Consider the following 56107-nt stretch of genomic DNA (forward strand, 5'->3'; position numbering starts at 1 on the left):
GCCGTGACGGCGAGCGCTGCGCTCAGGCCCGCGACTCCCGCTCCGACGATATGGGTGCGCCGTGCCGTCATGCGGGCCTCATGGCGCGGGTGATCAGGTGCAGGCGATCGGCCGTGCTCAGGCGCAGCCGGCCCTGGCGCGTGCCCCAGCCGCGTGCCTGCAGCCGGGCGAGCACGCGGCGGTAATTCTCCATCATCAAGATCGCGGGTTTGAGCGCCGCGCGGTCGAGGCGCGTCAGGGCAGCATCCGCCGCCACAAACCCTGCGCGCGCCTCCTCGGCCAAGCCCTCGCAGACGCGGGCGAAGCGCGGATCAGCCACGAGGGTGGCGGCCGGCGCATCCTGCAACCCGAGCTGCGCCAGCCGCGAGAGGGGAACATAGACGCGCTCGCAGGCTGCATCCTCATCCACATCGCGAAGAATGTTCACGAGCTGCAGGGTGCGCCCGAGATTGAGCGCGAAATCGTGGGCGGACGGCGCGCCGAAGATGCGGATCGACAGGGCTCCGACCGAGCCCGCCACCCGGCGGCCATAGAGATTGAGCTCGTAATCGCTCGCGATCCGCAATCGCTCGGCACTGTCCATCTCCATGCCGTCGAGGAGCGCGTGGCATTCCTCTACGGGCAGCTTGAACAAGGTCGAGGCGCGGGCGAGCTCCCGCCCGATGGGCGTTTCCGGGGCACGGTGCAGCCGGTCGATCTCGCGCCGCCACTCGCGCAGGAACACACGCTTCTCGGAGGGCGGCGCGGCCCCATCGGCAATGTCGTCGACGGCGCGGCAGAACGCATAGACCGCATGCATGGCGCGCCGGCGCTCTCTCTGCAGGCTCTGCATGCCGAGCCGGAAGGAAGAGCCGGAGCGCCGCACCATGACGGCGGTGACCTGATGGTCGGTGTTGACCGGCCGGCGCAGCGTTCCGCTTAAGCCGCGCAGGAATGCCATGCAGGCATCGGCCTTGCTCACCTGCACCCGTTCCAGAACCGGATCGCTGCGGCGCAGGCGCTCGCTCAAGCGACGGGCGAGAGCAATCGTGGCGATGCTTTGCGCGCGCAGGCGCCTGTTTTGCAGATGCTCCGGCAGGGATTGCGCCTGGTCGATCAGCGCATCGACCCGATCGAGCATGGCATCGACCACGCTGCGGCGCAGATTAGCTTGGGCCGGATCGAAGAAGGCCTTCTCGGAGCCAGCTCCCATCATCCAGCGCAGGGGGATGTAGATGCGGCCGAGATCCTGGTGATCCTTGCCGCAATCCTGCAGGTGGTTGAGGATCTGCAGTGCCGTGCACAGGGCGTCCGCCGGAGCCTGGGCGGCGCTGCGCTCCCCGTGGAGCGCCAGGAGAAAGCGCCCGACCGGGTTGGCCGAGAAGCGGCAATACTCGATGAGCTCCGCCCATTCGTTGTAGCGGGCCTTGACCACGTCCTGCCGGAAGGCGCGCAGAAGATCGCGAGCCTGCACGATCCCGGCCTTGTGCCGCTTGTCGGCCGCGTGCAGACGCGCGGCCTCCGGCATCGCAGGATCGCCGGCGATGAGTGCCTGCTCCAGTTCATCGAGCCGGTTGAGCTTTTCGGCCGCTTTGATATCGGGTGCATCGGCGATGTCGTCGGCCATCCGGGCAAAGGCATAGAAAGCCAAAACTGCATCCCTGTGCTCGGGCGAGAGCACCAGCGAGGCCACCGGAAAATTCTCGTCGCGCGGCCGCTTTGTGGTTTGGATTACATCCGGGCTCATGGCTTCACCCCCACGGGATAGAGCCGTCCCTTCCAGCCGGCGCGCCGAGTGGTGCCGATCCGCAGGAGCACGCTCCACTGGATCGCGAGCCCGACCAGCATGGTGAAGAGATGTAAGGGGATCGACCAGGGGTTCTCCCGTGTCGCCAGTGTCACGAGCGTTCGTGTCGCGAGCGACAGGAGCGCCGCGGCCACGATGAGAGGACTTGGCGTGAAGGCAAGCAATGCGAAGGGCAGCACGTGCCCGCCGAGCAGAAGCATGGTCCAGATCGGCAGGGCAACCGGCGTTGCCATGCCCTCATGGGCATTCTTGGCAAAGCCGTTCCAGGCATCAATGAAGCGCGCATACATCCGACAGGATGCGAGGTGATCGCCCGGCACGAGATCCGTCATGAGGCCCTTGCGGCGGAAGAGCCGCGCCAGTTGAATGCCGTCATGGATGCGTGTGCGGATAGAGGCATGCCCCCCGCTTGCACGATAGGCCTCCCGCTCCACCAGCATGAGCTGGCCGCAGGCCGCGCCGAGACCGGGATCGCGCGACAGGCGCATGAAGCCCATGGGCAGGTAGCCGAGAAGCAGCAGGTTGATGGTGGGCACGGTCAGCAGCTCGCCGAGCGAGCGCATGATCTGCTGCGGCACGGCGCTCACCAGGCTGGCATGGGTCTCCTGCGCGTGACCAGCCAGGCGGGCGGCCGCATGCGGCGCCACGCGCACATCGGCATCGACGAACAGAAAATGCGTGCCCTTGGCGGCCTCGGAGAGATGATGGCAGGCATGGACCTTGCCGGTCCATCCGTCCTCAAGAGGAGGGGCGGTGAGAAGGCGCACGCGCTCATCGCGTGCGGCGTAGTCTCTGACGATCTCCGGCGTGTTGTCCGTGGAGCCGTCGTCCATGACCAGGATCTCGACCGGCACGCCGACACTGGCAAGAGCGGCATCGAGGGCAGGGCCGATGTTCTTCGCCTCATTGCGCGCAGGAATCAGGATCGAGACGAGGACATCCCCTTTCGGTGCATGAGCCGGCGTCGCGCGCAGGATGCTCAGGTTCACGAGAGAAAGCGCGAAGGGAAGCGCCGCAAGAGCAAGGAGAACGAGGCCGAGGACGATCATGAGGCGCGACCCTCATGCGACGGATCGAAGGTTCGGCCCCGCAATGCCGCGGTCATCCGGCGCCACCCGTCATAGATGCCGCCCACTCCGGCGCGGCCTTCAAGCATAGCGCGAAAGTGCGCCGGGTCGCGGCTCTGCACGTCGGCGCTCAACCGATCAAGGGTGGTTGCAAGCTCGGTCTCGAGTCGCTCCAGGCGGGCGGGGCGTGCAAGACTCAAGAGATCCTTGCCCTGCATCGGCTTGCCGAACGCGATGAAAGCCTCGGCCCCGCGCTCGAGCCAGAAGCCGTATTCGATGGCAAGCGGAATGACCGTGCAGTCGGGTGCGAGTTCGGGAACCCGCGCCACGCCGGGCTTGAGGCCGAGCGGACGCTCGCGCACATCGCCGAAGCGGCCTTGCGCGGTGACCCAGAGGGAGCGGTTCGGCGACGACAGGATTTCGGCGCTGGTGCGCAGGAAATTCGCCGCGCCGCGCGGGCTTTCGAGATCGACACCGAACGCGCCGATACGGCCGAAGATGCCGTATTGCTTGAGCATCGCGGCATCGATGGGTGCGTAGCTTTCATACGCGGGAAGGAAGTGGTCCGCAGCGAGGATGTAGATGGCCGCATCCCACCAGCCCGGATGGTTCGAGTAGACGATCACGGGACCATTCGCCGGGGCTGCCGGCATGCCCCAGGACGCAACCCGCAGGGCGTTCATGTGGCGCGTGAAATAGCGGCGGAAGGTCGACACCATGAAGCGGTGGATCAGGGGAGAGCGGCGCGCCACAGGGGATGGCTCCGCGCCCTGAGGCGGGGAGCGTTCTCTGGCGGCTTGGCTCGTTTCCTGCCTCAAGACACGTTCCGTAGATTGGCAGCCTTGGTGTCTGCATCGAGAGCGTCGGCGGCGATCCAGCCCGACATCATCACCATCGGCATGCCCGGCCCAGGATGAGCCGCGCCGCCGGCGAGATAGAGGCCCTGCACCTGCCGGCTTCGGTTGCCCGGCTTGAACGCGCCCATGAACTTGCCGTGGCTCGCCAGCCCATATATAGCGCCGTTGAGCACCTTGTAGCGGTCGTGGATGTCCTGCGGCGTCAGATGCCGCTCGACGACGATGCGCTCCTCGATGTCCGCCATGCCCGCCGTGCGTTTCAGCTTGTCGATGATCACCTTGCGATAAGCCGGGAACATCTGCGACCAGTCGTGATGGGGGCGGAGATACGGCGTGTGCACGAGGACGTAGAGCGCCTCGCCGCCCTCCGGCGCTACGCTCGGATCTGTAGCGGCGGGTGCCGCGAGATAGCAGGTCGGATCCGGGGCAGGCTCGCCCCGGCGATAGATGTAGTCGAACTCCTCCTCCGGATCGCGCGAGAACACGAAGTCATGGTGGAGAAGGTGATCGTAGCGCTTGTTGAGGCCGAGATAGAGCACCACGCCGGAGCAGGCCGGTTCGAAATCCTTGCGTGCGTAGTGCTCGCCCACCTCGCCGCCGACGAGCTCGCGATAGGTGCGGATCGAATCCATGTTGGAGATCACGCTGTCGTAGGCCACCGCTTCGCCGCTGACGAGCACGACACCTTCCACCGCACCGTTCACGATCTGGAGGGAAGCCACGTCGCTGTCGGTCTTGATGCTAGTGCCGAGTTCCGTTGCGAGCTTCGCCAGGGCTTCCGCGACCGCGCGGGTGCCGCCCATCGGGTACCACACACCGTCCGCCGCCTGCATGTGGGCGATGGCGCACAGCACGGCGGGAGAGCCATAAGGAGAAGAGCCGACATACTGCGTGAAGTGGTCGAGCATCTGCGCCAGGCGCTCGTCCTTGACCTTCGAGCGGATGGTGCCGGCCACCGAAGAGCCCATGCGCAGGGACAGCACGTCCCGCAACGTCCCCGGATTCATGTTGGCCCGGATATTGATGGTGTCGAACAGATCCTCCACAGGCTTCCAGAAGAAGAACTTGTTCGAGATGTCGTGAAGATGGGAGGAGATTTCCTGAAAGCGCTTGTAGCCCTCGCCGGTCTTCTTGCCCGGCGCGAAGCGGTCCATGGCCTCAGCCATGGCGCCGATGTTTTCCTGCAGGTCGATCTGCGTGCCGTCGTCGAAGAAGCAGCGCCATTGCGGATCGAGCCGCACGAGGTCGAGATAATCGGAGAGGTTGCGTCCGGCTTCAGCGAAGATGCGCTCCAGAACCCGCGGCACGGTGAGGATCGTCGGGCCCATGTCGAAGCGGAACCCCTCTTCGTGCAGAACAGCTGCCTTGCCGCCGATCCAGGCGTTCTTGTCGTAAAGCGTGACCTTATGGCCGCGGGCGGCCGCGACACAGGCGGCCGCCAAGCCGCCCAGTCCTCCGCCGATGACTGCAACCGAAGTTCCTTGAGCGCTCACGATGTCCTCCCGCAGGGCACAAGCCTATTCGTTCCAAGGCCTATGTCCAGTTGTGTTGGTTCTAGGAATGGCATGATCCAGTTCAAGGCAGATCACGCAGGTTTGGGCGACGGGCACAGATCATGCGCAGGGACTGCCGTCCCGGCGCCCGGATCACCGGGTCGAACCCGGTCGATTCCAGCAGCGGCTTGATATGGGCCACGTCGCGGGTGTTACCGCCCCAGAGCAGGTTCTTCAGCCGGTTGACGGCCGAGGTCATGCCCGGACCCTTATGGGAGAGCGCTGCAACCAGAAGCCAGCCACCCGGCTTCAAGGCGCGGTAAATCCGTTGAACGGCCTCCTCGATGACCGCATCGGGCAGGAACATCTGGGGCAGGAAGGCGAGATCGAACGTCTTGTCTTCCTGCAAGTCCTCTACCCGCTTGCGGCGGATCGCGATGCGATCCCCCAGGCCTGCCTGCCGCACGTGCCTCGCGCCAATCTCTGCCGGATGCGGCGCCGGCTCGAGCGCCACGGCACTCAGATGAGGGAATTGCCGGCAGAGCGCGATGGAGAGGCCTGCAGCGCCTGCCCCCACGTCGAGAAGCGCCGCTCCTGGGGTTTCGAGCCGCGGGACGAGGCCCGGCAGGAATTTCAGCTTCGGCAGCGCCCGCGTGGTCCAATGCCGGGTCAGGCTGCCCTGCGCCTCGATGATCGCGTCATCGGTATGGGACCAGCCGTCGAGGTGCATGGTCCCGGTCTTTATCTTGCGCCGGAAATCCTCGGTCTGTAGCAGCGGCGCGCGCAACGCGGCCCTGAAGGTCTCCGTTCCTTCAGGCGACGTGAACGGCATCAGGGCGGGCGAAGCCAGCACCCGGTCGTTCTCCCATGTGACGAAGCCCAAGGCTGCGAGGGCGTCGAGCAGGCTTTTCACGAGCGCCGGCGGAAGCGACAGGGCCAAGGCCAGCTCGCCGGTGGTGGCCGGTTGCCCGAGCCGTGCGAGCAGGCCGCTCTCGGCGCAAGCCGACAAGGCGCTCGCCGACCAAATGGCAGTGTCGGCCTCCTCGAGCACCTTCAGGACATCGTCGGCTTTTCGAGAAGCCGGCGGAAAGGCAGGCATGCGCCAGGAGCCAAGGCCGACGGAGCCGAGGCCGAAGCGGTCTCCTCCATGAGACAGAAGGGCATAGGCACGCCACAGCATGGGAATTTAGCGGATCGAGGCTGGAGCCTTCATCGAGGGGACCTCGACGAAGGGCGCGACCGGTCGGACGGCTTCGGCGCGGGTGAGGGAACGAGAAACAGAAATGCGAGCAATCCGATTCGGCTCATGACATGCTCCCTCACAAGGCAGCTTCGCCGACCGGCGCGACGGCAGGCGCCAGTTCGTCATTCCCGACCTTGCGATGCTCCCGGTCTTCGAGCAGCAGGCGCGTGGTGATGCGCGCACCCTCGTAGATCACGGGCAGACCGCTGCCGGGATGCGTGCCGCCGCCCACCAGATAGACGTTGCGGCCAAAGCGATTGTGCGGCCGGAAATAGAGCATCTGGGTGAGGTTGTGCGCGAGGTTGAAGGTGGCGCCTTCAAAGACCGCGAAATCCTCCTCCCAGCCGCGCGGTGTCACCACGCGCTCATAGCGGATCCGGCTTTCGATGTCGGTAAGACCGAGCAGCTTCAGCCGCTCCAGCGCAATCCTGCGATAGCGCGGCGCCTCACGCTCCCAATCGATGCCGCAGCGCAGGTTCGGCACGGGCACCAGAATGTAGAGGCTCGCATGCCCCTTCGGCGCGAGTGACGGGTCGGTCACGCCGGCATGATGAATGTAGATCGACGGCTCCTCGGGGAGAATGCCGTTGGTGATCTCGTGAATGTTGCGCTCGTATTCCTTCGACAGCAGGATCGTGTGATGGGCGAGGTCGCCGAGATCACCTTCGATGCCTAGATAGAGCATGAAGGTGGAGCAGGAGATCTTGGCGCGATCGAGCTTTTTGTTCTTCCAGCGCGGACGCATCTCTTCTGGCACGAGGCGGCGCATGGCATGGCCGAAATCGCCGTTCACCACTACCGAGCCCGCAGCAAACCTCTCGCCACCTGCCTCGATGCCCACAGCCTCCCCGTTTTCATAGACGATGCGATCCACGGGCGTGTTCAACCGGATGTCGACGCCCATCTTGCGCGCGACATTCGCCATGGCTTCCGACACCGCGCCGCAGCCGCCCATGGGATGGAACACGCCGTGCTCGTATTCAAGGAACGAGAGGATCGTGAACAGGCTGGGGCACTGGAACGGCGACATGCCGAGATATTTCGTCTGGAATGAAAAGGAGAGGCGCACGCGCGGGTCGGCGAAATATCGCTTGAGATCGCCGTCTACGCTCGAGAACGGCCTGAGCTTCGGCAGCGCCGCCAGCATGGCGGGCGAGAAGAGATCCGCCGGGCTCGAAAACCCCTGCTCCAGCACCGGCCGGAAGGCCTCGAGCTTCTTGCGGTTGTCGTCGAGGAAGCGCCGCACGTTTTTCGCATCGGCGGGCGCCAGGCGTGCGATCTCCTGCTCGAGGCGGTCGAGGTCGTAGGTGGCCCGGATGTCGCCGCCACCTTCGAAGACGAGGTGGTATTGCGGGTCGAGGCGCTTGAGCTCGACATGGTCCTCCAGCCGCTCGCCACAAGCCTCGAAGATGTCCTTCAGAATACGCGGGTACAGGAAGAAGGTGGGGCCGATGTCGAATTTATAGCCACCCGGCGCGTGAATCGTACGGGTGCGGCCGCCGACAGCCGGCTCGCGCTCGAAGATCGTGACCGGAATCCCCTCACGGGCCAGCAGCATGGCCGACGCCAAGCCGCCCGGGCCGGCCCCGACAATGGCAACATGCGGGGATGGGGAAGATTTCAGCATCGAACGGGTGTCCTCGGCTGTCTTGGGGACAGTGGAAGCTTACCTATAGCGGCTTGGCTACCCGGCGAGAGTCACGATCTGGCGATCACGCAACAGTGAGTTCCCCTGCAGAGGCAAGAGAAACGTTGTCCCATATATAAAGCCGGGTGAGAAAAATTCTTCAGGCTAGTTTTGCCAATAATTCCATGTCTCTGAAGTATGAGAGGGACCTGAAAAAATTTAGGCGCCTTATTCTTGCCTTTTTAAAGATCAGCTTCACTTCCAATCGAAACGGAAGGGGAGACTGTCCTTGAAGAATATCCTCACCCGAGCATCTGCGATGATGCCACTTCTTTTCATGGCGGCCTGCAATACAACCGCCTCCAACGACCCAACGGTCACGGGATCCATCTCGACGGCCAATATCGAGACGGGCAAAGCCTTTCAGCGCGGCACCGCCTCCTGGTACGGCCCCGGCTTCCATGGCCGCAAGACCGCCAGCGGCGAGCGCTTCAACTCCTACGACATGACGGCCGCCCACCGGTCCCTGCCCTTCGGCACGCGCCTCAAGGTCATCAACGAAACCAACGGCCGCTCCGTAGTCGTCCGGGTGAACGACCGCGGTCCTTTCGCTCACCGGCGCATCATCGATCTCGCCAAGGGACCCGCACAGGCTCTCGGGCTGACCTCGTCCGGGGTCGGGTACGTCTCCCTTCATCGGCTCGATTAGGCGCTTCTTAATCCCTTGCGGCGATTCTTGCCCCGATTCGGGACCAAGGGTTGCTTACATGGAATCGAGATCGTCTCAGCCGACGAATGTTATCCGCTTTCCGGGCGCACGCTCGTCGGCCAATCCTCGCCGCGACCAGAAGAGCCTCATGGATGCTGTGTATTCCGCGGGCTCCCTGACGATCGGGGCCGATGATCGCATGACGAAGGCCATGGCGACGCGCCTGACCATCTTCGGGTTCGTCGTCATCGATGAGGTCCAAGGTGACGGCAGGGGGCGGCGGCTTCGCCCCTCCGAGGCTTTTCATGCCTCCACGGCCTTGCCCTGGCGTGTTTCGAAGCCCTCGGGCCGCTATCGTGTCGACAATGACATTCCCGAAACGGATGAGGATCTGTTTGCGGCCTTGCAGGCCTGACGGCCTTTAGGACTCGCCTTTCCCGCCCTGTGAGCTATGTCCTCATCCGGCCATGGCGTTCCAGGGGATGGCAATGCACCTGATTCAAATCCTTCTGCCGCTTGCCGATAATGCAGGCCGCCGCTTCGAAGGCGCAGCTTATGGGAGGGTGCGGTCGGAACTGTCCGAGCGATTCGGCGGCATCACGAGCTTCACCCGCGCGCCGGCCGAAGGCGTCTGGAAAGAAGGCGGCCGCACGAATCATGACGATATCGTCGTGTTCGAGGTCATGGCACGCGAGATCGATCATGCTTGGTGGGAGCGCTACCGCGCTGACCTGGAGCGACGCTTCGATCAGGAAGCCATCGTGATCCGAGCCATCCGCGTAGAAATGCTCTAGCGACGGAACCGACACGGTACGGCTTCGCTTGTTGAGTGAAATGCGGAGTACTCTCATGTCGAAGCCCCTCGTCGTCTCCATTCCCCACAATTTGGGCCAAGCCGAAGCCATGCGGCGGCTCCAAGGCGGCATGGCAGGGGTAAAATCGCAGTTCGGCGACAAGGTCGCGTCGATCCACGAAACCTGGAGCGGAAACAGGATGGATTTTCGCGTCGGCGCTATGGGCCAGAACGTCAGTGGCCATCTTGAAGTCATGCAAGATCAGGTGCGTGTCGAAGTCCAGTTGCCGTGGATACTTGCAATGATTGCGGAGAAGGCAAAGACCTTCATTCAAAAGCAAGGAACGCTCCTGCTCGAGAAGAAGTGACACTGGCTATTCCCATGAATAGCCGTTCACGAAGATGAACACAGGTGGAACCAAACTGCTCCATCTGCGTTATGAAATCGATTGCGACCGCGACCCTTCGCCGGTGCGCTTCATTAAAGACATCGCTTTATTCGCCCCGGACCGTGTTCTTCTGTCCGACCGTGACAACACATCTTTATCTGAGGTTCGCGCTATGCATGAGCGTTTGATGACGCAGTCCTACGCCCTTCGTTCGCCCATCAAAGCCGGTTCGGAAAAGCCCCTCCTCGTCTGTTTCTCGCATCTGCGCTGGGATTTCGTCTGGCAGCGCCCTCAGCATCTTCTCAGCCGTGCCGCCAAGCATTACAACGTGCTGATCATCGAAGAGCCAATCTTCAAGGCCGGTGTTAAGCCACATATGGACGTGAGCGAGCGTCCTCAGGGCGTCACCATCGCCGTACCGGTTCTGCCGGAGGGCCTGTCTCATGACGATGTTCTCGCCGAGCAGCACGATCTCATCGAAGAGCTGATCGGGCGCGAATCCACTGGCTCCCGTGTGTTTTGGTACTACACGCCGATGGCAATGGCTTTCACGAGCGACCTCGAGTGCGACCTGTGCGTCTACGACAACATGGATGAGCTCTCGCTCTTTCGCGGCGCCTCGCAGGAGCTTCTCGATCTGGAGAACGCTCTTTTCGAACGGTGCGATCTCGTCTTCACCGGTGGTATGAGCCTCTATGAGGCCAAGAAGAGCCGTCACCGCAGTATCCACGGCTTCCCGTCCTCCATCGACTTCAATCACTTCTCGCAGGCGCGCTCCATCGATAAGGATCCTGAGGATCAGGCGCATATTCCGGGGCCGCGTCTCGGCTTCTTCGGTGTGGTCGACGAGCGGATGAATATCGATCTCCTGGCGCAGGTTGCCAGCTTGCGCTCCGACTGGCAGTTCGTGATGATCGGCCCCGTGGTGAAGATCGATCCGGCCTCATTGCCGCAGGGGCCCAACATCCATTGGCTCGGCGGCAAGACCTACAATGAGCTGCCCCATTACCTGGCCGGCTGGGACGTGGGCTTCATGAACTTCGCCCTCAACGAGGCGACGAAGTTCATCAGCCCCACCAAGACGCCCGAGTTCCTGGCTGCTGGCGTCCCCGTTGTCTCGACCGCAATCACCGACGTGGTGCGCCCCTATGGCGAGAAGGGGCTCGTCGAGATCGCCCGGGACGCCAAGGAGGTGGTCGCCAAGGTCGAGACCATTTTGGCCCGGCCGAAGGAAGCCTGGCTTGCCAGGGTGGACCGGCACTTGGCCGCCGGCTCCTGGGACAAGACCTGGGGCGCCATGCACAAGCTGATGCTGGACTCGACCGGCGGAACCGCCGCGGACCGTCCCGCCTCGTCCCGCCCCGTTTATGCCACCACGCCTGCGGAGTGATCTGGAATGTATGATTGGCTGATTGTCGGCGCCGGCTTTGCAGGCAGCGTTCTGGCCGAACGCCTTGCGACCGAACGCAACGAGCGCGTCCTTCTCATCGACCGCCGTCCTCATATCGGCGGCAACGCCTATGATAAGTACGACGATGACGGGCTGCTGATCCACCAATACGGTCCGCATATCTTCCACACCAATTCCAAGCAGATCTTCGACCATCTCTCCCGCTTCACCGAATGGCGCTTCTACGAGCATCGGGTGCTGGCCGAGGTGGACGGCATGCAGGTGCCGATCCCGATCAATCTCGACACGGTTAACAAGCTCTACGGCCTGAACCTCACCTCCGAGCAGTTGCAGGACTGGTTCGCCGAGCGCGCCGAGACGATCGGCGAGATCAAGACGTCGGAGGACGTGGTGGTCTCCGTTGTGGGCCGCGAGCTCTATGAAAAGTTCTTCCGCGGCTATACCCGCAAGCAATGGGGCCTCGATCCGTCCGAACTCGACAAGTCCGTGACGTCACGCGTGCCGACCCGCACAAACCGGGACGACCGCTACTTCACGGACGAGTTCCAGTTCATGCCGAAGCACGGCTACACCCGGATGTTCGAGAAGATGGTAAGCCATCCGAATATCGACATTATGACGCAGACTGAGTACGACGACGTCAAGAATGTCATCCCGCATCGTCGTGTCATTTATTGCGGGCCGATCGACGAGTACTTCAATTTCCAGTTCGGCAAGCTGCCCTATCGCTCGCTGCGCTTCGAGCACGTGACGCTCGATAAACCCTGGCACCAGTCAGTCGGTGTCGTGAACTTCCCGCAGACCAACGACTACACGCGCGTCACGGAATACAAGCACCTGACCGGCCAGGAGCATGCCAAGACGGCACTCACTTACGAGTACCCGTCGGCCGAAGGAGATCCCTACTATCCGATTCCGAAGGCGGAGAACCAGGAGCTCTTCAAGAAGTACGAGCGCTTGGCCTTGGCCACGCCCGATGTGTGGTTCGTGGGGCGGCTGGCGACCTACCGCTACTACAACATGGACCAGATCGTCGGGCAGGCGCTCGCCACCTTCCGTCGCATCAATGAGTCCCTGCCGGTCGGTGCGGACACATCGGCGGTCAAGGTCGTATCGGCCTCGGCAGGCCTGGTCTCGTAATGAAAAAAGACATCGAACAATCCGCGCTAAGAATTGTTGAAGAACGCTTAGTGAAATAGCTCGGAGTTGTACGATGAAGCGACCACTAGAGCTTTGGGGCGGTTTGGAATGTACTGTCGCAAGAGTAGGCGACGACTACCGCGACCAAAGCCTGGAGACCGGTTATCAGGACCGGATCGAGGATCTCGATCGCATTGCTGAGCTCGGTATCCGCACTTTGCGTCATCCGGTGCTCTGGGAGAAGATCTCTCCCGAGAGCCCGGACCTGACGGACTTCTCCTGGCATGATACACGCTTGAAGCGCCTTGAAGAGCTGAACATTCGCGCCATCGCAGGCCTGTGCCATCACGGCAGCGGCCCGCGCTATACCCATATGCTCGACCCGGCATGGCCCGAGCTTCTGGCCCGCCATGCCGCCAATGTGGCCCAGCGCTATCCTCATCTCGATCTCTACACGCCGGTCAACGAGCCGCTCACCACGGCGCGGTTTTCAGGGCTCTATGGCCATTGGTACCCGCATGGCACGAGCCTCGAGACCTTCCTCCAGATCCTCGTGAACGAATGCAAGGCGACCGTCCTGTCCATGCGGGTCATCCGCAAGGTGCGGCCCGATGCGCAGCTCGTCCAGACGGACGATATGGGCAAGACCTTCTCGACGCCGACACTCGCCTATCAGGCGGAGCACGAGAATCAGCGCCGTTTCCTGAGCTTCGATCTCCTGTGCGGTATGGTCGACCGGGACCATCCGTGGTGGGACAAGTTCATCAGGAGCGGTGTGAGCCAAGCCGATCTCGAACTCTTCCTTGAGGCGGATGCGGCGCCCGACATCATCGGCATCAATCATTATCTCACCAGCGAGCGCTACCTCGATGAGCGCATGCGCCGCTATCCCGAGCACCATTGGGGCGGCAACGGCACGCACCGATATGCCGACGCCGAAGCGGTTCGCATGCCGCTGCCGGCAGCGGATCTCGGACCGGCCGCCCGGCTGCGGGAGGTGTGGGAGCGCTATAAGCGGCCGATCGCCGTCACTGAGGCTCATCACGGCAGCACACGTGACGACCAGCTCCGGTGGCTCATGGAGGTGTGGAACGATGTCAACACGCTTCGGGACGAGGGTGCCGACATTCGCGCCGTAACCGTCTGGTCGCTCTATGGGGCGGTGGATTGGAACAGCCTTCTCACCCGTCGCAACGGCTTCTACGAGCCGGGCCCCTTCGATGTTCGCACATCCACGCCGCGGCGCACGGCCTTGGCTCATGCCGCTGAAGCGCTGGCCAAGACTGGCACCTTCAATCACCCGGTTCTCGATCGTGCTGGCTGGTGGAAGCGCGACATCCGTTTCTACAAGCGCCCGTCACGGCAGTCGAGATCCTGCTGGCTGGCCGACGAGCCGCGCCAGCTCATGATCACGGGCGCAACGGGAACCCTGGGCCGCGCCTATTCGCGCCTGTGCGATTTCCGTGGGCTCAACCATGTGCTGCTCTCACGCCAGGATATGGACATCGCCGACCCTAAGAGCGTCGCCAATGCTCTCGACTGCAACCGGCCTTGGGCAGTGATCAATACCGCCGGCTATGTGCGTGTCGCGGAGGCCGAGAATGACCGAAAGGCCTGCTTCCGCGAAAACGCCAAAGGCGCGGAAATTCTTGCCAAGGCGTGCGCCGATCGCGGCATCCCGCTCGTGACCTTCTCGTCCAATCTCGTCTTCGACGGCACTCTCGAGAGGCCGTATGTGGAGAGCGATGCGGTCAACCCGACAACGGTCTATGGCGAAAGCAAAGCCGAAGCGGAGCGTCGCGTTCTGGAGGCTCACGAAAAGGCCCTGATCCTGCGCACGAGCGCCTTCTTCGGCCCCTGGGACCGCTACAACTTCGTCTGGTCCATCCTTAACACCCTGAGCAAGGGCGAAGGGGTGGAAGCCAGCCTCGATGTAATATCGCCTACTTACGTACCCGATCTGGTGAATACGTCCCTCGATCTGCTGATCGATGGAGGCATGGGTATCTGGCACATGGCCAATATCGGCGAGACCTCCTGGCGGGATCTCGCAGCCATGGCGGCCGAGCGCGCGGGCTTCGATTCCAGCCTCGTCACCGATGCGGGCGATCTGCCGATGCTCAATACGGCGCTTTCCACCGAACGCGGCATTCTCATGCCACACCTCGAGAGCGCTCTCGATCGCTTCTTTGCCGATAATGAAGTCGAGTGGTCGGAAGGCGTCATGAAGGTGGCAGCCGAGTAATCCCTCAGATCCAGAGATCGCAGGAATGGCCGGCCTCGTGCTGGCCATTCCTTTTGATCCTAAAATGCAAAGAGCGGTGCAGAGATGTCTGCGCCGCCCTTTGCCGCGCATGATCAAGGCGCCTTACGCAGCCGCTTCCGCAGCTCGCACCGCTTCTTCGAGACGAGCTGCCCGCGACTCGACCGCGAGCTCCACCAAAGCATCCAGAAGCATCGTGGCGCTTGGATCAGCCATTGGTTCATCGCGGAACAGGCGCAGGGTCGAGGCGACCAGGCGGCCGCGTCCGTAGGACCGCTCGACGCCGAGCGCCACCGGCTTGTGAATCCAGCCCACCACAAGACCGGCGAAGACACGGGCCTGGAAGTCGAGAAGGTTACAGCCCGAGATCACGTGGTCCGGCAGCACCCGGTCCATGGTCTCGTCGAGCAGCGGACCGGACGGGAAGCGGGCGAAATGACCGGCACGGCGCAGCCAGCCGAAGGAGGAGGCCCAGTCGCCAGACCACAGCGTCCCGTGACGGGCCTGCACCTTCACCGCCTGCCAGTGCGGGAAGAACGGGTAGAGACTCATGTCGCTATCCGGCAGCAGCAGGAGCTTGGCGCCGGCGCGCACATGGTCGGCAATGGCCTTGTTGTGCGTGCGGGCGACGATGAGGGTCGATTCCTCGAAGGCACGGGCAAGGGTGTAGCCCAGCGCCTGGAAGCGCTCGCGAATATCCTCGTCCGGCGACCATACCAGCTCGCGCGCATGGACCGGCCGGGTGCGCTTGGGATGGATCGCGATGTCGTGGTGATTGTGCGCGATCAGGCGACCGTCGGAGGTGCGCAGATCGAAATTGATCCGCCGCAGGGAGGGCTCGTCCATCTGAGGCAGCTGAATCTCGATGCGGCCCAGATCGAGCACGTCCGGCGCTTCAATGCGAGGGAGCGGCAGCGCCTGGGTTTCGCCCCCGAGTGAAATTTCCAGCGTGCAATCCTCAAGCACAGGCCCGGCGCCATGTGCGATGGCGAGCCCAAGGGATGCCTTCTCGCCTGACCAGTAGGAGGCGCGCTCCCATTTCGGAGCGATCACCGTGTCCGAATTGATGATGGGGAACAGCTCGTGGAACACGCGCGTGTTGCGGCGCATGTCGAGCAGGCCGTTCGACTCCCAGTGACAGTCGTGCAGCTCGGTGATGACGTAGCCCGCGAGGCTGGGTTTGCGCCGCATCGCCTCGATTTCGTACTTCAGCGCGCGGAACTGCTGCCACTGGGCTGCGATCACGAAACGGCGCAGATCGCCGAAGACGCGGTCCAGGCTCCAGTCCGAGAAGCGGTTCTCGACGCCGTGGGCGTACATCACGCCTTCGCCCCAGTCGTGACCGGTCTCGAACCACCAGGGCTCCTCGCCCTTCTCGTCGCGCAGATCCTTCGGATAAGGCAGGCCCCAGTTGCCGAACTCCGAGCACATGAGCGGCTCGCGACCAGTGATCACCGCATCGCCATGGGGCGAATAGAGCCAGGACGCGCGGCCCGACAGTTCGTCAACGAACTGATCCCACTGGTCACGGTGATCGGGATAGGCGGCATAGAAGTGATAATCTGCGATGTCGGATTCCACATGGAAGCTCGGCGCGAGCGGCGAGTTGTCGACCACGAGGCGCGTGGGATCGTAGGCCTTGAGCCAGGCGAAGGTGCGCTTGAGCCAGTCGCGGTGGTCCGCATCGTTGACGAGGTCGACGCCCCAGTTCTCGTTGATGATCGTCCAGATGATGATCGACGGGTGGTTGCTGTCGCGGTCGACGATGCCCTTCAGGAGCTTTTCCTTACGCCCGCGCGAACGGTCGGTCGCCATGCCGCCGTTGGGCAGCTCGGTCCAGATGAGCAGGCCCATCCGGTCCGCCACCTCGTAGTAGCGCGGATCCGCCGCCTTGATGTGGCAGCGCAGGCAGTTGAGCCCCATCTCCTTCGCTTTGCGGAACTGATCCTCAAGGAACTCCACCGACGGCACGGTGCAGATCGTGTCCGGGTAGTAATCCTGGTCGAGCGCGGAGCGAATATAGAGTGGCTCGCCGTTGAGGTAGAACTTTCCGTTGCGGGTCTCGATGGAGCGGAAGCCGAAATTGTCGGCGATCTCGTCCTTCACCTCGCCGTCGCGCATGAGCTCCAGGGTGATCCGGTAGAGGTTCGGATGATCGGGCGACCAGGCCCGCACATCGTCGAGGGTGAACTCGAACGGCATCGAGGTGACGCCCACCTGCGTCTCGTGCATCTCGTCGAGCACCACGTCGCCCGACGGGTCGGTCACCCGGATGCGGATCTGCGTCGCGCCCGTGAGCGGACGCGCGAAGAACACGCCCGAGGTCACGCGGCCGGTGGTCAGGTTGGGCACGAGGCGCACGCGGCTCATGTGATCGGAAATGCGGCGCTCGAGATGGACCGACTGCCAGATTCCGGAAAGGGGGCCGTACCAGCTCTGCTTGCCGAACGGGATCTCGGCGAAGGGCGAGTCCGGGAACTCGGCCGGGTTGTCGGTGGGACTGTCGACCCGGACCTTGATCTCGTTCGTGCCCGGCTTGAGGTGAGGGGTCACGTCAAAGGAGAAGGGCAGGAAGCCGCCTTCATTGTGGCCCACGGCCTCGTCGTTCACGAAAACCTTCGTGTTGTGGAAGACGGCGCCGAAGCGGATCCAGACGCTGTCGTGGAGCCACTCCTCCTCCACGTTGATCGTCCTGCGATAGATGCCGATGCCGGCGCGCATGCGCAGGTCCGCGAATTGAGCCTGCCAAGGACTGGGCACCGTGATCTGGCGAACCTCTGCCGGGCCAGCGAGACGGTCGTCGGCCACATGCAAAAATTCCCAAGTCCCGTCCAAACTGATGCGATTGTCCAGCATGATCTCTCCTTGAATCAGAGATTACCCAAGGGTTTAGAAAGCGGCGAAAACATGGCTAAGGCAGCCCGGCGGGGTTCGCTGACCGCCCTGCGACACCTCGTGCACGCACGCTTGCTCGACCCACTGACCCCTCGTCTCTGACCGTGATTGGCGGCCTGTGTCGGACAACGGGAAAAAGCTTCATTGGATCCAGGCAGCAGGGACGCGCGGAGCGTCAAATGGCCAAGATTGGATCGGGCAGGAACCGCCTCCTGCATCTGGCGTTGCCCTGGTAATGCCGAGCCTTGCTGCTCGCCCGATAACAATTCTTTTGAAAGAGACTGGAAAATGGCTCAATTGATCCCCGACGATCGTACCCGGCAGGGAGGTTCAGGCCGTCCGGTCCTGGGCGTTCTGATCGGTTCGCTCCTGCTCCTTGCCGTTGCTGTTGGCGGCTACATGATCTGGGTTGGATCGACCTCGCCCGACGATCCGGGCACGGACGCCGCCCGCTCGGCCACGACAGGCTCCACAACGGGCTCGTCCAACGCCAATCCCACCAACCGGATTACGCCGGCTAACCCGGCTTACCCGGCGCCCAATGCACAGCCTTCGGCCAACGAGGCTCCCAAGCAGTAACGCAGCTTCCGTAAGGACAGCCGGGCGAGGCGCAATGGCCTCCCCGGCTTTTTTGTTGCGCTTGGTCTGCCCTGCGGCGAGTTTTCGCCGTAATGATTCGCAAAGAACCGGCCCGCTTGAGCATCCTGCGAGAAACGGAACCGGCAGAATGGGAGCATGGACCCAACTCCATGCTCTAAGGAATGCGATAGGGTAGACCGAATGACGAGTATTGGCCTCAAGCGGCTCTTCCGGGCCGCCGTGATCGTGCTGGCCTTTGCGGCTGGCAGCACGTCTGACGCGCAACAGGCGCAGACTGCTCCCAATCCTCAGACACAGGCTCCGGTTCAGCCCCAGGCGGCTCCCGCGCCCGCACCGGCCGTTGCTTCACCCGCACCCGCCACCATTTCAGTGGAAGCCAAGGCCGCCCGCGCCAAGCTCGATGGCTACAAGGCCGATCTCGACCAGAAGGAGGCGGCGATCCAGGGGCGGACCATGTCCGACGCGGATCTGCAGACCATCCGGCAGCAGATCGAGCCGATCATCGCCGATATTCGCGCCATCGTGGACGAGCAGACTCCAAGACTTGAGGCCAGCAAGCAGCGCCTGAGCCAGCTCGGACCCAAGCCCGAGAAGGGGCAGCCCGAGGAGAGCGCCGACGTCGCCCGGGACCGCGCTGAGCGCGAGGCGGCCGTGGCTGAGCTCGACGAGACTCAACGCCTCGGCCGCGCCCTGCTGGTGCAGGCCGAGCAGCTGAGCACTCAGATCGGGGACCTGCGTCGGTCGGGCTTCACCCGGGCCCTGTTCGAGCAGAGCGACGGCTTGTTCAGCCCGAGCCTCTGGATGAACGTTGTGCAGGCCGTTCCGCGGGAGCTCCGGGCGCTGGGCCTTATCGCCGAGGATGCCCTGGATCAGCTGCGGCGCAACACGTCGCTGGGGGTCCTGCTGCTTCTCGGGCTGGCCATCGGCGCGGCGATTGCTCTTTATGTCGGCCGGCGCTCCATCGCCCCGCGGCTTGTGCGCCGCGACCGGGCCATCAACGATCCATCGCGCCGCAGCCGCCTGCTGGCGGCGCTCGGCGTTCTTGTTCTTGGAGCGGGCCCAGCCATTGCCGGGAGCTGGATCGTCTGGATCGCCTTCGACTCCTCCGATATCGTGCCACCCCGATTGGAGCAGGTGGGAAGGGCGCTGCTGAGCGGGCTGGCCTTCATTGCCTTCGTGCGCGCCTTAATCGATGCGGTCCTGGCGCCGGATCACACCTCGTGGCGGCTGATCCCGGTGCGGGATGCTTCCGCCGACCGGATCATGAGCTTCTCCGTCACCCTCGCGACCGCGATGGTCGCCGGCAAGGTGATCGAGGCCTTCAATAAGGCCATCGCAGCCGCCCTGCCGATCACGGTCATCACCCGGGCGGTCTTTGCGCTTGCCGCGGCTCTCATCTTCGCCGAACTCCTGCGGCGGTTTGCGGCCCGCGAGACCCAGGATGAAGCTTGCCTCGGGCCTTATGTCCCGCAGGAGGTCGACATCGGTGGCCCGCTGCGCAGCCTCGGCTGGTTCATCGCAGCGTTGATCATCGGCAGCGTGGTGGGCGGCTATATTGCCTTGGCCTCGTTCCTGGTCGATCAGGCGGTGGGGATCTCCATCATCATCGCCCTGCTTGTCCTCGGGATCGCCTTCGCCGACGAGTTCATCGGTGGCTCCTTAAGGGGCCAGAGCCGGATCGCCACGACCCTGCAGGCAAATACGGGCCTGCGCCGCCGCTCGCTGGAGCAGATCGGCATTCTGGTGAGCGGTGTTGCGCGCCTCGCGCTCATCATCATCGCGATCCTGCTCGTGCTGCTGCCCTGGGGCATCGAATCGACTGACGTCACGGGTTCGCTCAGGGCCCTGTTCTTCGGCTTCAATGTCGGCGACGTCACCATCTCCCTGTCGTCGATCCTGATCGCGGCCCTGCTCTTTGCCGGTGGATTCACGATTACGCGCATCATCCAGCGCTGGCTCGACAACACCTTCCTGCCGGCCACCGATCTCGATGCGGGCCTGCGCAACTCGATCCGCACGGCGGCGGGTTATGTGGGCATCATCACCGCGGGCGTGGTGGCCTTCACTTATCTGGGCTTGAGCCTGGAGCGGCTCACCATCGTGGCCGGTGCGCTGTCGGTGGGTATCGGTTTCGGCCTGCAATCCATCGTCAACAACTTCATCTCCGGCCTGATCCTGCTCTGGGAGCGGCCGATCCGCGTCGGAGATCTCGTGGTCGTGGGCGACGGCGAAGGCTATGTGCGCCGGATCAATGTGCGCTCCACCGAGATCCAGGCCTTCGACCGCTCGATGCTCATCGTGCCGAACTCGAACCTGATCTCCGGCATCGTGCGCAACCGCGTGCGCAACGATCGTGTGGGGCGCGTGCTCGTGTCGGTTCCGGTGCCCCGCGCGTCCGATCCGGATCAGGTGGCGGAGATCATGCGCAAGGCGGCCTTGGCCCACCGGGAGGTGATGAGCGAGCCCAATCCGCGCGTGCTGTTCAAGAAAGTGACGGAAAACACCATTGATTTCGACCTCGTCTGCTTCGTCGATGACATCGATGCGGCCGGGCGCGTGTCGAGCGAACTGTATTTCGAGATTTTCCGCGGGCTGCGCAAAGCCGGCATCGGTGCTCCGGCACCGGCTCCCGAGCCTGAGGAAGAACAGAGCGACAAAGCTCCGAAATCGGATGAGAAGGAGGACGAAGTCTTAACCCTTCTCAAGGATAAGACACCCGCATGAAGCGTCTCATCCTTGTCAGTCTTTCCGTGCTCGTCCTTGCCGCGTGCCAGAGCGAGAAGCCCGTCACGCGCAGCCAGACCCCGAGCTTCTATGTCTCCATGGCCAAGGCCGGGGCCGAGGTGGATGCTGCCATGGCACGCGACATGATCAGCGCGTATCGCGGCAACAACGGTCTGAAGCCGCTGTCGCTCGATCCAGACCTCCAGGCTGCGGCGCAGGCGGAGGCCGACGCGATGGCGAGGGCCGACAAGCCCAGTTCCGCCGACAGCTTCAAGGCGCGGCTTGCCTCCACGGGCTTTGCCCAGCCGGCCGCAAACCTCTCCGCCGGATACCACACCCTGGCAGAAGCCTTTTCCGGCTGGCGCGAGAGCCCGCCACACAATCGGGTTCTCCTCGATTCCAGAGCGACCCGGATCGGCATCGCCACGGCGTACGCGCCCAATTCCAAGTACAAGGTGTATTGGGCCCTGGCCGTTGCGGCCGACAAGCGCTGATCGCCTGCGGGTCCATAGGGGCTAATCCGGAACTTAACTCATGTTAACGCGCTTTAGCTTGAGGAACTCTCAAGCTACACGAGTGCGCGTCTCAAAACATGCCGGACTTCGACCCGAAATTGGGCAGGCAAGTGCCCCCGCCGCCGGCGACAGGACGTGAGCAGGAAGTCGGTCCCGGCCAGGACAATACGCTGGCCAAGGAAGCGAATGCCGCTGCCGCGCACCAGCCTGATCCCAATCATCCTGATGACGCCATCGCCGAGGTGAGGCCGAGCATCGGCCAGGAACTCTATGCGCTCTTTCGCGACATGCTCCGAGGGCGCAAGGGCTGGCCCATGCTGCGGCTCTGCGCCTTCATCCTCGTTGTCCTCATCGGCAACATGTTCGGCCAGGTGCGGCTCAATCAATGGAATGGCGCCTTCTTTGACGCGGTGGAGAAGCGCAACACCTTCGCCTTCTTCGATCAGCTCCTCGTCTTCCTGGCGATTATCGCCGTCCTGCTCGCGCTCGTCGTGGCGCAGACGTGGCTGCAGGAGCGCCTCAAGATCCGCCTTCGGGAGCGGCTCACCCACGTGCTGCTCAATCTTTGGCTTAAGCCCAATCATGCCTACCAGCTCGGCTTCATGGGCAAGAACGGTTCGCAGCCGGATCAGCGCATGCAGGAGGATTGCCGCCTCTTCTCAGAGCTCTCGACTGAGCTCGGGGTCGGCATGCTGCAGGCGCTCCTGCTGCTCATCAGCTTCATCGGCGTGCTGTGGGGGCTGTCGAGCCCGGTCACATTCACGATTGCCGGCACCGCCATCACGATCCCCGGCTACATGGTGTGGGTTGCGGTGGGCTATGCCGGCATCGGGTCGGGTCTCACCTGGCTCGTCGGCCGGCCGCTGATCCGGCTCAACACGGAGCGTTATGCCCGCGAGGCCGATCTGCGGTTCGCGCTCGTGCGCGTCAACGAGAGCGCGGAGAGCGTCGCGCTCTACAACGGCGAGCCCGACGAGCGCCGCAGCCTGGACGAGTTCGTCGAGGCTGTGCTGAAGGCCTCGCGGCGCCTGTCCAGCGGTCTTGCGCGGCTGACCTGGATCACGTCGGGCTATGGCTGGCTCGCCATCGTGGTGCCGATCCTGGCGGCTGCGCCGGACTACTTTGCGGGACGCCTCTCCTTCGGCGAGATGATGATGGTGGTGGGTGCCTTCAATCAGGTGCAGTCGGCCCTGCGCTACTTCGTCGACAATTTCCCGAAGATCGCCGATTGGCGCTCGGCGGTGCTGCGGGTCGCCACGTTCCGGCAGGCGTCTCTCGACCTGGAAGAGGTTGCCGCCGAGAACCGCAGGATCGACATTGCCCCGCATCCGAAAGGCTGGCTAAGCTTCGAGAGTGTCTCGATCGCGCTCAACGACGGCAGCATCCTGATCGAGGATGCGACGGCCGAGATCAAACCCGGCGAGCGGGTGCTGATCATGGGTGAATCGGGGGCCGGCAAGAGCACGCTCTTCCGCGCCATCTCCGGCCTCTGGCCCTGGGGCTCCGGCAAGGTCAGCGTTCCGAGACCTGAGCAGATGATGTTCCTGCCGCAGCGTCCCTACCTGCCTCTTGGAACCCTGCGAGCGGCCATCAGCTATCCGGCGTCGCCCGACACCTTTGATGATGCGGATGTCCGTGCGGCCCTGGAGCGCTGCGGATTGGGTGAATTCCTGGACATGCTCGACAGGCACGAGCGTTGGGACCGCAGCCTGTCTCTCGGGCAGCAGCAGCGGGTAGCCTTCGCCCGCGTGATTCTGCACAAGCCGCAATGGGTCTTCATGGACGAGGCGACCTCCGCTCTCGACGAGGATAACCAGACGTCCATGCTGGCGCTGTTCGAGAATGAGTTGAAGGGTGCAAGCGTGCTGTCCATCGGGCACCGGCCGGGATTGGAGGAGTTCCACACCCGCACCCTGCATATCCGCAAGACCAGCGAGGGAGCCGTTCTTCTCGCCCGTCCGATGCGTCCTTCGCAGCCGAAGCTGGGGCCGCGATGGATCGGCCGCTTCCGGCGGAAGCTGCGGCAGTCTCATGCCCAAAGAGTTGATGCATGAATGCGGACTGGGCCGGCGTGAGGCCTCTTGAGACGCAACTCTCTATCGCGAGCGGAGTTTCCGTCCTAATGTCCGTTCCCTTGGCAGAGGCATCCCCATGCGGCTGATCAGGCTCTATATCCGTGTTCTCGGCGAACTCGGGTCCGATCTCCGGATCGGCGCGGTGCTTGCGCTGGCCAATGTGGCCCTGGCGATTTCCGCCTTCGCGGAGCCGATCCTGTTCGGGCGCATCATCGATGTGCTCACGCGCGGCCAGCTGCCGGATACGCCGCCCGTCACCTTCGGAATCCTGATGCCGCTCATCCTCGCCTGGGTGGCCTTCGGGATGTTTTCCATTGGGGCAGGCGCCCTCGTGGCGCTCCATGCAGACCGGCTCGCCCATCGCCGCCGCCTGGCCGTGGTGGCGAATTACTTCGAGCACGTGCTCGAATTGCCGCTCGCCTTCCATACCGCCACCCATTCGGGCCGCGTCCTGAAAGTGATGCTGGAAGGCTCGGGCAGCATGTCCTGGCTGTGGCTCGGCTTCTTCCGCGAGCACATGTCGGCGCTGATTGCGCTTGTCGTGCTGCTGCCGCTCACTGTGTTCCTGAACTGGCGACTCGGCCTCCTGCTCGTCGCGCTCGTCACCGTGTTCGCAGTGCTGACCGCCATCGTTCTGCGCAAGACCGAAACTCTTCAGGGCTCCGTCGAGCGCTATCATTCGAGCCTTGCCGAGCATGCCTCCGATGCGCTCGGCAACGTGCCGGTCATTCAATCCTTCACCCGCGTCGAGGCCGAGACGCGGTCGCTCAGAACCATCATCCAGCAATTGCTCCAGGCACAGAATCCGGTCCTCTCCTGGTGGGCGCTGGCCGCTGTCGCGTCGCGCGCCGCGGCCACCATCACGGTCACGGCCATCTTCCTTCTCGGCACATGGCTGCACCTGAACGGGCTCGCCACCATCGGCGAGATCGTCATGTTCATGAGCATGGCCACGATGCTGATCGGGCGGCTCGAGCAGGCGGTGAGCTTCATCAACCAGCTCTTCATGCAGGCGCCGAAACTTCAGGAATTCTTCGAGATCTTGGACACGGCGCCGGTCGTGCACGACCGGCCCAACGCTCAGGACGTAGAGCGCTACGGGGGCGACGTGGTATTCGACAATGTCAGCTTCTCCTATGACGGCAAGCGCTCCGCCGTGCAGGACGTCTCCTTCACCGTCCACGAGGGAGAGAACGTCGCGCTGGTGGGCGCGACCGGTTCCGGCAAGTCGACCACCCTGGGACTGCTGCACCGCGCCTTCGATCCGCAATCGGGCTGCATCCGCATCGACGGGCTCGACATACGCGACGTCACCCTGTCGTCGCTTCGCCGCAACATCGGCGTGGTGTTCCAGGAGCCCATGCTGTTTGCCCGCACCATCCGTGAGAACCTGCAGGTCGGACGGCCGGACGCAACGGATGCGGAAATGATCGAGGCTCTGGAGCGGGCCCAGGCCATCGAGTTCATCGCGCGGCAGACGGACGGCCTCGACACGGTGATCGGCGAGCGCGGGCGCTCCCTGTCCGGCGGCGAGCGCCAGCGCCTGTCGATTGCCCGCGCGTTGCTCAAGAACCCGCCGATTCTGATTCTCGACGAGGCCACGAGCGCGTTGGACGCCGCAACGGAACGCAAGCTGCAGATGGCGCTCGACGAGGTCATGAAGGGTCGCACCACCTTCGTCATCGCCCACCGTCTTGCTACCATCCGCAACGCCAACCGCATCCTCGTGTTCGATCAGGGGCGCGTCATCGAAAGCGGCACCTTCGACGAACTCGTGGCCAATGGCGGGCGCTTCGCGGAGCTTGCCAGGGCCCAGTTCATGGCCCCCGAGGAGCCGCCGAAGCGGCCTGTCAGGGTGTCGGCGCACGCATGAGACAAGCCCTCGACCCCAGCACGCCAGGCACCCGCCGCACCAACGGCGTCACGCTTCATTGCGTCGAGGCGGGGCCGGAAGACGGCCCTCTTGTCATCCTGCTGCATGGCTTTCCGGAGTTCTGGTGGGGCTGGCGCTACCAGATCGGAACACTGGCCGACGCAGGCTTTCGCGTGCTCGTGCCCGACCAACGCGGCTACAATCTCAGCGACAAGCCGGAGGGCCGTCGGGCTTACGATCTCGACATCTTGGCCGGTGATATCGTCGGACTAGCCGATGCTCTCGGCCGTCAGACCTTTTCTCTCGTTGGCCATGATTGGGGCGGACTCGTGGCCTGGTGGACGGCCTCGCGCCATCCGGTTCGCGTCAAGAATCTCGCCATCCTCAACGCGCCTCATCCGAATGTTGCCGGGTCCTATATGCGCTCGCATCCGAGCCAGATGGTGCGAAGCCTCTATGTGGGCTTCTTCCAGATCCCGTTCCTGCCCGAAACCATGCTTTCGGCCAACGGTCACCGCAGCCTCAAGAACGCGCTCCGGCGCACGAGCCGTCCTGGCACGTTCTCTGATGACGATATCGCGGCTTACGAAAAAACGTGGTCGCAGCCCGGCGCGCTCACGGCCATGCTGAACTGGTACCGCGCCCTGCCGTTCAAGCCCGACATGAAGGATGCGACCGTCCGCGCGCCCACCCTGGTGATCTGGGGCAGTAAGGACCGGTTCCTGGAGAAGGGGCTGGCAGAGGCAAGCATTGCCTTGTGCGAGAACGGCAGCATCTGCTGGATCGAGGGCGCCACCCACTGGGTCCAGCACGAGGAGCCTGAGGCGGTGAACGCGGCACTCCTAGAGTTCTTGAGAACCTGACCGTCATTCCGTTCTGGTTCGGACGAGCGACAGCGGCGTGATCCTCAATGCCATGATCCGGTTGCGCGACTTTCGCAGCACCTCGAAGCGGAAGCCGCGGAAGGTGAAGATCTGTCCCGTGTCGGGGATGGCCTGCGCCTCGTGGATGACAAGGCCCGCGATGGTGGTGGCCTCCTCGTCCGGCAGGTTCCAGTCCATGGCCCGGTTGAGGTCGCGGATCGGCACGCCTCCGTCCACGTTGACCGAGCCGTTGGGCTGCGGCCGCACGCCCTGCACCGAGAGATCGTGCTCGTCTTTGATGTCGCCCACGATCTCCTCGAGGATGTCCTCGAGGGTCACGAGGCCCATCACCTCACCGTACTCGTCGACCACGAGGGCGAAGTGCGTTTTCTTGGCGAGAAAGGCCTTCAGCTGATCGCGCAGGGAGGTCGTGTCGGGCACGAACCAGGTCTCCAGCGCAATCGCATCGACCTTCAGTTTGCTTGCATCTCCGCCGACGGCATCCAGCGCCCGCAGCAGGTCCTTGGCGTGGAGCACGCCGACGATGTTCTCCTGGCTCTCACGCCAGAGCGGCATGCGCGTATAGGGCGAGGACAGCACCTCGCGCACGATCTCCTCAGATGAGAGATCGGCATTGATCGTGCGCATCTTGGTGCGGTGGACCATGACCTCCGAGACGCTCAGGTCCTTGAGATCGAGCAGGCCGCCCAGCATGTCGCGATCAGCCTTCGCAACGCCGCCCTCCTTGTGCAGAAGGGCCACTTGACCGCGGATCTCCTCACTGGCTGAGAGGATCGGCGTGTTCTCGCCGATCCGGATGCCGAAGGGCCGCAGCATGAGGCGCACCATGCGCTCGATCGCAATGGCAAGCGGGCCGAGGAACGCCACGACCCAGGACATGGGCCGTGAGAGAAACAGTGATGCCTGATCGGACGAGGAAATGGCGATGGTTTTCGGCAGCACCTCGGCGAACACGATCACCAGGATCGACATGATCACCGTGGCATAGATCGCGCCCTCGTCGCCGAAGATTGCCACCAGAACGCTCGTGGCGAAAGCCGAGACGCCGATATTGACGATGTTGTTGCCGATCAGCACCGTGCCGATGAAGCGCTCGCGCATCTCGAGCAGGCGATTCACCAGCTTGGCGCGCTTGTCGCCACCCTTTTCCAGCACCAGCATGCGGGAGCGTGAGGCCGCCGTGAAGGCTGTCTCGCTCGCCGAGAAAAAGGCCGATAGCAGCAGGCAGAAAACAACGACCGCTGCCGCAAGCCAGAGATTGCCGGATGATTCTTCGACCATGGCTTTATGCGTTGATCTCGCTTGTCAGGAACCTGCGAACCTCGTCGGCCCCGATGCCCGACGCGATGAAGCATTGGCCGATGCCTCGCGCCAGGATGAAGGTCAGGGCGCCGCCCTTCACCTTCTTGTCCTGAGCCATGGCGTCGAGCAATTCATCGACCGTACCGCATCCACCCTGAATCTGGGACAAGCGTGTGGGAAGACCGGCGGCAATCAGATGAGCCTCGACGCGCTCCGCATCCGCCATCGGGCAGAGGCCGAGAGAGGCGGAGAAGCGGAAGGCGAGCGCCAACCCGATGGCGACGCCCTCGCCATGGACGAGGCGCGTGGAATCGTAGGCCGTGATCTTCTCGAGCGCATGACCGAAGGTATGGCCGAGATTGAGCAGCGCACGGTCGCCGTTCTCGTGCTCGTCGCGCACCACTACGGCGGCCTTGGCGCGGCAGCTCTGCGCCACAGCCTCATCGCGTTCAGGGCCGCCGGCGAAAACGCCCGCCCAGTTCGCCTCGCACCAGGAGAAGAAGCGCGCGTCGTCGATGAGGCCGTACTTCACCACCTCCGCATAGCCGGCGCGCATCTCGCGGATCGGCAACGTGTCGAGCAGCGCCGTGTCGGCGATGACGAGGCTCGGCTGATGGAAGGCGCCGACGAGGTTTTTGCCATGACGGGAGTTGATGCCGGTCTTGCCGCCGACGGAAGAGTCGACCTGGGAGAGCAGGGTGGTGGGCACCTGGACGAAGCGCACGCCCCGGCGCACCACAGCCGCGGCAAAGCCCGAAAGATCCCCGATCACACCGCCGCCGAGCGCCACCACGAGGTCGCCGCGCTCGATCTTGGCGCTGAGCACCGCATCGCAGACCCGCTCCAGGCTGGCATAGGATTTGGTGGCCTCGCCGGGGGGCAGGGTGATCACGGATACGCGCAGGCCCTGCGCTTCGAGCGAAGCCGCCAGGGCGGCGGCATAGAGTGGCCCCACATGCTCATCCGTCACGATAGCGGCGGCACGGGCTTTGAGCGCTGCGATGCGGGCGCCGGCGGTCTCGATCAGACCGCGCCCGACCAGGATCTCGTAGGCCCGCTCATTGAGCGGAACCGGCACCGTGATGAAGGACGGGCTGTCTATCCGGGCAGATACAAGCGTCATGTCCCGGCGCTCTCCTGCTTGTCGTGCTCGAACCAATCGCGCAGAGCCTTGATGAGTTCGGTCACCACCTTGTCGTGCGGGGCCTCGTGGGAATCCACCGTGATGTCAGCCGTGGCATAGACTGGATGGCGCAACTCCATGAGGCGCCGCATGGTGCCCTCGGGGTCCGGGTTCTGCAGCAGGGGACGGGTCGAGCGCTTGCGCACCCGGCGCATGAGCACGTCGAGATCGGCCTTGAGCCAGATCGAGATGCCCTGCTCGGCGATCCGCCTGCGGGTCTCCTCGTTCATGAAGGCGCCGCCGCCGGTGGCCAGCACGATGGGGCCCTCCTGCAGCAGGCGGGCGATCACGCGGCGCTCGCCGTCACGGAAATGGTCCTCGCCGTGAATGGCGAAGATTTCGGGGATCGTCATGCCGGCCGCAGCCTCGATCTCGTGATCGGCGTCGCGGAACGGCAGCTTGAGCGACTGCGCGAGCCTGCGGCCCACGGTGCTCTTCCCGGCGCCCATGAGGCCGACGAGCACGAGCGATCGCGTGCCGAGCAGGCGGCTGATGGGATGGCCGCGCTGGCTTGCCTGGTCTTGCCCGCCTGCTTCATCGAGCGAATTGAAGCGGCTGATTTTGTTCATGGCTTCATGTCCTAGCACGGGCGCGGCGGCCTGTCACAAGGGCGTGACCTCCCTTTCCTCGGAAACTTAACCGATGAGAAGGACTTGCCTTCGAGCCCGTGGCATGGTTCTAGCGGGTCAACGGTTCAAGAGGCTCAGGTGCCCACGCTCTTTCGGTTTCTCCTCGTCGTCGCCATTCTCGCTGGCCTTGGCTTTGCTGCCATGTTTGCCCTGGCGACCCTTGTCGATCCCGACCCGCGCGAGATCAGCGTCCCGGTCCAGACCAGCCGTCCGCCCTCGTCTTCATGAGCGGCGCCCGCCACGCCAGCCTCTTCCTCGACATGCTCGCCGCCGAGCGCGGCGCCTCCAAGAACACGCTCGACGCCTACCGGCGTGACCTTGACGATTACCTGAGCTTCCTCGCCGAGGCCGGCGGTCAGCCCGACAGCGCGACCTCCACCACTATCCGGAGCTTCATGGCAAGCCTGGAGGAGCGGGGCCTGAAGGCCACCTCCGCGGCCCGCCGGCTCTCGGCTGTGCGCCAGTTCCATAAATTCCTCTACGTGGAGGGCTATGCTCCGGCCGACCCGACGGCCGCGGTGTCGGCGCCGAAGCGGGGCAGGTCTCTGCCCAAGGTGCTCTCCGTCGCCGAGGTCGACCGGCTGCTGCAGGTGGCGTCCGAGGGGATTACGCACTCGGAGGCGACGCAACCTGAGCGCCTGCGCGCCGCCCGCATGACCTGCCTGCTCGAACTGCTCTATGCCACGGGCCTGCGCGTCTCCGAGCTGATGGCCCTGCCCAAAAGCGCCGCCAAAACCCGGGACCGGTTCCTCGTGGTGCGGGGCAAGGGCGCCAAGGAGCGGCTGGTGCCCCTCACGGAGGCGGCAAAGGAGGCAGCCAACACCTATCTCGCCCTGCTGGAAGAGCAGAAAAAGGCCAGCGGCCCCTGGCTGTTCCCGGCCGACAGCGAGAGCGGCCACCTGACCCGGCAGGCCTTCGCCCGCGACTTGAAGGCGATGGCAGGCGCTGCGGGGCTTCGCGCCGACAAGGTCAGTCCCCACGTGCTGCGTCATGCGTTTGCCAGCCACCTGCTCCAGAACGGGGCGGATTTACGCGTGGTGCAGGAGCTTCTGGGCCATTCCGACATCTCGACCACGCAGATCTACACCCATGTGCTGGACGAGCGCTTGAAGAGCATGGTGCGCGATCTGCACCCGATGGCGGAGGGGGAGGGATAGTTCGCTCTCCTGTCATCCCCGGACTTGTTCCGGGGATCCATGTGTTTGATGCGCTGCGGTTATTAAAACGTGGATGGCCGGGACGCGCCCGGCCATGACGAAAGTTGGGTTTTCAACGCCGCTTCAGCAAAAACACCGCTTGATCCCCAAGCAGATTCCACACCCACCAGGGCAGGGTGACGCGCATGGGCTGACCGCCGGCATTGAGCGCCACGCCCTTTTCCATCTGGGCGCCGACCTCGCGGCACAGCTCCACGAAGTCGCGGATGGTGCAGAAATGGATGTTGGGGGTGTCGTACCAGGAATAGGGCAGGTTCTCGGTCATGGGCATCCGGCCCCGGACGCCGAGGTCGAAGCGCACGCGCCAATGGCCGAAATTCGGGAACGACACGATGGCCCGGCGGCCGATGCGCAGCAGATGCTCCAGCACCACCTTGGGCTGGCGCGTGGCTTGGATCGTCTGCGAGAGGATGACGTAGTCGAATGCGTCGTCCGGGTAATCGGCAAGATCCGTGTCCGCATCGCCCTGGATCACCGGCAGACCCTTGGCCAGGCAGGCGTTGACGCCCTCTCGCGAAATCTCGATGCCGCGCCCGTCGACTTGCTTGCGGTCGCGCAGGAGCGAGAGAAGCGCCCCGTCGCCGCAGCCGACATCGAGCACACGGGAGCCGGGCTCCACCATGTCGGTGACCAGCAGAAAATCGAGGCGGTGGCCGCTTTCAACATCGGTCAGGGGCAGGGTGGCGGGCAGGCTCATGCGATCCCCCGAGCCCGTGCGGCCGCATCGATGAAGCCGCGGGCCGCCGCGAACATTTCGGGCTCCTCGAGCAGGAAGGCATCGTGCCCCTTGTCGCTCTCCACCTCCACGAAGGCGACAGACGCCGCCGCGGCGTTCAGCGCATGCACGATGGCGCGCGAGTCGGATGTGGGGAACAGCCAGTCGGAGGTGAACGAGATCACGCAGAAGCGCGTGGGCGTGCCCTTGAAGGCCTTAGCCAGGGAGCCGCCATGCTCGGCTGCGATGTCGAAATAGTCCATCGCCCGGGTGACATAGAGATAGGAATTGGCATCGAACCGCTCGACGAAGGAGATGCCCTGGTAGCGCAGGTAGCTCTCGATCTGGAAATCGGCGTCGAAGGAGAAGGTGGGGGCGGCCCGGTCCTGGAAATTGCGCCCGAACTTCCGGTGCAGGGCGACCTCAGAGAGATAGGTGATGTGTGCGCCCATGCGGGCGACCGCGAGACCCTTTGACGGGCGCGTGCCCTCATTCAGGTAGCGCCCGCCGCGCCACTCGGGATCGGCCATGACGGCCTGACGGCCGACCTCGTGGAAGGCGATGTTCTGGGCCGAGTGGCGGGCTGAGGTCGCGATGGGAAGCGCCGAGAACACCCGGTCCGGGTAGCTCACGGCCCATTGCAGCACCTGCATACCGCCCATGGAGCCTCCGACCACGCAGAACAGCTTCTCGATGCCGAGCCGGTCGATCAGCGCCGCCTGTGCCCGCACCATGTCGGGAACGGTCACGACCGGAAAATCGACCGCGTAGGGCTGGCCCGTCGCCGGGTTGATGGAGGCTGGGCCCGTGGTGCCCATGCAGCCGCCGATCACGTTGGCGCAGATCACGAAGAACCGGTCGGTGTCCACCGGCCGGCCGGGTCCCACCATGGTCAGCCACCAGCCGGGCTTGCCCGTCACTGGATTGTCGTTCGCCACATGCTGGTCGCCGGTGAGCGCATGGCAGATCAGGACTGCGTTGGACTTGTCCGCATTGAGCGTACCGTAGGTCTGGTAGGCGATCTGCCAGGGCGCGAGCGCAATCCCGGCATCCATCATCAGGGGCTCGTCCGCGCCAAAGCGCATCACGAGGCTCGACGGGTCGTCGACCTGGCTTCGCGGTTCGGAGACAAGGGGGGCGAAGGACATGTTTTCAGCGGAAACGTTCGTTCTTTCGAACAACCGGTAATGCGGGGAGCCGGTCGCGTCAACGAACATAACGCCTCAAGCTGGCTACGCGGTGGTCATCCGGGGATGACAAGAATGGGCAAAACCGTCAAAGAAGGGCCTCTCCCTGAGGATCTTAGCCCATGCCCGCCGAGAAGCCCGCGCCCGCCCTTGCCGAACTCCGCCAGGAGATCGACCGCATTGACGAGGCGATGCACCGGCTGCTCATGGAGCGCGGCACCATCATCGACCGGCTGATCGCCTCCAAGAAGGCCTCGAAGACGGGCATCGCGTCGGCTTTCCGTCCCGGCCGCGAGGCCTCGATGATGAAGGCCCTGGCCGAGCGCCACGAGGGCCTGCTGCCGCTCGACACGGTGGAGAGCATCTGGCGGGTGATCATCGGCACCTTCACCTATGTGCAGTCGAACTATTCCGTTCATGCCGACGTGTCGGGCGGCGATGCGCCCATGCGGGACTCGGCCCGGTTCCATTTCGGCTTCACGGTACCTTACGTCACTCATCCCAGCGCCGCGGCGGTGATCGAGGCGGTGGCCTCCTCCGGGGGCGATCTCGGCATCTTCCGGCTCGACCAGGGGGCGACGAGCGGCGCGTGGTGGCGCACCCTGGCCGACCGGGAGCGCCCGAAGGTCATCGCGCGCCTGCCCTTCATCGAGCGGCCCGACCACCCGGCCGGCACCCCGGTCTTCGTCATCTCGAAGCCCCTGGTGGATGCGGCTGTGCGCGACGTGGTGCTCTATGCCGCCCAGTTCGAGCGCTGGCACCGGGGCGCCAACGAGGCTCTCGTCCGCCTCGGCGGCGAGGTGGTGGCGAGCGCCGCCGATGCCCATGGCCTGTCGGAGCTCATCGCCGTGCCCGGCACCGTCGAGCCCGCACAGCTGCACGAAACCCTGACGAAGGCGGGCGCCAGCCTCGCCCAACTCGCCGAGGTCGGCAGCCATGCCGAACGTTTCCACGTGAAATGATACCCGACCTGCGCTAGAGCGTCTGCCAACACTGATTGCTAGGAACCGATGATGTCCGCTCGTCCCCAACCCCGTCCCGGCGTGATGCAGATCGACGCCTATGTGCCCGGCAAGAGCAAGGCCGCAGGGGTTGCCAAGATCCATAAGCTCTCCTCAAACGAGACGCCGCTCGGCCCCTCGCCCAAAGCCATGGAAGCAATTCGGACCTTCGATCATCTTGAGCTTTACCCGGACGGCGCCGCCACCAAGCTGCGTGAGGCAATCGCGTCCCGCTATGGCCTCGATCCGAACCGCATTATCTGCGGCACAGGCTCGGACGAATTGCTGTCGCTCATCACCAATGCCTATGTGGGCCCTGGCGACGAGGGCATCTTCACCGAGCATGGCTTCCTGGTCTATCGCATCGCCATCCAGGCAGCGGGCGGCACGCCGGTCGTGGCGCCGGAGAAGGATCTGCGCACCGACGTGGACGCAATCCTCGCGAGAGTGACGGACAAAACGAAGATCGTCTTCCTGGCCAATCCCAACAACCCGACCGGCACCTACATCCCGTTCGACGAGGTCAAGCGCCTGCACGCGGGTCTGCCGCCGCATGTGCTGCTGGTGCTCGACGCGGCCTATGCGGAATACGTGCGCCGCAACGATTACGAGGCAGGCCTAGAGCTTGTCGCCACCTCCGAGAACGTGGTGATGACCCGCACCTTCTCGAAGATCTATGGGCTCGCCAACCTGCGCCTCGGCTGGATGGTGGCGCCTCCCCACATCGCGGATGCGGTCAACCGCATCCGCGGCCCGTTCAACGTGAGCGGCCCGGCCATCGCCGCTGGCATCGCGGCGATCCAGGACGAGGCGCATATCGCGAAAGCCATCGAGCACAACGAGCGCTGGCTCGCCTGGCTCACCCGCGAAATCGAGGCGCTCGGCCTGAAGGTCACGCCGAGCGTCGGCAACTTCCTGCTCATCCATTTTCCGCAACAGGCCGGAAAGACCGCCAAGGATGCCGATGCCTTCCTCACCGCGCGCGGGCTCATCCTGCGTCAGGTCGCGGCCTACGGCCTGCCCGATGCCTTGCGCCTGACGGTGGGCGACGAGGAGGCGAACGGCCTCGTGGTCCGCGCCTTGAGCGATTTCATGGGGGCTAAGAATGCCTGAGCGTCTCGGTCCCCCGCGTGACACGCCGCTCGTCGAGCGCGTCGCGCTCATCGGCCTCGGGCTGATCGGCTCGTCCATCGCCCGCGCTAGCCGGCATCTCAATCTTGCGCGCACTATCGTGGCGGTCGATGCGAGCGAGGCGGTGGTCGCGCGGGTGCGCGAACTTAGGCTTGCCGACGAGGCCACCACCGATGTGGCGGCCGCCGTGAGGGATGCGGATCTCGTCATCCTCTGCGTACCGGTCGGCGTCTGCGGCAAGGTCGCGGAGGCGATGCGGTCGGGATTGAAGCCCGGCTGCATCGTGTCGGATGTGGGCTCGGTGAAGGCCTCCGTGGTGGCGCAGGTGCAACCGCATCTGCCCGAAGGCGTGCATTTCGTGCCGGCTCATCCGGTGGCGGGCACAGAGCATTCAGGGCCTGACGCGGGCTTTTTGACGCTCTTTCACAACCGCTGGTGCATCCTCACGCCGCCCGAAGGCATGGACGAGGCGGCAACCGAGCGCGTGCGCGCCTTCTGGGAGGCCATGGGCTCCAACGTGGAGGTCATGTCTGCGCAGCACCACGACCTCGTGCTCGCCATCACCAGTCACGTGCCGCATCTCATTGCCTACAACATCGTCGGCACGGCGGCGGATCTGGAGACGGTCACGCAGGGCGAGGTGATCAAGTTCTCGGCCGGCGGTTTTCGCGACTTCACCCGCATCGCGGCCTCGGACCCGACCATGTGGCGCGACGTCTTCCTGCACAACCGCGAGGCCGTGCTGGAGATGCTCGGCCGCCTGAACGAGGACATCGCCCTGCTCGCCCGCGCCATCCGCTGGGGCGAGGGCGACAAGCTCTTCGACCTCTTCACCCGCACCCGCGCCATCCGGCGCGGCATCATCTCGTCGGGCCAGGAAACGCCGGAGCCGGATTTCGGCCGGAGGCGTGAGGACAAGGCGTAGCGGGATTTATTGGTGGATCCGGTACTGACTGTCATTCCGGGGCCGCGTAGCGGGGCCCGGAATCCATAAACACGACATATCAGGAGAGGACGAGCAGCGTTTCGCTTCTTCCTGCACCGTTAGCGGTTATGGATTCCGGGCTCGCCTGCGGCGCCCGGAATGGCAGTGGAGGATCTCCAAACCCTCAATACAGCGGCTGCAGCCTCACGTTGGGAATCACGAACGGTCCCATGGCGAGAAAGCCGTTCTCAAGCCGCAGCGGCGGCAGGGACGCGAGCTGCGGCTTGGCGTTCGGCTGTGCCGCATTCGCGCGCGGACCCTGTCCCAGCAGCATGCCCAACAGATTGCCGCCGAGGCGGCCGCCCGTGAGGTTGCCGAGAAGGCCGTCGAGCCCGGCGGCCGCCACGGTGAGCTGGCCCGCAGGTCGGTGCTGATCATCCAGGCGCAGCTCACCCTTGGTCTCGATCTGGCGCGTGCCCTTGGTGGCCGACAGCATCAGGATGTCGAGCTTGCCGCCGGCGTTGCGCCAGAGTTCCATCTCCCCTGCAATGGTGCCGCCCTTGAAGCCATCGGCCTGGGTGACGGTGACATCCGCATTCAGGTTTGTCGGCTCCGCACCGCCGATGAGTGCATCGAGAAGGGGAATGCGCGCCTCCGTGACGGAGGCGGCCACGTCGCGCGCCTGTTCGGCGCTCCGCGCTGGGTTGGGCCGCACATGCAGCTCCAGACGCTTGCCCGACCCGGTCAGCTCGCCGGCCGGCAGACCGGTCACCGTGACCTTCGGCTCATTGGCGGCAACGGATAGGCGCTGCACGCCCGTCTGCGAGGCATTGAGGCTCGCCTGCAGCAGATCCCAGCTGCCCTGCACAGTCACGGTTCCGTCCGTCACCTTCAAGGGGCCGGCCACCTCGGTGATGATGCGACGAGGCTGGTAGACTTGCGCCACCGCCTCAGTGCGCCCGAAGGAGGCGGTCACCGCACCGCGCTTAAAGTCGAGGGCGTTGCAGATCACCTCGATGCGGAACGGGTAGCCGGCGATGCTGCGGTCCGCGCAGGTCCATTCCCGTCCGGCTCGTGCCTCCGCGGCGACCCAGCCATCGAGAGCCTCCGCCGTGCGGTTGCGGATCACGAACCAGGCGACGCTCCAGGCAATCGCCAGGAGAAGCAGCAGGACGAAGGGCGCGTAGAGCCAGAAACGGCTGCGGCGAACATGCCCTGTCGGGGCGGCCTGATCCATGCGTGATCTCCTGTTGTGCGGATGCTTCGTTACTGGTAGCGCCGGAAGCAGGCAAGGTTCGGGCGCGGGTGACATGAAGGACCTCACGGAGGATTTATGGGTGTTCGGCTACGGCTCGCTCATGTGGCGGCCGGGCTTTCCTCATCTCGAGCGCGCGCATGCCCATCTCTATGGCTATCACCGCTCGCTGTGCGTCTTCTCCCATGTCCACCGTGGAACTCCTGATCATCCGGGACTGGTGCTCGGGCTCGACCGGGGTGGGCGCTGCCACGGCGTGGCCTTCCGGGTCGCCCCGGAGGAGGCGGAGACCACGATCCAGTACCTGCGCGAGCGCGAGCAGGTCACCGCCGTCTATCTGGAGCGCCACCTGCCGGTGCGACTGGCCGACGGTCGGCGGGTTCGGGCGTTGGCTTATGTGGTCGACCGGTATCACGGTCAATATGCAGGGCGCCTGTCTTTTGACGATGTGTTGAAGCACGTACGGCAGGGGCAGGGGGTTTCCGGTCGTAATCCGGATTACGTGCGCAACACCTACGATCATCTCATCGGCATGAGCGTGGTCGATCCGCTGCTGCACAAGATCGTGGATGCGCTTGATCAGGAGGCCTGAGTCTCGTCCTCGCGCAGATCCTCGAAGATCGCGCGGCGATCCTCGTCCGTCGCGGCAAGCCTGTGGATGTGCAGCTCGGCGGCGCCCAGCCCCTGGACCTTGGCGAGCCAGCGCATCCGGGTGTGTTCGGCCGGCTCGGACGCGGCCATGGCGGCGTCGATGACCGTGCCGGTCCCGTCCGCATCTCGCCTGACGGCGAGGATCACGGCGTCCGTGACGTCGAGCAGTTCCGATTGATTGAGAGGATGCACGCCGACGATGTAGCGGCGGCCCGAACGGCCGCGCCAGGAACTCAGGGTGGAAGAGGAGCGAAGCCCTGCGGTCGCCCGTAGCCTTTCCTCGCGCACGCCAGCCCTCCGCATTCGGTCGTTGCGGAGATCCCGCATGGCCGCGTTCCAAGATATGGTTCGTTTGTTCGCCATATGTTCTTATATGTAGGAACGGTCGAGTGAGTCGTCAAGGTTGCGGAAAGCTTGGCTGGGCTTGGGTTTGTGGGTTTTTACGCCTGCGAACAGGATCGCCGGGACAAACCCGGCCACGACACCACATCAGGCCCCGTCACGCCTTCGACAGGGAGGCCGCCGAAGCTGTCGCAGGACCGAGGCCGAGTTCCCTTCGGCCCTCCTCGTAGAGCCGGTCGGAGGCCGTCTCGATCTCAAGCTGCACCCGCTGGAAGAATTCGTCGCGCGGCAGTCCCGCCGGGATGGGGTCGAGCACTTCGATCCGCACCGTGCCGGGGCGGCGGATGAACTGGCGGCGCGGCCAGTACAGGCCGGCATTCAGGGCAATCGGAATGCAGGGAAAGCCGAGATTCTGGTAGAGATGCGCCACGCCGTACTTGTAGGCCGGCGGAGCGCCCGGCGGGCGGCGGGTTCCCTCTGGGAAGATGATGATCTGGCGCCCGTGCTCGGCCTCTTCCTTTGCCCTTTGAGTCATCTGCACCAGGGCGAGCGATCCGGCCTTGCGGTTGACCGGCACACATTGGGCCTTTGCCAGATGCCAGCCGAAGATCGGGATCCACATCAGCTCCCGTTTCAGGATGTAGGTCGGATCCTCCAGGATCGTCACGATGGCGAAGGTTTCGAGAAACGACTGGTGCTTGGCCGCCACCAGCGCACCACCCGGCGGGATCTTCTCCCGGCCGGTGATCTCGAGCTTGATGCCGGCAATGATTCGCAGAAGCCAGATCGATGTGCGGCCCCAGAGCTTGACCATGTCCATGAAGACCCGGCGTGGCATCAGAAGGCCTGGGATCAGCAGGATCAGCCACAGGATCAGGTTGGCGTAGAAGGCGATGTTGAACAGCAGGGAGCGGAGGATCAGCATGGAATCGCAAAATGGAAATGCGGAGCAAGAGGCTCTGCGGCCGCGCTGACCTTAAAAGGTTTTTGTCAGCTTCTCTATAGCATCGGACCCAAAAGTGGACTTGCACTTTTGGGATCGATCCGATGCTCTATCCCTTGGCTGGCGCATCGTTAACGCGGAAAACCGGATCCACTTTTCACTGACGTGGCCCTCTGGGTCCGCACGATGCGTTAGCGCCAGATGGGTTCTGCAATCAGCTGCCTCTTGACCGGGGACCCGCCGCTGATGAGGTGGGCTACCGACGAGCGCTCCGGGTCGCCCTCGAAACGGGTCCGGACCCAGACGGCCAGGAACTTCAGGTATTCCGTGAAGACCACCCGGGCCACCGCCGGGTTGTGCCACCAGTCGTGCGGGTCGATGGTCGCCGCGACCGGGTAAGGGATCTTCTGCAGGTTCGGCAGGGCGTGGTCGAGTTCCACGAGCGTGCGCGGCATGTGGTAGTTGGAGGTCACCACGATGATGGTGTGAAAACTGTTCTTCTCGGCCCAGCGCCGGGTCTCGATAGCGTTGCCGATGGTGTTGCGGGCCCGGTAGTCGAGATCCACGCAGCAATCGAACAGGCGCCGCTGGCCCGGATTGAGCCGGGAGATCTGGTCACGGCTGGTGTTCTCGTTGACGCCCGAGATCAGGAGCCTCTTGGCGTAGCCCTTGTCCAGGAGGTCGATGGCATCGCCGATACGTTGGGCGCCACCGGTCAGAGCCACGATGCCATCCGCCCGGGTTTCGGGTCGTTGCTCGGAGCGGTCGAGGCTGTAGACGAAGGCGAGAAAACCCAGGAAACCGACAAGTGCGGCACAGGTCGCGGCCCAGAAGCCCAAACCCAGGATGCGTCGCGCCCATGACCGCCGTGCGGGAGCCTTAGGCGATTCCTGCATCGTCCAGCCCCAGCCGACGGTTTCCGTGGCGTCCGGCGCACCCCAACTCTGCGTTCGCGAGGTCATCCTGGACGAAGATAGTGGAGATTGCGGCAATGGAGAGGCAGCCCGCTTTTTCCTGGAGCATCGGACCCAAAAGTGGATTTGCACTTTTGGGATTCATCCGATGCTCACTTCCTTGACTTGCGCATCGTGTGGACCGGAAAACCGGACCCACTTTTCCGCACGATGCGCTGTTAACTGTCACCATCAACCATTTTCGTTAAGAAAGCGTCTCACGGTCAGCCGCGACACGATGCCCGTGATCACACCGACAAAGAGCGCAATCAGGGCCACGATCGCATAGCCCCGCCAGCTGATGGTGAAGGCGCCGAACAGGGCCTCGATCTGGTCTCCCGTCGGACTCGCGCGCCAGGAGCGGGTCACAAGACCCAAGGCCAGCGTCAGGATCATGGCGCTGCCGGCTCCGATGGCGCTGCCGCGCAGCCCCAGCCGGAAGAAGCGTCGCTGGAATTCCTTGGCGATGAAGTCGTCGTTCGCGCCGACGAAATGCAGCACCTCCACCACCTCCCGGTTGCTCGCCATGGCGCCGCGGGTGGCGAAGATGACGGCGAGCGCCGCTGCGACCAGCACCAGGCTGACCAGGAACACGCCCACACCGATGATGGTGTTGGCCATGGTGGAAAGCCGCGAGACCCAGAGGGCGTGGTCGTCAAGCGTCGCCCCCGGCACGTCGCGCTGGAGGGCTTGCCGTAGGCTCGCGAAATCCGGCTTCGCGTCTTCCCGGATCTTGATCACGATCAGCCGCGGCACCGGCAGGTCGTTGAAGTCGAGGCCGGTCCCGAGCCAGGGCTCGAGGAGACGCTCGGATTGCTCTTTGGAAAAGGCCTGGGCCGCCTCGACCCCCGACGCCTGACGGGCCAGCGCCACTGCACGTTCGACGTCCTGGTCGATGGAGCGCTGTGCATTGGGCCGGATCTGGATGGTGACTTCCCGGGCGATCTCGGAGCGCCATTGGGCGGATGAGGCCGCCACGAGCTCCGCGCCGCCGGCGCATAAGGCGGCCAGAAAGGTCAGGATCGCGATGACGGCCGCCAGCGCCTGGCCGCCGGCCGAGTCCACCGGCACGAGCGGAGCGTTCCGGCTCAACGACGCTGGCAGGGGGCGCTTTTGCCTGTCGGAGGCCGAGGCGGCCTTCTTCAGGCGCGTTTGCGGGGAGGCGCTCATCTTAGCTCACCCGTCGATATGCAGTTGGCCGTCGCCGAGCACGAGACGGCGCACGTCGAGCTGATCCATGAGGCTGAAATCGTGGGTGGCGATGACTACCGAGGTCCCGAGCCGGTTGAGCTCGATGAAGAGGCGCAGCAGGCGGCGGGCCAGCGACGGATCCACGTTGCCGGTGGGTTCGTCGGCGAGCAGAAGGTCTGGCCGGACGATCAGCGCCCGGGCAATCGCCGCGCGCTGCTTCTCGCCGCCCGAGAGCACCGGCGGCAGCATGTGCATGCGGTCGCCCAATCCCACCCAGCGCAGGAGCTCGACAACTTCAGCCCGGTAGCTTGCCTCCTCCTTGCCCTGCACCCGTAAGGGCAGGGCCACATTCTCATAAGTTGTCAGGTGATCGAGCAGGCGGAAGTCCTGGAACACCACGCCCATGCGGCGGCGCAAGGACGTCAGCTCGTCCTTCGAGATCCGGGAGACGTCCTCCCCGAACATCGAGATCAGGCCGCGGGTCGGCTTCACGGAGAGCAGGATGAGGCGCAGCAGCGTCGTCTTGCCGGCGCCCGACGGGCCCGTGAGGAACTGGAAGGAATTGGGCTCGATGGAGAAGGTCAGGTCGCGCAGGACCTCGGGGCCCATGCCGTAGCGCACGCCCACATTCTCGAAATGCACGACCGGCGGCGCGCCTTCATCGTAGTGATAATCGTCGTGATCGAGCGCTTTCACACGTATCCGAGCCATCCTTGAGGTGAAGAAATTCGGCGATTCGCTTCCTTATCGCCCCGCTATGGTTAGCAAGCCATAAACTTGCGGCCTCAAGACGGAAAGCGAACCTCTCGCGGGACATTGCCGCAGGACGGCTCGGCTGCTGCCCGAATCCTTGCGAAAGGCGCCAAGTTCGTTTGACTTCCCAGGCCAAGCATGGTCGTGAAGGGGCGGCTTTGAAAGCCCATTATTCTTTTTCTGGACGATTACGATGAGCACTGCCCACCGCATCCGGGTTCTTTTCGATGAAGACATCATCGCCAAGCGCAACGAGGCACTGGCCCAGGAGATCGCTGCCGCCAAGCCCGAAAACCTGCTTGTGGTGGCCGTGCTCAAGGGCAGCTTCATGTTCGCCGCGGACCTGATCCGCGCCCTGCACCGGGCCGGGCTCACGCCCCAGGTCGAGTTCGTGCACCTGTCGAGCTATCTGGACGGGACGGTTTCCACCGGCAACGTCACCATCCTGCGCGACGTCGAGAGCGATGTGCGCGGACGCGACGTGCTGCTCGTGGATGACATTCTCGAGTCGGGCCGCACCGTCACCTTCGCCAAGGACCTGATCATGGCCCGCGGCGCCAAGAGCGTGAAGACCGCCGTGCTGCTGGAAAAGCCCGGCAAGCGCGCCGTGCAGATCCAGCCGGATTATGTGGGCTTCACCTGCCCGGACGTGTTCGTGATCGGCTACGGCATGGACGTGGCCCATTCCTACCGGCAGCTGCCTTTCGTCGGCGTCCTCGATCATCTCGACAAGGACCCGGATCTGTTCGACAAGCCTGAGCCGGCCGCGTCTCGCTAATCAGCCATTGAGCCGCCAGATCGTGCCGTTGAGCAGGGTCGCATAAGCGACCCAGGTGAGATAGGGCACGAGCAGCAGGGCCGCCGTGCGGTCGAGCCTCCAGAAGGTGCGGATCGTGGCGAGGATCGCCACGATCAGGGCGGCGATGACCACGAGCCCCGCCAGCGGGCTTTTGCCCCCGAAGAAGGCGAAGGACCACGCCCCGTTCAAGGTCAGCTGCACGAAGAACGCGATAATCGCCGCCGTGCGTCCGGGCCGATTTTCGGGCAATGAGAGAACGCGCCAGAGCGCATAGGCCATCAGGGCATAAAGAATCGTCCAGGCGACCGGGAAGGCCCAGTTCGGCGGCGTGAAGCCGGGCTTCTGGAGGCCCACATACCAGGCCGGGATGTTCGGCTGCGTAATCAGGCTTGCAGAGACCGCAACGGCGACCACCGGCAGCACGGCCACAAGAAAACGTGGCAGCGGCGGCATTGCATGGCTGCCCGGCACAGTTTGGTCTGTATGCATCCTCGAAATCCCTTTAAGGACGTTGCGTCATTTCTCTCGTGACGCAACCTGTCACGCTCTCCGGAGGTTCCCCCATGTCGTCATCGCGTTCCCCATGGTCGAAGCGCAGCCTGACCGCTCAAGCCATGGGCCATGTGGACCCGATCACCAAGGCGGTCGTGATGCCCATTCATGTGGCGACCACCTATATCCGCGATGAAGACAATGCCTATTCCTCCGGCTTCGTCTATGGCCGGCCGGACAATGCCACCATCCGCGAGGCGGAAGAAGTGCTGGCGATGCTGGAAGAGGCCGAGGCCGGCGCGCTCCTGTTCTCCTCCGGCATGGCGGCGGCCACCGCCGTGTTCCAGGCCCTCGATCCGGGCGATCACATCGTGGCGTCCAAGGTCATGTACTGGGCCCTGCGCAACTGGCTGATGACGGAAGCCGTGCGCTGGGGCCTCAAGGTCGATTTCGTCGAGACGGACAATCTCGATGCTCTGCGCGAGGCCGTGAAGCCCGGCGCAACCAAGCTGGTCTGGATCGAGACGCCCTCCAACCCGCTCTGGACCATCACGGATATCGCCGGTGCCGCCGAGATCGCGCACGCGGCCGGCGCGCGGCTTGCGGTCGATTCCACCACCGCTTCGCCGATCCACACCCGCCCGCTGAACCTCGGCGCCGACATCGTCATGCATGCGGCTACCAAGGTGTTGAACGGCCATTCCGACGTGGTGGCGGGTGCGCTTGCGGGCGCCAAGGCGGATGCGTTCTGGGCGCGCATCGCCAATATCCGCAAGATGCAGGGCGCGGTCCTCGGGCCGTTCGAGGCCTATCTCCTGATGCGCGGCATGCGCACGCTCCATGTGCGCACGGCAGCCCAGGCCAAGAGCGCGCTCGATCTCGCGCAGCGCTTCTCCGCCCATCCGAAAGTGGCCCGCGTGCTCTATCCCGGCCTGCCGCAGCATCCCGGCCACGACATCGCTGCCCGGCAGATGGAGAACGGCTTCGGCTACATGCTCTCGATTCAGGTGTCGGACGGCGAGGCCGCGGCGATCCGCACAGCCGCCCGGGTGGGTCTGTGGAAGCGGGCGACGTCGCTGGGCGGCGTCGAGAGCCTGATCGAGCACCGCGCCTCCATCGAGGGGCCTGGAACCCCATGCCCGCCGGATCTGCTGCGCCTGTCCACCGGGATCGAGGATGTCGAGGACCTCTACCGGGATCTCGATGAGGCTTTGCGGGCGTCCTAGTTCCAGCTGTCTTCCCGGACGAGCAAAGTGAGATCCGGGATCGGGTGCAGAATAAAACGCAATTTTCCCTCCTCCTTGTGGGGAGGGATTAAGGGTGGGGGTGTGAGCGCTGAACTGGACCAGCGTGGCGCCGGCACCCCCACCTCCAACTCCTCCCCACAAGGGGGAGGAGGGTTTGGGATGCGCTTGTCCCCGTTATTAGCTCACCTCTTAGCCGCCTATATTGATCTTGTCATAAAACCTGTGCTTCTCTCGGCTAAGGCGAACGCTGTTTCGTAAAACGATAAGCCTAAGGGAAGACACATGACACAATCCATTACCCGCCGTCGCGTCCTGCAGACCGGCGTGGCCGCTGCCGCTCTCACCGGGATGTCCCAGGTCAGCTGGGCTGCCGGTCCGGTCGTGAAGCTCCGCATCCTGGAGACCACCGACCTTCACGTGAACATCTTCCCTTACGACTACTACCGCGACGCGGCCGACGAGACGGTGGGTCTCGCCCGCACGGCCACCCTGGTGAAGGGCGCCCGCGCCGAGGCCAAGAACAGCCTGCTGTTCGACAATGGCGACCTGATCCAGGGCTCGCCGCTCGGCGATTTCGTCGCCTACCGTCAGGGCATGAAGAAGGGCGATGTTCATCCCATGGTCGCCGCCATGAACGAGCTCAACTACGATTGCGGCACGCTCGGCAATCACGAGTTCAATTACGGCCTCGAGTTCCTGCAGAACGCCATGGGCACGGCCAAATTCCCGCTGGTCTGCGCCAACGTGCTGAAAGCCAATGGCGAGACCCTGCAGAAGCCCTGGCTCGTCCTCGACCGCGAGTTCACCGATGAATCCGGTGCCAAGCAGAAGATCAAGATCGGCGTGATCGGCTTCGTGCCGCCGCAGATCGTTCAGTGGGACAAGTCGCATCTCGACGGCAAGGCCACAACGATCGACATCGTCGATGCGGCGAACAAGCATGTGCCTGACCTGAAGAAGGCCGGCGCCGATATCGTCGTGGCACTCTGCCATTCCGGCATCGCCGGCGGCGAGCGCAAGGGCGGCGAGGAGAATGCGGCCCTGCATCTGGCCAAGGTCGAGGGCATCGACGTGATCCTCACCGGCCACCAGCATTTCACGTTTCCGGGCGGCAAGGAGTTCAACAACATTCCCGGCGTCGACGTGCAGAAGGGCACGCTGCACGGCAAGCCTGCCGTCATGGCCGGCTTCTGGGGCAGCCATCTCGGCCTCATCGACTTGGAGCTCACCAAGGAGGGCAATGCCTGGAAGGTTGCGAATTTCCGCACCGAGGCGCGCCCGATCTACGATCGTGTCGACCGCAAGGTGGTGGCGAAGGTGGAATCGGACGCAGCCGTGATGGCGGCAGCAAAAGCAGGCCATGAGGCGACGCTGAAATACGTGCGCGAGCCCGTCGGTACGACGGCCGTTCCGATCCACTCCTACTTCTCGCTCGTGTCGGACGATGCCTCCGTGAAGCTCGTGACCGAGGCGCAGGCCTGGTACGTGGCCGATCAGCTAAAGGCCTCCGCCTTCAAGGATCTGCCGATCTTGTCCGCAGGCGCGCCGTTCAAGGCCGGCGGCCGCGGCGGCCCGAACTATTTCACCGAGATCAAGCCCGGCCCGCTCGCCATCAAGGACATGGCGGACATCTACATCTATCCGAACACGATCCGCGTGGTGAAGATCACAGGTGCTCAGGTGCGCGAGTGGCTCGAGCGTTCGGCCGGCATCTACAACCAGATCGACGTAGCCAAAGGCGGCGAGCAGGAGCTCATCAATTCCAAGTTCCCGGCCTACAACTTCGACGTGATCGCCGGTGTGCAGTACAAGATCGACCCGACGCAAGCCTCGCGCTACGACGACAACGGCAAGGTCGTGAATGCCGATGCGCGCCGCATCAAGGAACTGACCTACAACGGCAAGCCCGTGACGGACGACCAGCAGTTCCTCGTGGTGACGAACAACTACCGCGCGGGCGGCGGCGGCAACTTCCCCGGCGCGGACGGCACCACCATCGTGTTCGAGGCGCCGGACCTGACCCGCGATGCCATCATGCGTTTCATTCTCGAGAAGAAGGAAGTGTCTCCGAAGGCTGACGGCTCCTGGGCACTCGCGGTTCCGGCCGGCGTGACCATGACCTTCACCACCGGCCCGAACGCCGCCAACTATCAGCCGGCCGGCATCAAGGTCGAGAAGATGGGCGATGCGCCGGAAGGCTTCGTGAAGTACAAGATCGTGAGCTGATCCTCACGTCACCGCAATGAGAGGCGGCCGGGCGCGAGCCCGGCCGTTTCAGCTTGGCAGGCTGCTTATGACACCGCGAATGTTTTTCGACGAAGTGGTTCAACCGAACATGGTTGATGCACTGGAGAACCCCGACGATCCTCGCGCGACCGCCAACGCAATCCTAACTATGGATGCTCTTTCCGGAATTACGTTCTGGTATCTGCATGCCAAGGGCGATGCGTCTGCAACGAAGCACGGCACCAATGATTCTGCCTATAAGGCTGATCTTGCGAACGCATCGGAGGCTTTCCGGGCACTCCGAGACGCTGCCTTTTCATTGAAGCATGGCAAATTGACCAGCGGCAACCGCCTCATGGACGACGCTGGCGACATGATCGTCGAGCCGAACGTTCTCGGATATTTCAGGGCGGGGGACAGGCTGGGAAGTGCTCTGGTCTACTTGGATTTGTCGACAGGTCGCGTGGCCGCTCGCGATATCATCAGCGAAGCTTTCCACTTTCTCGAAGAACTCGTGGAGAGTCTCCCGCACTAGCTGTCAGGTTTCGTTCCATATGACCTGAATTCGCCAAAATCCTGCGATATCAACGCCATGGACTTCGGCCACACTTACAAATGACGCATTGCCTCTGTATAGTATCTCAATCAGCGATTCCTTAGTCGACCGCTGCCCTTTTGGGCGCATGGTGCGTCTCGAAGCTCCTCAGGCTTTGGAGCATGAGCCATGCCCGTCGATCTCCCCCCGCAGAAGAAGCTTGCCCAGACCGTTCCAGCCTCATGGAACCTGGTCTTTGATCGTTCCCTGAACTGGCTCGCCGTTGTTGTCGGTCTCGGACTCTGCCTCTGGATCATCACCCTCGGCACGTGAAGGGAAACCTGCTCTTGAATCCGGACAACCAACGCAAGCACCCCTGGCTCAGCCTCATCGGCATTGCTGCCATCGGCCTGTTCGGGCTCGTCCTGATGGTGATCCTCACCCCCTGAATCCTTCGATAGACTGTCCGGTCAGGGCAGGGCGATCACGTCTTTCAGGTGCTCGGGCTTCGGTTCCTTGCCGAGGCGGCGGCGCTTGGCCAGGATGATGGTGCCGTTGAGCTCTCCACCGAACAGGAAGATCGCGCTCAGAGTGTAGAGGAAGATCAGCGCCACCATGGCGGTGGCCAGCCCCCCATAGGTGGAGGCGTAGGCCCCCGGATAAAACTCCAGATACCAGCTGAAGGCGAAGCCGCCGAGGAGCCAGAGGGCCAGCGTCACGCCCACGCCCGGCAGCACCGCGCGCAAACTCCGCCGCCCCGATGGGACGAGCTTGTAGGCGAGCAGCAGGCCCACCACGATGACGGTGGTTGCAACGCCGATGCGCAGGAATGCGATCATACCGTCGAAGGGCTGCAGCGCCGGCACCCAGGCGAGCACGAATCGCCACAGGAACGGGCCGAGCACCACGAGCAGGGCGAGGGCCAGCAGCATGAGCGCTCCGGCGATCACGAAGGCGATTGATTCGAGCCGCGTCAGCCACCAGGCGCGGGTCTCGCGCACACCATAGGCACGGTTGAGCCCGACCCGCAGGCTCTCGACGCCGCTCGATGCGAAATAAAGGGCGAGCACGAGGCCGAGGGTCACCACGTCGCTGCGCTTGACCGAAAGAATATTGTGCACCTCGCCCGCGATGGGGCCGGCGATCTCCCGAGGCCAGGCTTCCAGGATGATGTCCGCCACCTCGTCCGCCAGGGTCCCGGTGCCGAACAGGCTCGCCAGCGCCGTCACCAGGATGAGAAACGGAAACATGGAGGTCAGCACCGAGAGGGCGATATGGCTCGCGATCGCCCAGGCATCGTGCAGCACGAAGCGGGTGGACGCGATGGCGACGAGTTCGAGCCAGAGGCGAAGGCGGTTCAACAGCGGGGTCTCCAGGAGGCGGGAGATGGTGCGGCAGGGGTCAAGGGCAAGGAAATGTCCTGTGTCAGGCTATCAGGTTTCGGAGAGCCGGGGCCACTCTGCTGTGACCTCGACGTCGACATTTGGATGAGGTTGCACGGATCGACAAACACTGAGGCTCGGGCCTACAAGGCCTTTCCTCTCTTACGGCTTCCACTCTGCATCACCCCATGAACCCATCCCTCTTCGCCCGCCTTGCGCCGCCACTCTTCGTGCTCATCTGGGCCACCGGCTTCGTCGTGGCGCGCCTCGTGGCGCCTTATGCCGAGCCGCTGACGTTTCTGTTCGTGCGCTACGTGCTCGCCACCCTCGTGCTGGCCGGCATCGTCGTGGTGGCGCGGGTCTCCTGGCCGCGCAGGTGGAGCGACTGGCGCAACAGCATGATCGCCGGGGTTCTCCTGCACGGATTCTATCTCGGGGGCGTGTTCTGGGCGGTCAAGCATGGGCTGCCGGCCGGGATATCCGCCCTCGTGGCCGGCCTCCAGCCGCTGGCCACGGGCCTTCTCGCCGGGCCTCTGCTGGGCGAGCGGGTGTCGCCGCGGCGCTGGGCCGGGATCGGCATCGGCTTCATGGGGGCAGCTCTCGTGGTGGCTCCGAAGCTCGGGGATGGCGGCGTGCCGCCGCTGGCGCTCTTCATCTGCGTGCTTGGCATGCTCTCCATCACCTTCGGGACGATCTGGCAGAAGCGTACCGGCAGCAATCTCGACCTGCGGGTCAATGCGACCATCCAATATATCGGCGCTGCCATCGTCACCCTGCCGCTGATGCTGCTGCTGGAAGAAGGGCGCATGGACCTCACGCTGCCGCTCCTCGGCGCGCTCGCCTGGGCAGTGTTCGGTCTCTCCATTGGAGCCATCGGGCTGCTGCTGTTCCTGATCCGGCAGGGCGCCGTGGTGGGCGTAGCGACATTGCTTTATCTCGTGCCGCCGGTTGCGGCCCTCATGGCCTTCGTGTTCTTCGGTGAGACCCTGAGCCTGATCCAGCTCGCCGGCATGGCTCTCGCGGCCTTGGGCGTCGCGGTGGCAAGCCGCAACTGAGAACAAGCAAAACACCCCAGGCGGGCCTGGGGTGCGATGAACGTTCGAGATTTACTTCGTGATCTTCACGGAAACCGGATCGCTGGCGGGAAAGGTCTCTTCCACGCCCTCATCGAGAAGCTCTTCCTGGTGCTTCTTCTTGTTCTCGGCCTGCTTATCGTCGTCGCGCTTGGTGTTGTCCTGCTCGGACTTCTCACTGCGTTTCTGATCCGTCATGGCTGTCTCCCTTATCGGATCGCTTGTTTCTGTCGTGGAGACAACGCATCAGGCCAAGCTCTGATCCTCCCTTCGCCGAAATGAAAACGGCGCCTTTCGGCGCCGTTTTTGTTCATCGAGAAACGCTCAGCGCGGCTGGCCCTGCTGCTGGTTGACGAAGTAGTCGAAGGGCAGCTCGGCGATGCGGAACCAGGTGAGCTCCTTCTCGCGGAAGACGTTCCAGGAATCGTACACCTTCTTGAACTTGGCGTTGGATGCCGCGAGTTCGCCGTAGAGCTTGTAGGCTTCCTTGTAACTCTGCTCCATGATGTCACGCGGGAAGGGTCGCAGCTGCACGCCCTGACCCACGAGGCGGCGGATCGCGTCGGCATTCTGCGCATCATACTTCGCCACGCACATGGCATTGGCCTCGGCGCAGGCGGCTTCCAGAATCGCCTTGTAGTTGGCGGGCAGCTCGTTCCACTTGTTCATGTTCACGTAGAGCGAGGGCTGCGCGCCGCCTTCCCAGAAGCCTGGGTAGTAGTAGTACTGGGCCACCTTCACGAAGCCGAGCTTCTCGTCGTCGTGCGGGCCGGAGAACTCGACCGCATCGAGGGTGCCGCGCTCCAGCGCCGGATAAATGTCGCCAGCGGCGAGCACCTGGGGCACCACGCCGAGCTTCTGCATGATCTGGCCGCCCATGCCGGCGATGCGCATCTTCAGGCCGTTCAGGTCCGCGATGGACTTGATCTCCTTGCGGAACCAGCCGCCCATCTGCGCGCCGGTCTGGCCGGCCGGGATCGGGTAGACGTTGTAGTCCTTCATGAACTCGCGCACGAGGTCGAGGCCGCCGCCGTAGTACATCCAGGCATTGTGCTGGCGCACGTTCATGCCCCACGGCACCGAGGTCTCGAACATGAAGGTCGGGTCCTTGCCGATGAAGAAGCTCGACAGGGTGTAGGAGCACTCGACCGTGCCGTTCTGCGTGGCGTCGAGGGTCTGAAGCGCGCCGACGATCTCGCCGGCAGCGAACGGCTGGATCTGAAACTTGTTGTCCGTGGCGGCGGCCACCCGCTTGGAGATCATCTCGCCTGCGCCGAAGAGCGTATCGAGGCTTTTCGGATAGGCCGATGCCATGCGCCAGCGGACGTCCGGTTGCGCCTGCGCGATGGCCGGGGATGCGACCGCGCCTGCTGCAGCTGCCAGACCTGCGCCTTTGAGAACGTTTCTTCTGTCCATGAGCGTTTCCTCGACCGTTTTATGTCGTCACTGCCGGTTCGGCTGAACAATCCTTAAAGCGGGAGGCCGGGGGCTGTCACTCCACCTTCCGTAGAGACAGCTATGCAGTGGCGTCATCCCGGATGGCTGATTCCCTCCGGGATGACGCGATTATGAGCACCAGCTAGCGCTCTTCGTTACCGCCCTTCGAGAGGGGCCGCTGCTGCTGGCCGCTATGGGCGCGGGCAGAACGCTTCGGCGGCTTCTCGTCGCCCGTGGAGGAGGTCGACTTTCCGCCGGATTGGCTAGCCGTGGGATGGCCGCGCACCAGGGTGCCCTTGGGCACGTCCACGGCGTTGCCGGGAGCCGGCACCCGGGCGCGGGAGGCCGCCCCGCCGCTCATGCCCGTAGGTCCCAGCGAGCCTTCCGTCTGAGCTGTGCGAGGCGCCGGGCTCTTGTTGGCGGTAGTGTTGACGCCCTCGGCGATCTCCTCGTTCGACATCTGGAAGCCGGCATCGTCGTCTTCCTCCTCCGGAACCTCCTTGAAGGAGTGAAGGCCTGCATTCGAGCCGCTCTTCACGCGGTTGTCGTCCACGTGGCTGATGTCGAGATCGGGATCGAGCTTTTTCGAGGCACCCATCACGCCGGTCGCCTTGGCGGCCGCGCGTTTGGTGTTGCCGACATCGTTGCGCTGAGTCGGTCCTGCGACGAAGTCGTCGCCGGTCTCTTCCTGCGCGATCTCGTTCAGCACTTCATCGACAGGCGGCTCGGGAGGGCGGCCTCGTTTGTCTTGCGCCATGGGGCTATTCCTCTTCTTGGGTTTCAGCAGACTGATGGCTAAAAAGTCTCGCAGAGCCAACGTCCTGTTCGGGACGGGTGTTCCGACCCTGCGACCGTGAAAAGCAGGGCTGGACGATGCTCTAGCGGCCAAGCTCCTTCTGGATGTCCTGCAGCATGGTCAGATGCTCCTGGATCTGATTGCGTGCGAGCTTGGCGACATTCGTGGTCTCACGGTTGCCGGAGCCCTGCTTGAGATAATCCTCCTGCAGCTTCAGCAATTCCTGGTGCCCCTGGATCTGCAGCGCGACGTAATCCTTCTCGAAGGCGGCTCCCGCTGACGCTTTCGACAGACGCTCCATTGCCTGCGCGTCCTTTGCCGGCAGCTCAGGTGCGGTTGAGGCTGCAGCCTGAGCCCCGCGAGTGGTGGACGCAGTGGCGTTCGGGTCGGCGAAGGAATGCATGATCTCGGTGAGCAGGTTCTGCTCGCCGACCTCGAACTCCGCGAACTGTTTCACACGCGGATTCTGCGCCTTGGTGAGAGCGAAGTTCGATTGCTGCAGCGACACGGTGCTCAGTGCCAGTGCCTGCTGTATGTACTGCCGGTCTGCCTGCGACTGCTCCTGACCCATGGCGGCCGGTGCGCTGTTGGCCTGACCCTGGCGGGCCTGGGTCTGCGTATCCTGCGGCGCGCCGCCCTGCTGCGTACGCTGCTGGCGCTCCTGCGCATTCTGCCCGAGGGCCGGATTGGTTTGGCCTTCGGCGGGCTGCGGCGTGACGGAAAACGGAATGGCCTGGTTCTGTTGAACCTGCTGGGCCAGGGCGGGAACGGCAAACGCGGCCATGAGGCTGGCGATCACGAGATGTCGTGACATCGAGGATTCTCCTGCAATCGGACTGTGAGAGCGAACGTTTGCGGGAATGTTTGGTTCAGGCGCCAAGCGAAGCCGCCGTCAGTGCCAGTTCTTATCCGAACTCATCTGCATCGTGTCGGCTGCATGCTTGATGTCGTCGAGATTGACGGGATCGCTGAACGGATCCTCGTCGAGCTCTGTCACCCGGTTCAACCGCTTCTGCCAGCGCCGCAGCTCGTCGATATAGGGCTGGTAAGGTACGCGCTTCAGGCGTCCGTTCTCCTCCACCAGATCGCACAGGCCGTTGTGCAGCCATCCGCCCTTGTGCCAGTCGGGCATGTCGACGGCGGGGAACAGGCACACCCCGTGCAGGTCGATGCCCTTGCGCACGGCGGCAAGCGATTCCTCGACGATGTCGCACAGCCAGTCGGGGCGGCCCTCGCGCAACCCGCTCGTCTCGCCGACGATCATCGGGCGGCGGTAGCGCTCCCAGGCGAAGGTGAGCAGATCGCCCAACGGCCGGATGCGCTCGTCATGCGGCTCCAGCGAGGCGTGCGGGCCGTTCTCGCGGTATTCCATCTGGCCGAACGAGTAGGCGTTGACGCCGACGATATCGAGCACCTCCGGTGAACCGCCAAGCTCCGGGTGGCGCCGTCCGGCGATCACGTCCCAGGCATAGAACGTGTCCGTAAAGGTTTCGTGATCCGCCTCGTCCTTGAGGTCGGGGCGGTCTCGCGGCGCGACCACGAGAATGAGCGGATCGATGTGGACCATGCGCGCTTGCGCGTCGACCTCGCGGATCGCCTTCACGGCCGCGATGTCGGCTTTGCACAGGGCAAGGCGCAGGCGGCGGCGGTCTTCGTCGGACTTGCGGAACGGCGCCGTCCAGCCCCATTCGCCGCCCATGAAGGCGAAGAAGGTGATCTCGTTGATCGGCGTGAAGAAATGCGGTCCCCGGATCCGCGGCGTCACGTATTCCGCCGCCGCTTTTGTATAAGATGAGAAGCGCTCAGCGAAGTCGGGGGCGAAAGGATCGACATCGTCGGGATAGCCGTAATGGCACAGGTCCCAGATCGGCAGTATCTGGTGGCGGTTCATGGCTGCGATAAAGGGATCGAGCCCCGAGAAGTCGTAAGTGCCGCCCTTGTCCACGAGGGGCCAGGGAATGCCCTGGCGCGCCACAGCAATGCCGAGCGAGCGCAGGAAGGCGTAATCCTCGTCCACATGCTCGCGGTGCTGGGTCTCGGCCACGAGATCCCGGCGGCCCTGATCCTTCCAGATAAAGGTGGAGCACTCGAACCCGGACAGAAAGAAGGTCGGGAAGATGCCCGCATGAACAGCAGGACGGGTCGCGCCTCCCGGCGGTGACGGATCATGCAAGGCAGCATCCTCCTGAATCAACCGAACAGGTGAGGACTTGCCTTTCGCCGGGCAAGCTCAACCATCCATCCGCAGGGACAAGCAGGTGGCGGACACAGGGTTCCTTGAACGAGACGCATCGATTCGAGATGAACTTCGATCAAGCGTGTCCGTTGTGAGAGGGGCTGATCAGGAGCAGGAGGCACGATGCAGGACCGGACGACGCGAATCATCATGCTGGTCGTGGCGGTGCTGCTCGCCATCCTAGTGCTGCAGCCTTACGTGAACTCCTATTTTTATTCCGCCCGAGAGCCGCGGCCCGTCGCGGCACGGGGCGATCTGGCGGAGTTCGAGCGCACGACGATCCAGGTTTTCGAGACGGTGGCGCCCTCGGTGGTGCAGGTGGTGGCGCTGCAGGGGCGCGGACGGACGACTGAGGCTGAGCCGGCCGGTTCCGGCACGGGCTTCGTGTGGGACGCGGCAGGGCATGTGGTGACGAACCATCACGTGGTGGAAAACGGTGCTTCCTTCGCTGTGCGTTTCGCCTCCGGTGAGGTGCGTCCGGCCGAGGTGATCGGACGGGCGCCGAACTACGATCTCGCGGTCCTGCGGCTCCAGCGCCAGGGGTCTCTGCCGGCGCCCGTGAACGTCGGAAGCTCGGCCGACCTGAAGGTGGGGCAGACGGCCTATGCCATCGGCAATCCGTTCGGTCTCGACCAGTCGCTCACCACAGGCGTCGTCAGCGCGCTCAAGCGTCGCCTGCCCACCAGCGGCGGGCGCGAGGTCGCCGACGTGATCCAGACCGACGCAGCAATCAACCCAGGGAATTCGGGCGGCCCGCTGCTCGATTCCGCCGGGCGGCTGATCGGCGTCAACACGGCGATCTATTCGCCCTCCGGTACCAGCGCAGGCATCGGCTTCGCGATTCCTGTCGACGTGGTGAACCGGGTCGTGCCGGAACTCATCCGCACCGGCCGCGTGCCGACACCGGGCATCGGCATTCTCGCCGGCGACGAGACGCTCGCCGCTCAGCTTGGTGTGACCGGCGTGGTCGTGGCGGATGTGGTGCCGGGCTCGCCGGCCGATCGGGCAGGGCTTCGCGGGGTGGACCAGCGGGCCGGCATCATCGGCGATGTCATCGTGGGTGTCGAGGATGCGCCTGTGCGCCACCTGTCGGACCTGACCGACAGGCTCGAGCGGGTCGGCGTGGGCAACACGGTCAAGCTTCAAATCGTCCGCGACAACCGCTCCGAGACCATCGAGGTCGCCGTGGTCGATGTGGAGCAGCAGGGTGGGCGGGCCCGCAGACCCTAAACAGCATATAACCTTGGCAGGACAGGTTTTGTTTCATGGACAGCGAAACCTTCTTGCAGTCGCGCCGTTAGCCATCGAACCTTCACCAAGGAGGAGCGAATGGATCTCGAAGGCGCCGATAACAACATCCTGGTGCAAAGCTCGACTGTCGATCTGGGCGACAACTTCCCCGAATATGCGAAAACGAACATCCGTCAGGTCGCCGGAAAATATTTTGGGCGGTTGAGCACGGCCACCGTGCACGTTGCCCGCGAAGGCATCACTTATCGGTGCACGGTCAACATGCAGATGGGCGCGCTCAAGATCATGAGCGGCGAAGCCAAGGACAAGGACCTCTATACCGCCTTCCGGGCTGCCCTGCAGAAAACCGCCAAGCAGCTTCGCCGTTTGAAGCGTGAACTGCGTGAGGATAAGGGCGAGCGCACCGACAAGGACAGGCTCTTGCGTGAAGGCGCACGATCACCCGCTCCGGACCGCGCTATCGACGATGCCGGTCTGCCGATGAACGACGAAGACGATTTCCGCGTGGCGGCGGAGTAACCACACATCACCCCCTCCACGTCATCACCGGCCTTGTGCCGGTGATCTCGCTTTCGAGAGGCGCCGCGCTCTTCCAACCGGGATGGCCGGGACGAGCCCGGCCATGACGTGGAGAGTGTCATCCCTGGCGGCCGAAGGCTGGGAAGGGGATCCACGATCAGGCTCAGCGCCATGGATGCCTTTCCCCTTTGCTGCGCTCCGGCCGGAATGACACTGAATTGCTGACATACAACAATGGCCGGGCGAGCGCCCGGCCATTTTCTTTTTCCAATCGTTACAGCTTAATTCAGCCGCACGCCCTGCGGCGGGCGCTCGGTGCCGCTGACCGTGACGTCGCCGATCATCAGGCCCATGGGACCCGCATGCACCGGCACGGTCTCGCCGTCCTTGAT

At 64.1% G+C, this 56107-nt stretch carries 54 protein-coding genes (2 of these 54 only partly in view); 27 read left to right on the top strand and 27 right to left on the bottom strand.

Annotated features, from left to right (window positions below; translation table 11 throughout):
* The 7 genes from VB618_RS11530 to crtI form a co-directional block, all read right to left on the bottom strand.
* On the bottom strand, positions 1-71 hold the 5' portion of the coding sequence (locus VB618_RS11530; RefSeq protein ID WP_329796790.1) for a hydroxysqualene dehydroxylase. Its footprint begins 1216 nt before the window's first position; only the first 71 of its 1287 coding nucleotides appear in the window; the start codon lies at positions 69-71; its stop codon lies off the left edge, out of view.
* Positions 68-1726, bottom strand: a complete 1659-nt coding sequence (locus VB618_RS11535) for a squalene/phytoene synthase family protein (protein ID WP_329796791.1) — start codon at positions 1724-1726, stop codon at positions 68-70. Before VB618_RS11535 ends, VB618_RS11530 begins: the two co-directional genes overlap by 4 nt.
* Positions 1723-2835 (bottom strand): glycosyltransferase, encoded by a 1113-nt coding sequence (locus VB618_RS11540; RefSeq protein ID WP_329796792.1) that lies wholly within the window; start codon positions 2833-2835, stop codon positions 1723-1725. Before VB618_RS11540 ends, VB618_RS11535 begins: the two co-directional genes overlap by 4 nt.
* Positions 2832-3572: a lysophospholipid acyltransferase family protein gene (locus tag VB618_RS11545; RefSeq protein ID WP_329796898.1), complete on the bottom strand. Its 741-nt coding sequence runs from the start codon at positions 3570-3572 to the stop codon at positions 2832-2834. Before VB618_RS11545 ends, VB618_RS11540 begins: the two co-directional genes overlap by 4 nt.
* A gap of 95 nt (positions 3573-3667) precedes the next feature.
* Positions 3668-5203, bottom strand: coding sequence for a phytoene desaturase family protein (locus VB618_RS11550; protein WP_329796793.1), 1536 nt, complete (start codon positions 5201-5203; stop codon positions 3668-3670).
* A gap of 82 nt (positions 5204-5285) precedes the next feature.
* Positions 5286-6383, bottom strand: a complete 1098-nt coding sequence (locus tag VB618_RS11555; protein ID WP_329796794.1) for a methyltransferase domain-containing protein — start codon at positions 6381-6383, stop codon at positions 5286-5288.
* 139 nt (positions 6384-6522) lie between these two features.
* Entirely contained in the window at positions 6523-8073 is a 1551-nt protein-coding gene (gene crtI, locus VB618_RS11560; protein ID WP_329796795.1) for a phytoene desaturase family protein, read from the bottom strand.
* A gap of 322 nt (positions 8074-8395) precedes the next feature.
* Between crtI and VB618_RS11565 the strand changes: the two genes are divergently transcribed.
* The 7 genes from VB618_RS11565 (at position 8396) to VB618_RS11595 (ending at position 14760) form a co-directional block, all read left to right on the top strand.
* Positions 8396-8782 carry a septal ring lytic transglycosylase RlpA family protein gene (locus VB618_RS11565; protein WP_442931757.1) on the top strand — a complete coding sequence of 129 codons (387 nt, stop codon included), beginning with the start codon at positions 8396-8398 and terminating at the stop codon, positions 8780-8782.
* A gap of 58 nt (positions 8783-8840) precedes the next feature.
* Positions 8841-9197, top strand: a complete 357-nt coding sequence (locus VB618_RS11570; RefSeq protein ID WP_329796797.1) for a hypothetical protein — start codon at positions 8841-8843, stop codon at positions 9195-9197.
* A 73-nt stretch (positions 9198-9270) separates the two neighbouring features.
* Positions 9271-9576 (top strand): hypothetical protein, encoded by a 306-nt coding sequence (locus VB618_RS11575; RefSeq protein WP_329796798.1) that lies wholly within the window; start codon positions 9271-9273, stop codon positions 9574-9576.
* Positions 9577-9631: 55 nt separating this feature from the next.
* Complete coding sequence (locus VB618_RS11580; RefSeq protein WP_329796799.1) at positions 9632-9943, top strand: polyhydroxyalkanoic acid system family protein; 312 nt, start codon at positions 9632-9634, stop codon at positions 9941-9943.
* A gap of 208 nt (positions 9944-10151) precedes the next feature.
* On the top strand, positions 10152-11354 hold the full coding sequence (locus tag VB618_RS11585; protein ID WP_329796800.1) for a glycosyltransferase family 1 protein: 1203 nt from the start codon (positions 10152-10154) through the stop codon (positions 11352-11354).
* A gap of 6 nt (positions 11355-11360) precedes the next feature.
* A complete protein-coding gene (gene glf / locus VB618_RS11590) occupies positions 11361-12515 on the top strand; it encodes a UDP-galactopyranose mutase (protein ID WP_329796801.1) in 1155 nt (384 codons plus the stop codon).
* 73 nt (positions 12516-12588) lie between these two features.
* The gene (locus VB618_RS11595) at positions 12589-14760 is read left to right on the top strand and encodes a family 1 glycosylhydrolase (protein ID WP_329796803.1); all 2172 of its coding nucleotides are present in this window, start codon (positions 12589-12591) and stop codon (positions 14758-14760) included.
* A gap of 123 nt (positions 14761-14883) precedes the next feature.
* On the opposite strand, the gene VB618_RS11600 is transcribed toward VB618_RS11595, so the two are convergent.
* The gene (locus VB618_RS11600) at positions 14884-17634 is read right to left on the bottom strand and encodes a glycoside hydrolase family 2 protein (RefSeq protein ID WP_329796804.1); all 2751 of its coding nucleotides are present in this window, start codon (positions 17632-17634) and stop codon (positions 14884-14886) included.
* A 327-nt stretch (positions 17635-17961) separates the two neighbouring features.
* On the opposite strand from VB618_RS11600, the gene VB618_RS11605 reads away from it, so the two are divergent.
* The 6 genes from VB618_RS11605 (at position 17962) to VB618_RS11630 (ending at position 26323) form a co-directional block, all read left to right on the top strand.
* On the top strand, positions 17962-18252 hold the full coding sequence (locus VB618_RS11605) for a hypothetical protein (protein ID WP_329796805.1): 291 nt from the start codon (positions 17962-17964) through the stop codon (positions 18250-18252).
* 201 nt (positions 18253-18453) lie between these two features.
* Positions 18454-20997 carry a DUF3772 domain-containing protein gene (locus tag VB618_RS11610; protein WP_329796806.1) on the top strand — a complete coding sequence of 848 codons (2544 nt, stop codon included), beginning with the start codon at positions 18454-18456 and terminating at the stop codon, positions 20995-20997.
* A complete protein-coding gene (locus VB618_RS11615) occupies positions 20994-21491 on the top strand; it encodes a CAP domain-containing protein (protein WP_329796807.1) in 498 nt (165 codons plus the stop codon). Before VB618_RS11610 ends, VB618_RS11615 begins: the two co-directional genes overlap by 4 nt.
* 98 nt (positions 21492-21589) lie before the next feature.
* Positions 21590-23566, top strand: a complete 1977-nt coding sequence (locus VB618_RS11620; protein WP_329796808.1) for an ABC transporter ATP-binding protein/permease — start codon at positions 21590-21592, stop codon at positions 23564-23566.
* Between the two features lie 97 nt (positions 23567-23663).
* Positions 23664-25460 carry a glucan ABC transporter ATP-binding protein/ permease gene (locus VB618_RS11625; protein WP_329796809.1) on the top strand — a complete coding sequence of 599 codons (1797 nt, stop codon included), beginning with the start codon at positions 23664-23666 and terminating at the stop codon, positions 25458-25460.
* Positions 25457-26323: an alpha/beta fold hydrolase gene (locus VB618_RS11630; protein ID WP_329796810.1), complete on the top strand. Its 867-nt coding sequence runs from the start codon at positions 25457-25459 to the stop codon at positions 26321-26323. The genes VB618_RS11625 and VB618_RS11630 overlap by 4 nt, the downstream gene beginning before the upstream one ends.
* A 3-nt stretch (positions 26324-26326) precedes the next feature.
* Here VB618_RS11630 and VB618_RS11635 read toward each other — a convergent pair whose 3' ends face one another.
* From VB618_RS11635 to VB618_RS11645, 3 genes are read right to left on the bottom strand one after another with little or no spacing between them, the layout of a single operon-like run.
* The gene (locus tag VB618_RS11635; protein WP_329796812.1) at positions 26327-27625 is read right to left on the bottom strand and encodes an HlyC/CorC family transporter; all 1299 of its coding nucleotides are present in this window, start codon (positions 27623-27625) and stop codon (positions 26327-26329) included.
* Positions 27626-27629: 4 nt separating this feature from the next.
* On the bottom strand, positions 27630-28769 hold the full coding sequence (gene aroB / locus VB618_RS11640; RefSeq protein WP_329796813.1) for a 3-dehydroquinate synthase: 1140 nt from the start codon (positions 28767-28769) through the stop codon (positions 27630-27632).
* Entirely contained in the window at positions 28766-29398 is a 633-nt protein-coding gene (locus VB618_RS11645) for a shikimate kinase (RefSeq protein ID WP_329796814.1), read from the bottom strand. The genes aroB and VB618_RS11645 overlap by 4 nt, the downstream gene beginning before the upstream one ends.
* 138 nt (positions 29399-29536) lie before the next feature.
* On the opposite strand from VB618_RS11645, the gene VB618_RS11650 reads away from it, so the two are divergent.
* Together VB618_RS11650 and xerD are read left to right on the top strand one after the other, a co-directional pair.
* Entirely contained in the window at positions 29537-29686 is a 150-nt protein-coding gene (locus tag VB618_RS11650) for a hypothetical protein (protein ID WP_036358377.1), read from the top strand.
* Positions 29683-30615, top strand: a complete 933-nt coding sequence (gene xerD / locus VB618_RS11655) for a site-specific tyrosine recombinase XerD (protein ID WP_329796815.1) — start codon at positions 29683-29685, stop codon at positions 30613-30615. The genes VB618_RS11650 and xerD overlap by 4 nt, the downstream gene beginning before the upstream one ends.
* A 112-nt stretch (positions 30616-30727) precedes the next feature.
* Here xerD and metW read toward each other — a convergent pair whose 3' ends face one another.
* Together metW and metX are read right to left on the bottom strand one after the other, a co-directional pair.
* The gene (gene metW, locus VB618_RS11660; protein WP_329796816.1) at positions 30728-31372 is read right to left on the bottom strand and encodes a methionine biosynthesis protein MetW; all 645 of its coding nucleotides are present in this window, start codon (positions 31370-31372) and stop codon (positions 30728-30730) included.
* On the bottom strand, positions 31369-32538 hold the full coding sequence (gene metX / locus VB618_RS11665; RefSeq protein WP_329796817.1) for a homoserine O-acetyltransferase MetX: 1170 nt from the start codon (positions 32536-32538) through the stop codon (positions 31369-31371). Before metX ends, metW begins: the two co-directional genes overlap by 4 nt.
* Positions 32539-32699: 161 nt before the next feature.
* Here metX and VB618_RS11670 point away from each other — a divergent pair, with 161 nt between their 5' ends.
* The 3 genes from VB618_RS11670 to VB618_RS11680 are packed head-to-tail and all read left to right on the top strand — an operon-like array spanning position 32700 to position 35634.
* Positions 32700-33539: a chorismate mutase gene (locus tag VB618_RS11670; protein WP_329796818.1), complete on the top strand. Its 840-nt coding sequence runs from the start codon at positions 32700-32702 to the stop codon at positions 33537-33539.
* A gap of 51 nt (positions 33540-33590) precedes the next feature.
* Positions 33591-34691 (top strand): histidinol-phosphate transaminase, encoded by a 1101-nt coding sequence (hisC, locus tag VB618_RS11675; RefSeq protein ID WP_329796819.1) that lies wholly within the window; start codon positions 33591-33593, stop codon positions 34689-34691.
* On the top strand, positions 34684-35634 hold the full coding sequence (locus tag VB618_RS11680) for a prephenate/arogenate dehydrogenase family protein (protein WP_329796820.1): 951 nt from the start codon (positions 34684-34686) through the stop codon (positions 35632-35634). The genes hisC and VB618_RS11680 overlap by 8 nt, the downstream gene beginning before the upstream one ends.
* A 184-nt stretch (positions 35635-35818) precedes the next feature.
* Here VB618_RS11680 and VB618_RS11685 read toward each other — a convergent pair whose 3' ends face one another.
* On the bottom strand, positions 35819-36871 hold the full coding sequence (locus tag VB618_RS11685; protein WP_329796821.1) for a DUF2125 domain-containing protein: 1053 nt from the start codon (positions 36869-36871) through the stop codon (positions 35819-35821).
* A gap of 73 nt (positions 36872-36944) precedes the next feature.
* Between VB618_RS11685 and VB618_RS11690 the strand changes: the two genes are divergently transcribed.
* Positions 36945-37481, top strand: coding sequence for a gamma-glutamylcyclotransferase (locus tag VB618_RS11690; protein WP_329796822.1), 537 nt, complete (start codon positions 36945-36947; stop codon positions 37479-37481).
* Here the strand turns inward: VB618_RS11690 and VB618_RS11695 are convergent.
* The 5 genes from VB618_RS11695 to ftsE form a co-directional block, all read right to left on the bottom strand.
* A complete protein-coding gene (locus VB618_RS11695) occupies positions 37469-37867 on the bottom strand; it encodes a hypothetical protein (protein ID WP_329796823.1) in 399 nt (132 codons plus the stop codon). The two genes, VB618_RS11690 and VB618_RS11695, sit on opposite strands and share 13 nt — an antisense overlap.
* A 172-nt stretch (positions 37868-38039) precedes the next feature.
* Entirely contained in the window at positions 38040-38807 is a 768-nt protein-coding gene (locus VB618_RS11700; RefSeq protein WP_329796824.1) for a lysophospholipid acyltransferase family protein, read from the bottom strand.
* Between the two features lie 209 nt (positions 38808-39016).
* Complete coding sequence (locus tag VB618_RS11705; RefSeq protein ID WP_329796825.1) at positions 39017-39721, bottom strand: YdcF family protein; 705 nt, start codon at positions 39719-39721, stop codon at positions 39017-39019.
* 249 nt (positions 39722-39970) lie between these two features.
* On the bottom strand, positions 39971-40948 hold the full coding sequence (locus tag VB618_RS11710; protein ID WP_329796826.1) for a cell division protein FtsX: 978 nt from the start codon (positions 40946-40948) through the stop codon (positions 39971-39973).
* 6 nt (positions 40949-40954) lie between these two features.
* Entirely contained in the window at positions 40955-41665 is a 711-nt protein-coding gene (ftsE, locus tag VB618_RS11715; RefSeq protein ID WP_329796827.1) for a cell division ATP-binding protein FtsE, read from the bottom strand.
* A gap of 250 nt (positions 41666-41915) precedes the next feature.
* Here ftsE and hpt point away from each other — a divergent pair, with 250 nt between their 5' ends.
* The gene (gene hpt / locus VB618_RS11720; protein ID WP_329796828.1) at positions 41916-42500 is read left to right on the top strand and encodes a hypoxanthine phosphoribosyltransferase; all 585 of its coding nucleotides are present in this window, start codon (positions 41916-41918) and stop codon (positions 42498-42500) included.
* Here hpt and VB618_RS11725 read toward each other — a convergent pair whose 3' ends face one another.
* Positions 42501-43010: a TspO/MBR family protein gene (locus VB618_RS11725; RefSeq protein WP_329796829.1), complete on the bottom strand. Its 510-nt coding sequence runs from the start codon at positions 43008-43010 to the stop codon at positions 42501-42503. It lies immediately after the preceding gene.
* Between the two features lie 74 nt (positions 43011-43084).
* Between VB618_RS11725 and VB618_RS11730 the strand changes: the two genes are divergently transcribed.
* The 4 genes from VB618_RS11730 (at position 43085) to VB618_RS11745 (ending at position 47354) form a co-directional block, all read left to right on the top strand.
* Entirely contained in the window at positions 43085-44239 is a 1155-nt protein-coding gene (locus tag VB618_RS11730) for a trans-sulfuration enzyme family protein (RefSeq protein ID WP_329796830.1), read from the top strand.
* A 303-nt stretch (positions 44240-44542) separates the two neighbouring features.
* Positions 44543-46486 carry a bifunctional 2',3'-cyclic-nucleotide 2'-phosphodiesterase/3'-nucleotidase gene (locus VB618_RS11735; RefSeq protein WP_329796831.1) on the top strand — a complete coding sequence of 648 codons (1944 nt, stop codon included), beginning with the start codon at positions 44543-44545 and terminating at the stop codon, positions 46484-46486.
* 79 nt (positions 46487-46565) lie between these two features.
* On the top strand, positions 46566-47021 hold the full coding sequence (locus VB618_RS11740; RefSeq protein WP_329796832.1) for a hypothetical protein: 456 nt from the start codon (positions 46566-46568) through the stop codon (positions 47019-47021).
* Positions 47022-47210: 189 nt separating this feature from the next.
* On the top strand, positions 47211-47354 hold the full coding sequence (locus tag VB618_RS11745; RefSeq protein ID WP_329796833.1) for a hypothetical protein: 144 nt from the start codon (positions 47211-47213) through the stop codon (positions 47352-47354).
* 137 nt (positions 47355-47491) lie between these two features.
* Here the strand turns inward: VB618_RS11745 and VB618_RS11750 are convergent, their stop codons facing one another.
* Entirely contained in the window at positions 47492-48382 is an 891-nt protein-coding gene (locus VB618_RS11750; protein WP_329796834.1) for a YihY/virulence factor BrkB family protein, read from the bottom strand.
* 209 nt (positions 48383-48591) lie between these two features.
* Here VB618_RS11750 and VB618_RS11755 point away from each other — a divergent pair, with 209 nt between their 5' ends.
* Positions 48592-49458, top strand: coding sequence for a DMT family transporter (locus VB618_RS11755; protein WP_329796835.1), 867 nt, complete (start codon positions 48592-48594; stop codon positions 49456-49458).
* Between the two features lie 51 nt (positions 49459-49509).
* Here VB618_RS11755 and VB618_RS11760 read toward each other — a convergent pair whose 3' ends face one another.
* The 5 genes from VB618_RS11760 to VB618_RS11780 all read right to left on the bottom strand — a co-directional run bounded on the left by VB618_RS11760 (position 49510) and on the right by VB618_RS11780 (position 53882).
* The gene (locus VB618_RS11760) at positions 49510-49674 is read right to left on the bottom strand and encodes a hypothetical protein (protein WP_329796836.1); all 165 of its coding nucleotides are present in this window, start codon (positions 49672-49674) and stop codon (positions 49510-49512) included.
* Between the two features lie 126 nt (positions 49675-49800).
* Positions 49801-50892, bottom strand: a complete 1092-nt coding sequence (locus tag VB618_RS11765) for a TRAP transporter substrate-binding protein (RefSeq protein ID WP_329796837.1) — start codon at positions 50890-50892, stop codon at positions 49801-49803.
* A gap of 163 nt (positions 50893-51055) precedes the next feature.
* Positions 51056-51670 (bottom strand): hypothetical protein, encoded by a 615-nt coding sequence (locus VB618_RS11770; RefSeq protein ID WP_329796838.1) that lies wholly within the window; start codon positions 51668-51670, stop codon positions 51056-51058.
* A gap of 121 nt (positions 51671-51791) precedes the next feature.
* The gene (locus tag VB618_RS11775) at positions 51792-52523 is read right to left on the bottom strand and encodes a DUF4142 domain-containing protein (protein ID WP_329796839.1); all 732 of its coding nucleotides are present in this window, start codon (positions 52521-52523) and stop codon (positions 51792-51794) included.
* 78 nt (positions 52524-52601) lie between these two features.
* A complete protein-coding gene (locus VB618_RS11780) occupies positions 52602-53882 on the bottom strand; it encodes a glycoside hydrolase (RefSeq protein WP_329796840.1) in 1281 nt (426 codons plus the stop codon).
* A gap of 186 nt (positions 53883-54068) precedes the next feature.
* Here VB618_RS11780 and VB618_RS11785 point away from each other — a divergent pair, with 186 nt between their 5' ends.
* Both VB618_RS11785 and hpf read left to right on the top strand, forming a co-directional pair.
* On the top strand, positions 54069-55175 hold the full coding sequence (locus tag VB618_RS11785; protein WP_329796842.1) for a S1C family serine protease: 1107 nt from the start codon (positions 54069-54071) through the stop codon (positions 55173-55175).
* Positions 55176-55274: 99 nt separating this feature from the next.
* Positions 55275-55715: a ribosome hibernation-promoting factor, HPF/YfiA family gene (gene hpf, locus VB618_RS11790; protein ID WP_329796843.1), complete on the top strand. Its 441-nt coding sequence runs from the start codon at positions 55275-55277 to the stop codon at positions 55713-55715.
* Positions 55716-55996: 281 nt separating this feature from the next.
* Here the strand turns inward: hpf and clpB are convergent, their stop codons facing one another.
* A protein-coding gene (clpB, locus tag VB618_RS11795; protein ID WP_329796844.1) for an ATP-dependent chaperone ClpB crosses the window boundary here: on the bottom strand, positions 55997-56107 show its final stretch. The gene runs 2511 nt beyond the window's last position; 111 of the gene's 2622 nt are visible here — the last part of the coding sequence; the start codon falls outside the window, past its right edge; its stop codon occupies positions 55997-55999.

It is taken from the genome of Microvirga sp. CF3062, assembly GCF_036314045.1.
Lineage (GTDB): Bacteria > Pseudomonadota > Alphaproteobacteria > Rhizobiales > Beijerinckiaceae > Microvirga.

What these genes read in the sequence shown, in the direction of transcription:
- VB618_RS11535 (WP_329796791.1), bottom strand. Translation starts at nt 1,726, where the DNA reads ATGAGCCCGGATGTAATCCAAACCACAAAGCGGCCGCGCGACGAGAAT.
- VB618_RS11540 (WP_329796792.1), bottom strand. Translation starts at nt 2,835, where the DNA reads ATGATCGTCCTCGGCCTCGTTCTCCTTGCTCTTGCGGCGCTTCCCTTC.
- VB618_RS11545 (WP_329796898.1), bottom strand. Translation starts at nt 3,572, where the DNA reads ATGGTGTCGACCTTCCGCCGCTATTTCACGCGCCACATGAACGCCCTG.
- VB618_RS11555 (WP_329796794.1), bottom strand. Translation starts at nt 6,383, where the DNA reads ATGCTGTGGCGTGCCTATGCCCTTCTGTCTCATGGAGGAGACCGCTTC.
- crtI (WP_329796795.1), bottom strand. Translation starts at nt 8,073, where the DNA reads ATGCTGAAATCTTCCCCATCCCCGCATGTTGCCATTGTCGGGGCCGGC.
- VB618_RS11565 (WP_442931757.1), top strand. Translation starts at nt 8,396, where the DNA reads ATGCCACTTCTTTTCATGGCGGCCTGCAATACAACCGCCTCCAACGAC.
- VB618_RS11570 (WP_329796797.1), top strand. Translation starts at nt 8,841, where the DNA reads ATGGAATCGAGATCGTCTCAGCCGACGAATGTTATCCGCTTTCCGGGC.
- VB618_RS11575 (WP_329796798.1), top strand. Translation starts at nt 9,271, where the DNA reads ATGCACCTGATTCAAATCCTTCTGCCGCTTGCCGATAATGCAGGCCGC.
- VB618_RS11580 (WP_329796799.1), top strand. Translation starts at nt 9,632, where the DNA reads ATGTCGAAGCCCCTCGTCGTCTCCATTCCCCACAATTTGGGCCAAGCC.
- VB618_RS11585 (WP_329796800.1), top strand. Translation starts at nt 10,152, where the DNA reads ATGACGCAGTCCTACGCCCTTCGTTCGCCCATCAAAGCCGGTTCGGAA.
- glf (WP_329796801.1), top strand. Translation starts at nt 11,361, where the DNA reads ATGTATGATTGGCTGATTGTCGGCGCCGGCTTTGCAGGCAGCGTTCTG.
- VB618_RS11595 (WP_329796803.1), top strand. Translation starts at nt 12,589, where the DNA reads ATGAAGCGACCACTAGAGCTTTGGGGCGGTTTGGAATGTACTGTCGCA.
- VB618_RS11600 (WP_329796804.1), bottom strand. Translation starts at nt 17,634, where the DNA reads ATGCTGGACAATCGCATCAGTTTGGACGGGACTTGGGAATTTTTGCAT.
- VB618_RS11605 (WP_329796805.1), top strand. Translation starts at nt 17,962, where the DNA reads ATGGCTCAATTGATCCCCGACGATCGTACCCGGCAGGGAGGTTCAGGC.
- VB618_RS11610 (WP_329796806.1), top strand. Translation starts at nt 18,454, where the DNA reads ATGACGAGTATTGGCCTCAAGCGGCTCTTCCGGGCCGCCGTGATCGTG.
- VB618_RS11615 (WP_329796807.1), top strand. Translation starts at nt 20,994, where the DNA reads ATGAAGCGTCTCATCCTTGTCAGTCTTTCCGTGCTCGTCCTTGCCGCG.
- VB618_RS11620 (WP_329796808.1), top strand. Translation starts at nt 21,590, where the DNA reads ATGCCGGACTTCGACCCGAAATTGGGCAGGCAAGTGCCCCCGCCGCCG.
- VB618_RS11625 (WP_329796809.1), top strand. Translation starts at nt 23,664, where the DNA reads ATGCGGCTGATCAGGCTCTATATCCGTGTTCTCGGCGAACTCGGGTCC.
- VB618_RS11630 (WP_329796810.1), top strand. Translation starts at nt 25,457, where the DNA reads ATGAGACAAGCCCTCGACCCCAGCACGCCAGGCACCCGCCGCACCAAC.
- VB618_RS11635 (WP_329796812.1), bottom strand. Translation starts at nt 27,625, where the DNA reads ATGGTCGAAGAATCATCCGGCAATCTCTGGCTTGCGGCAGCGGTCGTT.
- aroB (WP_329796813.1), bottom strand. Translation starts at nt 28,769, where the DNA reads ATGACGCTTGTATCTGCCCGGATAGACAGCCCGTCCTTCATCACGGTG.
- VB618_RS11645 (WP_329796814.1), bottom strand. Translation starts at nt 29,398, where the DNA reads ATGAACAAAATCAGCCGCTTCAATTCGCTCGATGAAGCAGGCGGGCAA.
- xerD (WP_329796815.1), top strand. Translation starts at nt 29,683, where the DNA reads ATGAGCGGCGCCCGCCACGCCAGCCTCTTCCTCGACATGCTCGCCGCC.
- metW (WP_329796816.1), bottom strand. Translation starts at nt 31,372, where the DNA reads ATGAGCCTGCCCGCCACCCTGCCCCTGACCGATGTTGAAAGCGGCCAC.
- metX (WP_329796817.1), bottom strand. Translation starts at nt 32,538, where the DNA reads ATGTCCTTCGCCCCCCTTGTCTCCGAACCGCGAAGCCAGGTCGACGAC.
- VB618_RS11670 (WP_329796818.1), top strand. Translation starts at nt 32,700, where the DNA reads ATGCCCGCCGAGAAGCCCGCGCCCGCCCTTGCCGAACTCCGCCAGGAG.
- hisC (WP_329796819.1), top strand. Translation starts at nt 33,591, where the DNA reads ATGTCCGCTCGTCCCCAACCCCGTCCCGGCGTGATGCAGATCGACGCC.
- VB618_RS11680 (WP_329796820.1), top strand. Translation starts at nt 34,684, where the DNA reads ATGCCTGAGCGTCTCGGTCCCCCGCGTGACACGCCGCTCGTCGAGCGC.
- VB618_RS11685 (WP_329796821.1), bottom strand. Translation starts at nt 36,871, where the DNA reads ATGGATCAGGCCGCCCCGACAGGGCATGTTCGCCGCAGCCGTTTCTGG.
- VB618_RS11690 (WP_329796822.1), top strand. Translation starts at nt 36,945, where the DNA reads ATGAAGGACCTCACGGAGGATTTATGGGTGTTCGGCTACGGCTCGCTC.
- VB618_RS11695 (WP_329796823.1), bottom strand. Translation starts at nt 37,867, where the DNA reads ATGCGGGATCTCCGCAACGACCGAATGCGGAGGGCTGGCGTGCGCGAG.
- VB618_RS11700 (WP_329796824.1), bottom strand. Translation starts at nt 38,807, where the DNA reads ATGCTGATCCTCCGCTCCCTGCTGTTCAACATCGCCTTCTACGCCAAC.
- VB618_RS11705 (WP_329796825.1), bottom strand. Translation starts at nt 39,721, where the DNA reads ATGCAGGAATCGCCTAAGGCTCCCGCACGGCGGTCATGGGCGCGACGC.
- VB618_RS11710 (WP_329796826.1), bottom strand. Translation starts at nt 40,948, where the DNA reads ATGAGCGCCTCCCCGCAAACGCGCCTGAAGAAGGCCGCCTCGGCCTCC.
- hpt (WP_329796828.1), top strand. Translation starts at nt 41,916, where the DNA reads ATGAGCACTGCCCACCGCATCCGGGTTCTTTTCGATGAAGACATCATC.
- VB618_RS11725 (WP_329796829.1), bottom strand. Translation starts at nt 43,010, where the DNA reads ATGCATACAGACCAAACTGTGCCGGGCAGCCATGCAATGCCGCCGCTG.
- VB618_RS11730 (WP_329796830.1), top strand. Translation starts at nt 43,085, where the DNA reads ATGTCGTCATCGCGTTCCCCATGGTCGAAGCGCAGCCTGACCGCTCAA.
- VB618_RS11735 (WP_329796831.1), top strand. Translation starts at nt 44,543, where the DNA reads ATGACACAATCCATTACCCGCCGTCGCGTCCTGCAGACCGGCGTGGCC.
- VB618_RS11740 (WP_329796832.1), top strand. Translation starts at nt 46,566, where the DNA reads ATGTTTTTCGACGAAGTGGTTCAACCGAACATGGTTGATGCACTGGAG.
- VB618_RS11745 (WP_329796833.1), top strand. Translation starts at nt 47,211, where the DNA reads ATGCCCGTCGATCTCCCCCCGCAGAAGAAGCTTGCCCAGACCGTTCCA.
- VB618_RS11755 (WP_329796835.1), top strand. Translation starts at nt 48,592, where the DNA reads ATGAACCCATCCCTCTTCGCCCGCCTTGCGCCGCCACTCTTCGTGCTC.
- VB618_RS11760 (WP_329796836.1), bottom strand. Translation starts at nt 49,674, where the DNA reads ATGACGGATCAGAAACGCAGTGAGAAGTCCGAGCAGGACAACACCAAG.
- VB618_RS11765 (WP_329796837.1), bottom strand. Translation starts at nt 50,892, where the DNA reads ATGGACAGAAGAAACGTTCTCAAAGGCGCAGGTCTGGCAGCTGCAGCA.
- VB618_RS11770 (WP_329796838.1), bottom strand. Translation starts at nt 51,670, where the DNA reads ATGGCGCAAGACAAACGAGGCCGCCCTCCCGAGCCGCCTGTCGATGAA.
- VB618_RS11775 (WP_329796839.1), bottom strand. Translation starts at nt 52,523, where the DNA reads ATGTCACGACATCTCGTGATCGCCAGCCTCATGGCCGCGTTTGCCGTT.
- VB618_RS11785 (WP_329796842.1), top strand. Translation starts at nt 54,069, where the DNA reads ATGCAGGACCGGACGACGCGAATCATCATGCTGGTCGTGGCGGTGCTG.
- hpf (WP_329796843.1), top strand. Translation starts at nt 55,275, where the DNA reads ATGGATCTCGAAGGCGCCGATAACAACATCCTGGTGCAAAGCTCGACT.